Here is a 57671-nt window from a genome sequence, read left to right as displayed (position 1 = left end):
AACTTCTTCAACAACAAAACACACAACGCCCGTATCGAGTTGCGCCACCAACCCATAGGCCGTCTGAAAGGCAGCTGGGGCGTTCAATATTTACAACAAAAATCCAGTGCTTTATCTGCCACATCCGAAGCAGTCAAACAACCGATGCTGCTTGACAATAAAGTGCAACATTACAGCTTTTTCGGTGTAGAACAGGCAAACTGGAACAACTTCACGCTAGAAGGCGGCGTACGCATGGAAAAACAAAAAGCCTCCATCCAGTACGACAAAGCATTGATTGATCGGGAAAACTACTACAACCACCCCCTGCCCGACCTCGGCGCGCACCGCCAAACCGCCCGCTCATTCGCACTTTCCGGCAATTGGTATTTCACGCCACAACACAAACTCAGCCTGACCGCCTCCCATCAGGAACGCCTGCCGTCAACGCAAGAACTGTACGCGCACGGCAAACACGTCGCCACCAATACCTTTGAAGTCGGCAACAAACACCTCAACAAAGAGCGTTCCAACAACATCGAACTCGCGCTGGGCTACGAAGGCGACCGCTGGCAATACAATCTGGCACTCTACCGCAACCGCTTCGGCAACTACATTTACGCCCAAACCTTAAACGACGGACGCGGCCGCAAATCCATCGAAGACGACAGCGAAATGAAGCTCGTGCGCTACAACCAATCCGGCGCCGACTTCTACGGCGCAGAAGGCGAAATCTACTTCAAACCGACACCGCGCTACCGCATCGGCGTTTCCGGCGACTATGTACGAGGCCGTCTGAAAAACCTGCCATCGCTGCCCGGCAGGGAAGATGCCTACGGCAACCGTCCTTTCATCGCACAGGACGACCAAAACGCCCCTCGCGTTCCAGCTGCGCGCCTCGGCGTCCACCTGAAAGCCTCGCTGACCGACCGTATCGATGCCAATTTGGACTACTACCGCGTGTTCGCCCAAAACAAACTCGCCCGCTACGAAACGCGTACGCCCGGACACCATATGCTCAACCTCGGTGCAAACTACCGCCGCAATACGCGCTATGGCGAGTGGAATTGGTACGTCAAAGCCGACAACCTGCTCAACCAATCCGTTTACGCCCACAGCAGCTTCCTCTCTGATACGCCGCAAATGGGCCGCAGCTTTACCGGCGGCGTAAACGTGAAGTTTTAAAATCTGACAGGCAAGAAAAAAAGGTTTTCAGACGGCCGTCTGAAAACCTTTTTTTCTTGTTTTAACCAATCATTTAAAACTGACTATTAATCTTTCAACACATCGCGCACAGCCGCTTGAATTTTAGCCGCCGCTGCTTCGATTTGCTGTTGTTCGGTAGATTGGCTTGCCACTGTCTCAACCGGAGCAGCTTGAGAAGCCGGAGTAGCTTGAGGAACAGCTGCGGCTTTAGGCTCAGATTCAGTTTGCGGCGCAGTCAGCGGCAAACGCGCCAATACAGTGCTGACGCCGGTAACTTTATCGCCAATCGCCACTTGCGCCTGCGCATCGACAGGCAGATACATATCCACGCGCGAACCAAAGCGGATAAAGCCATAGCGTTCGCCACGAGACAGTTTCGCACCTGCTTGGGTGTAGCACAAAATACGGCGCGCCACCAAACCGGCCACTTGAACAAAAGTAATTTCACGACCAGAAGCCGTAGTCGCCAACACCGCATTACGTTCATTTTCCGTGCTGGCTTTGTCCAAATCCGCATTCACGAATTTGCCTTTGTTATAGACCACTTTCGTTACCGTACAATCGGCAGGCGATTTTTGCGAATGCACGTTGAACACGTTCATAAAAATACTGATTTTCAAAGCATCGACATCACGATACGGATCGCGTGCGCGCTCAACCACCACGATACGACCATCAACCGGGCTCAACACCGCTTCAGGGTTTTGCGGAATTTCACGCGCAGGGTCGCGGAAAAACTGCAGGGCAAATACGGTAAACACCCAAAACGGCAAAGACCACCAGCCGCCACACATCGACACCAGCAGGCTCAAAGCCAAACCGCCGCCGATAATCGGCCAGCCCTCACGGGCGATAATCGGGTGGGGATACAAACGGTTCATCACTTATCCTTCATTTAATAATTTCAAAATTGCCGCCATTATATCTGAAACTCCAAACATTGAGGCCGTCTGAAATGTTCAGACGGCCGGTGTCTTTTGTAAAAAATACTCAACATAGATAAAGTTTCAGTTTCGGCAACACAATGACGCAGCATCCTCAACCAGCGGCTCACACGAGCCAACAACTCGCCACAAATATCATTTTGACCAAACCCCCGCCCTCAATTATCTCGATAAGCCCAGTATGACCGCCAATACCAGCCAAATCCAATGCCGACGGCGCGATGTAGAAAACAAAGCACGTTGAGACAGCAAACGCGTTTGGCTCAACTGATACGCCACATCGGCCAACATTACCAAGCGATTAGTCTGCCGAGCATTCCCTTCTTCCGCTTTACGCAGTTTCAAATTTTCCGCTTCAATCCGCAGCCGCACCAGCTTGGCTTCCAAAAGCAGCAGCTCGCGCGCTTCTTCATACTCCTGTTGCTTCATCGTCCGCATCCTTGTCTATCTCACCGCGCAAATACGCAATGTCCGATCGAATATCCTGCAAGGTCTCAACCACACGGCTGCCCTGCTTCCGATAATCTGCCGATACTTTGCAGAACAATACGGCAATAATCAGCAGGCTCACAAAGAAAATGCCGAAAAATACCCACAAAGCAGCCACATCCGACAGCACGCGGTTCAAGCCAAATAGCAAACCGACCAAGCCCACCATCAACAGCGCGCCGGACAACACCAGCCAGATTGCTAAACGGAACACATTCTCCGCCTGACGCGTCAAATCCAAGCTCAATACCTGCAAACGCAACAGCAGCAAATCCGCGCCCTGATTCAACAAAGCCTTGCCATGCTCAAAACGCTGGCGAATTCCCATCTCGATTATCCTTTTTCTTAGGAAGCATAAGGCTAAGGCCGTCTGCACGGCGCAATGAAATCCATGATTTCATGTACACGCCTGTTCAGACGGCCTTAACATATTCACATTAACGACGGTTCAACAACACACCGACAACCAAACCGGCCAATGCGGCAAAACCCATTGCATAATATGGTTTTTCATGCACCACTTCATCAGCTTGTTTGGCACCTCGTTTCAAGCGTGCACCAGCATCAGCTTCAAATTCGGCAAAGCGCTCTTTGCCTTCTTTCAAACGCTCCTGAGCCGCTTCTTCAAACTGCTCGTATTTTTCACGCGCACGTTCGGCATGATGGCGCAAACGCTCGCCGGCCTCTTCTTCAAAACGACTCAAACGCTCTTTGGCCACGGCCAATTTTTCTTCCAATTTGGCTCGGGCTTTGCTGCCCTCTTCCGAACCGGCTTCAATACCATTGCGGTACAACTCTTCCACATCATCCATCACTTCTCGGATGTCTTTCAGCAAAGCCTCGCGACGTGCTTCAAAATCGTGTTTTTTCATGCTTCTCTCCTTGATATAGGTTGATATGGTTACAGAATATTTATCTGTTAATAAATTATAACCGTTTATTCTAAAATAAACGTTAATTTAAATAAAATTAAGTGCTTATTATGAAAACAACCCAATGAAATTTAAAAAAGGCCGTCTGAAAACTTCAGACGGCCTTTTCAATTCAGCTTAAAGACTCAAGTCTTATGCCAAACCTTTTGCTTTCAACACTTCCAGCATGGTAGTGCCCAACTCGGCAGGGCTGCGGGTGTAAGCGATACCGGCTTTTTCGAAAGCGGCGAATTTTTCTTCGGCAGTACCTTTACCACCTGAGATAATCGCACCGGCGTGGCCCATACGTTTGCCTTTAGGAGCGGTAACACCAGCAATGTAACCGACAACAGGTTTGGTTACGTTGGATTGGATGTATTCGGCTGCCTCTTCTTCCGCAGTACCGCCGATTTCACCAATCATGATGATGGCGTCGGTATCTGGGTCTTCTTGGAAGAGTTTCAGTGCGTCGATTTGGTTCATACCAGGAATCGGGTCGCCACCGATACCGATACAGGTTGATTGACCCAAGCCCAGTTTGGTGGTTTGTGCCACGGCTTCGTAAGTCAATGTACCGGAACGGGAAATAATACCGATGCGGCCCGGAGTGTGGATGTGGCCCGGCATAATACCGATTTTGCACTCACCCGGAGTAATCACGCCCGGGCAGTTAGGGCCGACCAAGCGAGTACCGTTGCCGTTGGTTTCCAAGTAACGTTTGGCTTTGAGCATGTCCAGAGTTGGAACGCCTTCGGTAATCACAACGACCAAGCCTACGCCTGAATCAACTGCTTCAACGATAGAATCCAAAACAAACGGAGCTGGAACGTAAATTACAGATGCGTCAGCGCCGGTTTCTTTAACGGCTTCTTTCATGGTGTTGAATACAGGCAGATTCAGGTGGGTTTGACCGCCTTTGCCTGGGGTAACGCCGCCGACAACTTTAGTGCCGTAAGCCAGAGCTTGTTCGGAGTGGAAAGTACCGTTTTTACCGGTGAAACCTTGAACCAATACTTTGGTGTCTTTATTAATCAATACGCTCATTCTTTTCTCCTTAGGCGTTTACGGCTGCAACAATTTTTTCGGCTGCGTCATTCAGGCCGTCTGCAGAAGTCAGTTTCAGACCTGATTCGTTCAGGATTTTCGCGCCGAGTTCGGCATTGTTACCTTCCAAACGAACAACGACAGGAACGTTGACGTTGATTTCTTTAACGGCTGCCACGATGGCTTCCGCAATCATGTCGCAACGTACGATACCGCCGAAGATGTTGATCAATACGCCTTTAACGGATTTGTCTTCCAGAATCAGTTTGAACGCTTCAACCACGCGGTCTTTGGTTGCACCGCCGCCAACGTCCAAGAAGTTGGCAGGTTGGCCGCCTTTGAGTTTGATGATGTCCATAGTGGCCATTGCCAAACCGGCACCGTTAACCATACAGCCGATGTTGCCTTCCAGGGCAACATAGTTCAGGTCGAATTCAGAAGCTTTCAGCTCACGTTCGTTTTCTTGAGATTTGTCGCGCAATTCAGCGATTTTTGGCAGGCGGTAGAGCGCGTTGCTGTCGATACCGATTTTGCCATCTACGCAAGCCAGCGCGCCATTTTCGCGAACTGCCAATGGGTTTACTTCAAACAGGGCGAAGTCGTTTTCGATAAACGCTTTGTACGCACCGGTCATCAGTTTGACGAACTCGTTGATTTGTTTGTCTTTCAAGCCCAGTTGGAACGCAACTTCGCGAGCTTGGCAAGGTTGCAGGCCAACCAGCGGATCAACGGTTACTTTGAAGATTTTTTCTGGAGTTTCGGCAGCAACTTTTTCGATTTCCACGCCACCTTCGGTAGAAGCCATGAATGTAACGCGTCGGGTAGAACGGTCAACCACTGCGCCCAAGTACAGCTCGGTTTGAACAGGATACATATCTTCGCAAACCAAAACGCTGTTGACAGGTTGGCCGTTGGCATCGGTTTGGTAAGTTACCAAGTTGGTGCCAATCAGGCTTTCAGCCACTTCTTTAGCTTCTTCGCGGCTTTTAACGACTTTTACGCCGCCCGCTTTACCGCGGCCGCCGGCGTGTACTTGTGCTTTGACAACAGCGAATTTGCCGCCCAATTTGTCGTAAGCTGCAGCGGCTTCTTCGCCGTTGTGTGCCAAAATACCGCCTTGCACGGGCAAACCGTAGCTAGCCAGCAGTTCTTTAGCCTGATACTCGTGTAAATTCATGGATTTCTCCTTAAGGTGAGTGGGTTTTAGGAATCGCCCTGCGGCCAATCCCATATTTTCAGACGGCCCTACTATTTACTGAAGGGCAACCACATCCGCGCCAGCAGATACATGGTTGCGCCGCCTCCTCCGAGAATAAAAAAGACAATGCCTTTTTTACGCGAATTCGGGCAGAGCAGATAAACGGCAAGGCTGAAACTGATAAACAACAATGCCACGCGCCAAACCAATTCTTTATCTTTGAAACGGTTGAGCGTATAAGTTTCGGTCATCATCACATACATTTGCCACAATGCGGCCATACACATGCTGATGATGCCCATCGGTATAAAGAAAATACCGACTATTTCTTTGTTCATAATGAATGTAAATGCTGTTTGTTTGTCTGACGGAATTATAAATCAGAAAACGAAGCTCTCGAAACATTCAATTTGTCGGAGGCCTTAAGGCCGTCTGAAAAGTTTCAGACGGCCTTAATGTCTATCAACCGTGCAAAGCGCGTTTGTCGGCCGCCAATGCAGCTTCGTGAACCACTTCGGACAAGGTTGGGTGGGCATGGATAATGCGGGCGATGTCTTCGCTGCTGGCGAAGAATTCGAGCGCAGTCACGCCTTCGGTAACCAATTCGCTGACAACCGGGCCAATCATGTGTACGCCCAAGATACGGTCGGTTTTGGCATCTGCCAATACTTTAACCGTACCTTTGGCTTTGCCCATTGCCAATGCGCGACCGTTCGCGCCGAAACCTGAAGTACCTTTTTTGTACTCCACGCCTTCGGCTTTGAGCTGCTCTTCGGTTTTACCCACCCAAGCGATTTCAGGATCGGTGTAAATCACGAACGGTACGTTGTTGAAGTCGATATGCGGTTTTTGACCGGCAATACGTTCGGCAACGGCTACGCCTTCGTCGCTGGCTTTGTGTGCCAACATCGGACCGCGAACCACGTCGCCGATTGCCCATACGTTAGGCAGGTTGGTACGGCATTCGCCATCTACTTTGATAAAGCCGCGCTCGTCTTTTTCCAAGCCTACGGCTTCGGCGTTCAGGCCTTTGGTGTTTGGAATACGGCCGATGGCAACGATCAGTTTGTCGAATACTTCGGTTTTGGCTTCGCCGGCAGCTGTTTCGTAAGCAACGGAAACGCCCTTGCCTTCAGATTTGATGTCGCCGATTTTCACGCCCAATTCGATGTTCAAACCTTGCTCTTTGGTGAAGTATTTGAAGGCTTCTTTGGCGATTTGTTGGTCGGCGGCGGCCAGGAAGGTCGGCGCGGCTTCAAGAATGGTAACTTCCGCACCCACGCGGTTCCATACGGAACCCATTTCCAAACCAATCACGCCGGAACCGATCACGCCGAGTTTGGCAGGCACTTCGGTCAGGTTCAATGCACCTTCGTTGTCCAATACGTTTACGTTGTCGATGGCGACTTGTGGCAGCGGACGCGGTACGGAACCGGTGGCTACGATGACGTGTTTGGCTTCGATAACGGTTTTCTCGCCTTTGTTATCGACTTCGATTTGGTAAGCATCGCCATTTTTACCGGCAAAGGAAGCAGTACCGAACAGGCTGGTTACTTTGTTTTTTTGGAACAGGAATTTCACGCCGCCGGTCAGCTTGGTCACGATGGCATCTTTGCGCTCAATCATTTTGGCCGCGTCGAATTTTACGTCGCCGACAGTGATACCGTGTTCGGCAAAATCGTGTTGCGCAGCGTGGAAATGTTCGCTGGATTGCAACAGGGCTTTAGAAGGGATACAACCTACGTTCAAGCAAGTACCGCCCAATGCAGGGGCATTGCCTGCTTTGTTAACACCTGCATCAACGCAAGCGGTTTTGAAACCCAGTTGCGCGGTACGGATGGCGGCAACGTATCCGCCCGGGCCTGCACCAATCACTACTACATCATATTGAGACATCGTGTCATCCTTTGCTTTTAGCAGTATCTCAAAATAAAAACGATACTTTTCGTTTCTTTTTTATTTTGAATGACTGCGTTTTGATGGTTTTAAGAAAAGGCCGTCTGAAAGTCCATATCTGTCGATTCATTCGAATCAAATGTTTCAGACGGCCTCAATCGTTCGTTGAGCCTATTGTAGCACGATACTACATTACGCTACATCTAAATAAAAATTCAGACGGCCTTTTCATTAATAAATAAAAGGCCGTCTGAAACGATTACAGATCCAACAACAGGCGAGCTGGGTCTTCCAACGCGTCTTTAATGGCTACCAAGGTCAATACAGCTTCGCGGCCGTCAATGATACGGTGGTCGTAAGACAGAGCCAGATACATCATTGGACGGACAACAACTTGGCCGTTTTCAACCACAGCGCGCTCTTTAGTGGCGTGCATACCCAAAATCGCAGATTGAGGCGGGTTGATGATCGGGGTAGACATCATAGAACCGAAAGTACCGCCGTTAGTAATACTGAATGTACCACCGGTCAAATCTTCGATAGCGATTTTGCCGTCTTTGGCTTTTTTCGCGTAATCAACAATTGCTTGTTCGATGTCGGCAATGCTCATTTGGTCGGCATCGCGCAGGATTGGCACAACCAAACCGCGTGGGCTACCAATTGCGATACCGATGTCGAAGTAGCCGTGGTAAACGATGTCTTTGCCGTCAACAGAAGCATTCACAACCGGGTATTTTTTCAGGGCGGCAACAGCGGCTTTAACGAAGAAGGACATAAAGCCCAATTTCACGCCGTGTTCTTTCTCGAATTTATCTTTGTACTTCGCACGCAAGTCCATGATTGGTTTCATGTTGACTTCGTTGAATGTAGTCAGAATGGCGTTTTCTTGTTGAGAAGCCAAGAGGCGTTCTGCAACACGGGCACGCAGGCGGCTCATTGGTACGCGTTCTTCAGGACGTGCGCCGGCAGGCAGTGCAACGGCAGGAGCAGCGGCTGCGGCAGGTTTGGCAGCAGCATTTTGTACGTCTTCTTTCAATACGCGACCGTCACGGCCGGAGCCTTGCAATGCGTTCACGTCAACACCGGTCTCGGCAGCCAGTTTGGCAGCGGCAGGCATAGCGGCGTTGTTTTGTGCAGCAGCAGGAGCGGCGGCTGGGGCTGCTTCGGCAGAAGCGGCGGCAGGTGCTTCAGCAGCGGCAGTAGCAGCTGTATCGATACGAGCCAAAACTTGGTCGGCAACAACGGTTTCACCGTCTTGCGCTACGATTTCAACTAATACGCCGGCTTGTGGAGAAGGTACTTCCAAAACCACTTTGTCAGTTTCGATATCGATCAGGATTTCGTCACGGGCAACTGCTTCGCCAACTTTTTTCTTCCATTCCAAGAGCGTGCCTTCAGATACGCTTTCAGACAGCATAGGTACTTTTACATCAATAATCATTTTGTGTCTCCAATGGCCCTTTCAGACGGCCTGTTGTGTGTTTTTAATTCTGCATATGGGCATTCCGCCTGAGCAGCCTCAGACGGAATGCTACTTGGTTTACAACGCCAAAGCGTCTTCAACCAATTGTTTCAATTGAGCAATATGTTTGCTTGAGTAGCCCACTGCAGGCGATGCACTGCTTGGACGACCGGCATAAGACAGTTTTTGCTCTTCGCTGATAACGTCTTCGATGCGGTGGCGGATTTGGTAGAACGCGCCTTGGTTTTTCGGCTCTTCTTGCGCCCAAACCACAGATTTTGCATTCGGATATTTCGCCAGTTCAGCTTTAACCTCTTCATATGGGAACGGATACAGCTGCTCAACGCGGACGATAGCAACATCATCTTCCAGTTTACGCTCGGCACGGCCGGCTTCCAAGTCATAGTAAACCTGACCGGCACACAATACCACGCGTTTCACGCTGTCGCTGCTTGCGCGTTCTGCAGTATCGCCGATAACCGGACGGAAAGTCGAACCTTCGGTGAAGTTTTCCAGCGGGCTCATTGCACCTTTGAAGCGCAACAGGCGTTTGGACATGAAAATCACCAGCGGTTTGCGGTATGAACCCAAGACTTGACGTTGCAAGAGGTGGAACATTTGCGACGCTTCAGACGGCATGATGACTTGCATATTGTTCTCAGAACACAGTTGCAACCAACGCTCTACGCGTGCAGAAGAGTGCTCAGGACCTTGACCGTCGTAACCGTGCGGCAGGATGGTGGTCAGACCGCACAAGCGACCCCACTTGGTTTCGCCTGAAGACAGGAATTGGTCAATAGTCACTTGTGCGCCATTGGCGAAGTCACCGAATTGAGCTTCCCAAATAGTCAGCTTGTCAGGTGCGGAACAAGCAAAGCCGTACTCGAACGCCATCACGGCTTCTTCGTTCAAAATGGAGTCAATAACCAGGAACTCGCCCATGCCTTCGCCCATATGGCGCAGAGGAACATAAGTACCGTCGTCCCATTTTTCGCGTTTTTGATCGTGCAATACTGCATGACGGTGTGAGAATGTACCGCGGCCGGAGTCCTCACCGGAGATACGCACGCCATGACCTTTGGTCAGCAGGCTTGCGTATGCGAGGGTTTCAGCCATACCCCAGTCGATGGCTTGTTTGCCGGATGCCATGGCTTTACGCGCTTCGATCACACGTTTTGCAGTCGGATGCAGGGCAAAGCCTTCCGGTACAGCGGTGAATTTCTCAGTAAGACGTTCAATGTCGGCAGCAGGCAAACCGGTTTCGATTTTTTCGCGCCAATCTTTACCTTGGTATTTGCTCCAGTCGATTTGTGTGCGTTGGAAGTTGCTCAAAGTTGTTTGTTCAACATGTTCGCCTTTGTCCAAAGCATCACGGTAGGCTTGAATGTAACCGTCAGCCTCAGCTTGAGTTACCACGCCTTCGGCAATCAGTTGTTCGGTGTACAAAGCACGCGCACCTGGGTGTTGCGATACTTTTTTGTACATCATTGGTTGGGTCAAGGTCGGATCATCGCCCTCGTTGTGGCCCCATTTACGGTAGCAGACAACGTCGACCACGATGTCTTTATGGAATTTTTTGCGGTAATCCAAGGCAGCTTGGATGGCAAAGCAAACGCGTTCAGGATCATCGCCATTCACATGGATAACCGGAGCGGAAACCATTTTCGCGATATCGGTACAGTGTACGGTTGAACGGGTATCGCGGGTATCGGAAGTCGTAAAGCCGATTTGGTTGTTGATCACGATGTGAACAGTACCGCCGGTGGTATAACCGCGTGTTTTAGACAGGTTGAATGTTGCTTGGTTAACACCCAAACCGATAAATGCGGAGTCACCGTGAATCAATACTGGCAAAACTTTATCACGGCCGTTTTCGCCCAAACGTTTTTGTTTGGCGCGCGCAGAACCTTCCACTACTGGGTTAACAATTTCCAAGTGTGACGGGTTAAATGCCAAAGAAACGTGCATCGGGCCGTGTGGCGTAGCGATGTCAGAGCTGAAGCCCATGTGGTATTTCACGTCGCCGCTAGGCAATTTGATTTCGGCTCGGCCTTCAAATTCGGCAAACAGATCAGCCGGTTTTTTGCCCAAAATGTTAACCAACACATTCAGACGGCCACGGTGTGCCATACCGATGATGACTTCTTCCACACCATCTTTACCGGCGTTTTGAATCAGGTAGTTCAAACCGGCAATCGCGCTTTCGCCGCCTTCTACACCAAAGCGTTTTTGACCGACATATTTGGTATGCAGGTAGCGTTCCAGAGTTTCGGCAGCAGTCATTTCTTTCAAGATACGGCGTTTTTGTTCAACGTTGTAGCTTGGTGTAGACAGTACGCTTTCAAAATAATTGCGAACCCAGCGACGCTCTTCGGTATTTGGAATGTAGATGTACTCTACCGCGATATGACCGCAGTAGGTTTGTTTGAGGTTACTGATGATTTGGGACAGAGGCAGTTTGCTCTGACCGGAAAAATCGCCCTCGCCCATATTGAACTGAAGCGCCATATCGGCATCTGACAGACCGTGGAATTTAGGATCGAGAGCTTCGATATTTTGAGGAGGAATACGTTTGAGCGGATCAAGTTGGGCTGCACCCACGCCTTGGATACGATAGGCAGAAATCAGTCGCAAAACGCTGACTTGCTTTTTCATCATTGCCTCATCCACACCGCCTGCAACGGCTGCGGCAATTTTCTTTTTAGCCAAAGTGGCAAATGATTCACGAATCGGTGTATGGGCAACATCGACAGCGACTGCGCCCGGCTGTTTACTCAAATCGGTAAAGTACTGTTTCCATTTTTCATCGACAGATTCCGGATTATCCAGAAACTTTTCATACAACTCCTCGATGTATGGCGCATTAGAACCAAACAGATAAGAGAAATTGAGTTTTTCGTCCATCATGGCGTGAGCTCTTTTCTTTAAAATATAAACAAAGGGTAGAATCCCGTGTTCTCCGAACGGAATTCAGGCCGTCTGAAATGACACTTTATTCTACCCTATTTCAAATCAAATTACCTGCTATCAACTTAATTAATTACGACCAACCTCATTGAAAACGGCAATTCGATTTTTTCAAACGACTTTTCAACAATATATTAATGTATTGTCTATTAGCGTTTATCTACCGGAACGTAATCGCGACGTTCTGCACCGGTATACAGTTGACGTGGGCGACCGATTTTCAGTGCTGGATCGCTAATCATTTCATGCCAATGAGAAATCCAACCTACACTGCGCGACAATGCGAAGATAACGGTAAACATTTCAGTTGGAATGCCCAATGCGGACAAGACGATACCGGAGTAGAAATCGACGTTTGGATACAGCTTGCGCTCAACAAAGAATGGATCTTTCAGTGCAATTTGTTCCAATTCCATCGCCAGCTTGAATTTAGGACTGTCTTCCAAGCCCAATTCTTTCAAGACTTCATAACAGGTTTCGCGCATGATGTTGGCTCGTGGGTCCATATTGCGGTATACGCGGTGACCGAAGCCCATCAGACGGTATTTGCGTTGTTTCACACCTTCCATGTATGCAGCAACATTAGACACATCGCCGATTTCGTCCAGCATCTTCAACACAGCTTCGTTTGCACCGCCGTGTGAAGCACCCCACAGACAGGCGATACCGGCAGCGATACAGGCAAATGGATTCGCACCAGAAGAGCCGGCCAAACGTACAGTCGAAGTAGAGGCGTTTTGCTCGTGGTCGGCATGCAAAATAAAGATGCGGTCGAGCGCGCGAGCCAATACTGGATTAGGTTTGTATTCTTCACATGGTGTTGCGAACATCATGTGCAAGAAGTTTTCAGCATAGGAAAGGTTATTTTTTGGATAATTGAACGGCAGACCGTTGGAATAACGGTAACACATTGCCGCAATTGTCGGAATTTTGGAGATTAAGCGGTAAATCGCAATTTTGCGGTGTTCAGGGTTAGTAATATCCAAGCTGTCTTGATAAAACGCAGACAGCGCGCCAACCACACCCACCATCATCGCCATCGGATGCGCATCGCGACGGAAACCGCGGAAGAACCAAGTCAGCTGTTCATGCAGCATAGTATGGCGACCGACTGTGGTATCAAATTCTTTTTTCTGTTCAGAGGTAGGCAGTTCGCCGTAAATCAACAGATAGCAAACTTCCAAGTAATCGGATTTTTCGGCCAGCTGCTCGATAGGATAACCACGGTAATACAACAGACCTTCATCGCCATCAATATAAGTGATTTTGGATTCGCAACTTGCAGTTGACACGAATCCGGGGTCGAAGGAAAACAGACCTGTATTTTTAGTCAAAGTACGAATATCAACCACATCATGGCCGATACTTGCTTCCAATACTGGCAGTTCCAAGGTCTCTTGATTTGGGGTGGTGAGCTTGACTGATTTAGACATTCTTAAACTCCTTTGTAAGTTGGGGCTTTCGTTGCCGCCCAAGCGGCACGGTCCTTTTTTTCAGACGGCCTTAGTATGGAAAGAGCTTGTTCGGATCGGCATCGCAAACAAGCTCTATAACACATCATGCCTGTCTGATTTTTTCAAGCATGGGAATCAGGTGTTTCTTGTCCGTCGCCGAATGTCCGTTAATCAAGGCAAGCAATTCTTGGTCTTGAAATTCGAGGATTTCGGAAAATTCAGACAATTCCTGATCACTCAGGTGCTCGAATTCTTTTTCCATAAACCTGCCGAAGATTAAGTCTAATTCCAACAATCCCCGGCGGGTTTGAAAACGGATTTTCCGTTTGGCAATATCGTCAAAAACCATCATTTCTTAAACGGCTCGTTTCAACATAATCTCTTTAATCTTACCGATGGCTCGGGTCGGATTCAAGTGTTTAGGACATACGTCTACGCAGTTCATAATGGTGTGGCAACGGAACAAACGGTATGGGTCGTTTAGGTTATCCAAACGCTCATTAGTGATGGTATCACGGCTATCCGCAATGAAACGGTAAGCATTCAGCAAGCCAGACGGACCAACAAATTTATCAGGATTCCACCAGAATGATGGGCAGGCAGTCGAACAGCAGGCGCACAAAATACATTCGTACAAACCGTCCAACTCTTTACGCTCTTCCTGAGTTTGCAGACGCTCTTTGTCCGCATCGATAGGGTTATCGTTGACAACGTAAGGTTTGATGGAGTGATATTGTTTGAAGAACTGGGTCATATCCACAATCAGGTCGCGGATAACAGGCAGGCCCGGCAGAGGACGGATTTTGACCGGCTGTTTCAGGCTGCGCAAATCAGTCAGACATGCCAAGCCGTTTTTGCCGTTGATGTTCATACCGTCAGAACCGCAAATACCTTCGCGGCAAGAACGGCGGAAAGACAATGTATCGTCTTGTGCTTTCAGGCGCACCAAAGCATCCAAAAGTTTAACGTCGGTTGGTTCCAATTCCAACTCGTAACGTTGCATATAAGGTTTGGCATCAACGTCCGGGTTGTAACGGTAAATTTCAAAACTCATTTTTTCCATGAGAAGTGTTCCTTTTCTCATAAACTGCCCAATGATTTTGTATTATGGATTCAGGCAGTTCAATGTGGGTATGGTTAGGTTTCAGACGGCCTCCAAGATAAAGGCCGTCTGAAAACTCATCAATAAACGCGTTTGGCCGGTTTGATGTATTCCACGCTCAAAGGCTTGGTATGTACCGGTTTGTAAGACAAAGTATTGGTATCTGAATGATACAGCGTGTGTTTCATCCAGTTTTCGTCATCGCGCTCAGGATGGTCGTCTGAAGCGTGTGCGCCACGCGATTCTTTACGTGCTTCGGCAGACACCAAAGTCGCTTTCGCTACTTCAATCAGATTATCCAATTCCAAAGCTTCGATACGCGCGGTATTCCATACTTTGCTCTTGTCTTTGATTTCAGTACGTTTCACGCGCTCGGCAATCTCCATGATTTCTCGAACGCCTTTGCTCAGAATCTCATCGGTACGGAACACACCGGCATGCAGTTGTACGGAGCGTTGCAGTTCGCGACGCAATGCATCAACGTTTTCGCCACCGGTTTGATTGTCCAAACGCTCGATACGTTGGCGGGTCAATTCACCGGCATTAGCAGGCAGAGGTTTCCAGTCGCTTTGCTCTTTGATGAATTTAATCATACTGTCGCCAGCAGCTTTACCAAATACCACCAAGTCCAACAGGGAGTTGGTACCCAAGCGGTTCGCACCGTGTACGGAAGCACAAGCGCACTCACCTGCTGCATACAGACCTTTTACAGGTACTTCGTAATCTTCACCTTGTGGAACAACGACTTCGCCATGGTAGTTGGTCGGAATACCGCCCATCATGTAGTGAGTAGTCGGCACAACAGGAATCGGGTCTTTAATCGGGTCAATACCAGCAAACTGAATGGAAATCTCGCGGATGCCCGGCAGTTTTTCCATAATTTTTTCTGCACCGATATGGTCGATTTTCAGCAATACGTGGTCTTTGTTTTTACCGCAGCCGCGACCTTCGTAGATTTCCATCGCCATCGCACGGGAAACCACGTCACGGGAAGCCAAGTCTTTTACGGTTGGAGCATAACGTTCCATAAAGCGTTCGCCATCGGCATTCAACAGAATACCACCCTCACCGCGCACACCCTCGGTAATCAATACACCAGCACCAGCTACACCGGTCGGGTGGAATTGCCAGAATTCCATGTCTTCCAACGGAATACCTGCACGTGCACAAATGCCCAAACCATCACCGGTATTCATATAAGCATTGGTAGAAGAAGCATAAATACGACCGCCACCACCAGTAGCAAACATCACAGCTTTAGCGTGGAAAATATAAACTTCGCCGGTTTCCATTTCCATGGCAGTTACACCGACTACGTCGCCGTTTTCATCACGAATCAAATCTTGCGCTGTCCATTCCACAAAGAATTGTGTATTGGCACGGACGTTTTGTTGGTACAAAGTATGCAACATCGCATGACCGGTACGGTCGGCAACTGCACATGCACGTTCTACCGCACGTTTACCGTGTTCGGCAGTATGACCGCCGAAAGGACGTTGGTAGATTTTGCCACTTTCCACACGGTCAAAAGGCATACCCATGTGCTCCAACTCAATTACGGCTTCAGGCGCGGCGCGACACATAAACTCAATCGCATCTTGGTCACCCAACCAGTCGGAACCTTTTACGGTATCGTACATATGCCAATCCCAACGGTCTTCCTGCACATTACCCAATGAAGCAGAAATACCACCTTGAGCCGCTACAGTATGAGAACGGGTTGGGAACACTTTAGACAAAACAGCACAATTCAGGCCAGATTTAGACAATTGGAGGGCTGCGCGTAAACCTGCACCACCACCGCCAACAATCACGGCATCAAACTTGCGAACAGGAAAACTCATATTTACCCCCAAATTACTTTAACTGAATACACCAAGCAGCCTACCAACCAAACGATGGTGGCAACTTGTAAAAACAAACGCAAGCCGAAAGGCTTAATGTAGTCCATCCACAAATCGCGGATACCTACCCATGCATGCAGGAATACGGCCAAGAAGCTCACTTGGGTAAATACTTTCACCCAAGTCTGATCAAAAAATGCCTGCCATGCCGAATATTCTTTAGGCAACGTAAACAAAACAACCAAAAGAACCACGGTATACACCAGCATGATGACCGCAGTTGCACGTTGCATTGCCCAATCGCGCAAACCGTAATGCGCACCTGTCAATTTACGTTCTACCATAACAAAGCTCCCAAAACGACGGTCAGAATCAAAGCAGAAGCAAATACAACTTTAGCAGTAGCACGGGCAGTATTTAATTCCAAGCCTTTGTGTACATCCAAAAACAGAAAGCGGATACCGGCGAAAAAGTGGTGCAGATATGCCCACAACAGACCGATAAGGATCAGCTTCACAAACGGATTGGAGATAGCAGAACGATATGCTTCAAACGACGCTTCGCGATCCAGCGTTCCAGAGAAGAAATACAAGAGAACAGGCAGCATCACAAACAAGCCGACGCCGCTGATACGGTGAAGAATAGATACAATCCCCGGTATGGGCAATCGAATATTCGGAATTTCCAAAAATACCGGGCGTGATTTGGCGGACATGGTCAGTTCCTCTAGATTTATTATCAGCTCAAAACCTATAGCTCAGCACTACAATAAGCTACATAAACCATAATTTACCTGTTTTATCTCATTTTGAACAGTGCAATTTATGAATGCTCTAATGATTTTTACCAAAAGACTAATAAAATCAAACAATCATTCTTAGATTTTTTTTTGCGTGGCTAGCCTTTTTTGTTACTTTCCTGCAATTAAGCCATCTCCCCATCAAAGCACTTACGATAACATCATTATTGTTTGAGAATTGTATCTATTGTGAGATAAATTCTCACTCTTGATACCTAATCTTTACAAAGGCATAAGCCATTCTTAACTTATTACCATTGCATTATCACCACTACTCTTACATAGTTATACATTCAAAGACATTTCATCCATCTCTAGATGGACTAAAATACAGCACAACACCAACAATGTTTCCATACCTTATAAGGAAGCTGCATCATGACACACTCCCCTCATCAAAACACACCCGATCCGAAAGACTACATCCCCTCCTTCCGCCGTCGAAACTTGGACACATCCGGTTTTATGAAAAAACTCGGACGCTTTGCAGGCCGCCTGGGCAAACCTGTCGTCCGACAGCTTTATGCACTTTATTACCTTTGGGAATCCGAACACACGCCCAAACGGGCCAAAATGATTATTGTCGGTGCACTGGTTTATTTTCTCAGCCCCATCGACAGCATTCCCGACCTGCTGATTCCATTTGGTTTCAGTGACGACATTGCCGTCATTGCATTGGTTTATTCTCAGATGAAAAACTATCTAACCGAAGATATTCAAGAAAAAGCCCGTCAAGCGGCTGACAAGCTGTTTGGTTCTTAATTGGATGAAGTTCAACTACACATATATAAATAATAAGAAGAAGGCCGTCTGAATATTCAGACGGCCTTCTCAGTTTATGACTTTTTTATTTCAAAGGTTGCATACCCATAACTTCCATCAGGAAATTGGTAAACGCAGGATTGCTTGGCTTGGTATCCATGTTTTTCCAACGTTGCTGCCAACCGCGCAAAGCACCTTGGATGTACTGTTTGGATTGCTCGGTAGTAATTTCACCACGTTGGCTGTCAACGGCAGAACGCAGATAAACTTCGTACATACTGTCATCGACAGAGTTGCGTCCCACTTGTTGGATACGGAAGCGGTTCAAATATTGTGCAGCCTGAACTTTGGTCAGACTACCTTGGCTCACTTGGGTACTCAAGCGACGTGCTTCATCATGAATCTTGGAAACATCTGCCCAATGCGAAGGAGCCAAATGATAACCGGTAGCTGAAACTTGTGAATCAGCCTTAGGTTTCTTAACGTTGGTTGGTCGAACTGGCACTTCTTTCAATGTTGGAACATAAATCGATTCACAACCGGCAAGTGCCGCCAAAGCAAGGATAGGAAGAATGTATTTTTTCATAATGCGCATTATAAGCATGATTCGTTGAAGAAACCAACTTTTGAATAACGGTATTCAAAGCTCATTAACTGAATTACAACAGATTTCATACGATATCTCAAGCCCATACGCAAAAAAGGCCGTCTGAAAACGGCCTTTTAACGACAATCCTATATTATGCCAAATCGGCAAACAGAGGTGTAGAAAGATAGCGTTCGCCATACGATGGCAACAAGACAACGATCAGCTTACCTTCGTTTTCAGGTTTTTTAGCCAGTTGCAATGCGCTCCATACCGCGGCACCGGAAGAAATACCTACCAAGATGCCTTCTTTTTCAGCCATAGCGCGCGCAGTTTCAAACGCTGCTTCGTTAGGTACTTTGACAATGCTGTCGTAAACAGTCGTATTCAAAACGCTGGGGATAAAGCCTGCACCTAAACCTTGAATCGGATGCGGGCCTTTCTCGCCACCGCTCAATACTGGGGAAGCTTCAGGCTCGACAGCCACGATTTGAACTTCGGGTTTGTATTTTTTCAATACTTCGCCCACACCGGTAATCGTACCGCCCGTACCTACACCGGCCACGAAAATATCTACTTTACCGTCTGTATCGCGCCAAATTTCTTCGGCAGTGGTTTTACGGTGAACTTCAGGATTGGCCTCGTTATCAAATTGACGCGGCATAAAGTAAGTATCTGGATGTTCGTCCACCAAAGACTGGGCTTTAGCGATAGCGCCAGCCATACCTTCGGCAGCAGGTGTCAAAATCAGCTCTGCACCGAATGCACGCAGCAGCATTTTGCGTTCTTTACTCATGCTTTCAGGCATAGTAATCGCCAATTTATAACCGCGGGCCGCGCACACCATGGCCAAACCGATACCGGTATTGCCGCTGGTCGCCTCAACGATAACGGTATCTTTATTGATTTTACCGGCTTGCTCGGCCGCTTCAATCATAGATTCGGCAATACGGTCTTTCACGCTGCTGCCTGGATTAAAGAATTCAAGTTTAACGGCGATTTGCGCTTTTAAACCTTCGGTCAGGCGGTTCAGTTTCACCAGAGGTGTGTTGCCGATCAGCTCGGTAATATTATTTGCAATTTTCATTTCCTGCTCCTGATTTAGATGTAATACAGCCTGCATATTAAACTCAGGCCGTCTGAAAAACCAATATCGAAAATTTCTTTCTTTATAACTTTTGGTTCAAGCGCGGTCAATATCCACTGCGCTCAAAAATCAATGTAACGGCAACCACAGCCTGCATCACGACGGCAACCATCCAGCCTGCCCACATCTGCCGCATACTGAAAAGAGAGGCAGACTGCTTGCAAACAACCACACGGTGCAGATAAAACACCAGCATCAACACGCCCTGCAAGACAAACCAATAAATGGGTTTCAAAGCATAAATTTTCAGTAAGGCCGCCCATGCAAAAACCGAGCCTGCCAGCGGCAAGATGAAATAAACCACGCCTGCCAAGAAAACAAAAGCCAAAGTCATGACAACATTGGAAACCGCAAATAAGGTCAAACCGGCATACTCGCCTGCCGACCAAAACTTTTTGTCTTCCGTTTTACTGCAGTCATCAATAAAGAAGAAAATACTGGCGATTGTCAGATAAAAATGAGGGATGAACAAAGGACCTGTATGCGTAAAGCCCCACATTCCGGGCAACAAGCGCGCGCCCAGTGCCGAAATCCCCAGCCACAACAACACCGTAGCCCAAAGCCATTGAAACCGCTGCGCACGAAAAATAAATACCAACGATACCGCAGCATACGCGACGGCAAACCAAAAATCCAAAGAAACCATCATGAATACTGCAACTCGCCTTCAAAAACGGTTTCAGCAGGGCCGGTCATTTGCACATCGCCACCTTCTTCCCAACTGATAAACAATTCGCCGCCAGGCAAAGTAACACGCACAGGCGCACCCGCTTTCAGCAAACCATTACGCACGCCTGCCACCACGGCCGCACACGCTCCAGTGCCGCAAGCCTGAGTTTCCCCCACCCCGCGTTCAAACACGCGCAGGCGGACTGACAATTCATCTTCAACCTGCAAAAAGCCGACATTGACCCGTTCAGGAAACTGCTCGTGCGATTCAATAGCGCCGCCCCAATGCTCCACCGGTGCTGTTTCAACATTATCAACCAAAATTACCGCATGCGGATTACCCATATTCACACAGCTTACCGGCACAGACTCCAAACCGACCAAGACAATATGTGTCAGCGCATCTTCATTTTCACCATGTGCAGGCACAAACGGAATTTCAGACGGCATGAAACGCGGTTTACCCATGTTGACAGTAACCAAACCGTTATCCAACAGCTTAGGCACAATAATCCCTTTGGCCGTTTCGACCAAGATTTCCGTTTTATCCGTCAAACCCTTATCCGCGACAAAACGCGCAAAACAACGCGCGCCATTGCCGCACTGCTCTACTTCCCGACCATCGGCATTGAAAATGCGGTACCGAAAATCGACCGCATCAGAAGAAGGCTTCTCCACCACCAGAAACTGATCAAACCCCACGCCGCGATAGCGGTCTGCCCATTGGGCAAGCGGCGAAGTCAACGGATCAAAATCCTGTTCGATGGCATTAACCACCATAAAATCATTGCCCAAGCCGTGCATCTTCGTAAATTTCAAAGTTTTCATTATTCATTCACATTCTTATTAAATCATTATTTCGGCACATTCTACACCAGAATGATATATTCGTTTCTATCTTGTTTTTCAGACGGCCTTGCGCCCTTTTACCAATACTAACACCAGCCATCCCGCAAAAATACTATACTTCCCACATTACAAACATTTCTTATTACAAGGATACACATTATGAAAAAAGTTCTCTTACCAGCCCTTTTGGCAGCTTTACTCAGCGCATGTACAGTCGGCACGCCAGGTGTTTCCGTCGGCTTAGGCGTCGGCACCAGCATCGGCCGCCATGTCGGCCTGGGCACATCCATCAACATCCCTGTTGGCTTGGACAAAACCACCAAAGGCACGGATTCGGACGGCATCCGTATCTCAGAAGAACAAATCGTGACCTATTTCGATGCACACGGCACACCCAGCAACAGTGCAGTCAAAGGCGGCTTCCATCGCCAACTGATCAGCAAACGTAACAACGAATATGTCGTCCAAGACTTTTACAGCGACAACAGCCAAAAACGCACCGATCCCTATGTCCTCAGCCGCAACCAACTGATGCAGTTCCGCGCCACGCCAAGCAACGGCTCGCTGACCACTTACGCCTACAACGGCACCGTGATGCAGCAGCAAGTGTTCCAAAATGGCAAATTGGTTAACGCCAAATACTAAAGGCCGTCTGAAACAGCTGGGAAGCATGTGAAACTTGATTACAAAATATTTTTAACATTCAAACATTTGAAATATTTTGCACCATTTTCTTGAAAATATGGATTGACACATTTTTTCCAGCCATTATAATACGCCCCATTCCCCGATAGCTCAGTCGGTAGAGCGACGGACTGTTAATCCGCAGGTCCCTGGTTCGAGCCCAGGTCGGGGAGCCAAATTTAAAAAGCCTGAACTTCTGTTCAGGCTTTTTTACATCAATAAGGAACGATTGTTCTTTCCCAAAGAAAGCCCTGAATCCTCATGAGACCTTTGCCAAGGTCTCTATCTGCCAAACTGGCACGCCTTGCGCCCTACCCGCTTCGTCTGACGAACAGGTGCAAACAACCCGAAACCTTTTTCAATCAGGTTTCGGGCTGTTTCGTTTTTTGAATAAACGGCATCTTTTCAGATGACCTTATCCATCAAATTTGGCACATTATTTCACACACGGATTGTCTAAAACGACCGAGACATTGCGTTCAGCTTTGTTCATATACGTCATGTGGACTTTCTTGCCTTTGAACTCTGCCTCGACGACGGATTCCAACGAGACAACATCTTGAGGGAAGCCGAATTTTTTGTCGTTTGCGGCAATGAATTTGACGGGTTTGTCGCGGAATAGCGAGTAGAACGACACGCCTTTATTACCTGCGGTCACAGCGCATTGCGTTTTGCTGTCGGTGGCGATGACGGAGGAAAGCGTATAGGGCTTGTGGATACGGTCTGCGAAGGTGGTGTAGGAATCATACGATCCGAAGCTGATTCTTAATACGAAGGTATTGCCAAGCCATTTATAGCTTGTCCTGTCTTCGGGAAGATTTTCCTCGATGGCTTTTTTGCCTGCAAAGAAAGAGCATTCTTGGGTTTTGTGGTTGCAGACTTTTTTAACGCTGAACTGCTTGTCCGGAGAAGTGATGACGGTTTCGGCGGCAAAGCTGTTTGCGCTTGCTGCGACGAGTATACAGCTTAAAAGAAGTGAGCGGATGGGAAGGGACGATTTCATTTTATTTGGTGTATCAGTTGGTTTTTAATATTGGTTGAGCAGGTTTGAATGCAATAAACACTCAATATGCCTGTGGCGGAATAACTTTTCAATCTGCAAAACAGATAATACGAAGGCCGTCTGAAACTAATTTTTTAGTGTTTCAGACGACCTTTGTTTACTTTGCGGCGCGGGTTTAGCGGAAGAAGTCGCCCATGCCTGCCGGCAGGCCTTGGGTGAATGCACCCATGGTTTTGTTGGTGGTTTCTTCGGCTTTTTCAGAAGCGGCATTGATGGCGGCCAATACCAAATCTTCCAGCATTTCTTTGTCGTCAGCGGCTTCTTGAATCAAATCAGGGCTGATTTCAAGTTTGCGAACAACGTGCGAACACGTCATCACAACTTTCACCAAACCATTGCCTGCTTCACCTTCAACTTCGGTTTCAGCCAGCTTGGCTTGTGCCTTTTTCATGTTTTCCTGCATTTGTTGAGCCTGCTTCATCAGGCCGCCTAATCCGGCTTTTCCGAACATGTTTTACTCCTATGGGTTTGAATAAATGGGTTTCACTCATGCCGTCTGAAAAACGCTCTTGCCTTTCAGACGGCCTTGTATATCAGTATTTTAAGAATGCCCTGCCAATTCTAAAGAATCCGGCAGCCATTGCGCTTCAAAGGTTTGCAAAATTTTCTGCGCCGTTGCATCCGCTTCCAGCAAATCTTGCGCCTGCTGCCGTCCTTCTTCTTGAATACGTTTGCGGCGCATCACCGGCGTTTCCCAGCCTTTATCATCCTGCCAAGGCTCGGTTTGCAGCCTTAAATTGCCAAGATGGTAGGCCTCACTCAACGTCTGGCAGATTTTGTCCAAGCGCTCTTTATTGGCAGTGGCTTTGGCTTCATCCGTCAACGACAGCATGATTAAACCTGCTTCCGCATCATAACTCGTCCATGCCGCATTTTGCGCCAACATCTGCGCCGCGCCTAATTTACGGGCGAAGCGTTCGATAATGCTGTGCCAATTCTCAGTTTTAAACTCAGGCAAAGGAGCGAACTGAAGCTCTTCTTCATCTCCCTCCTCTTCTTCAGGCTCAGCAGACGCAACCGGCTGCGGTACTTCCATCACATCAGCACGATGCGAATCTTCATATGTATATGCTTCATCAAAATACGGAGGTGGAATTTCTTCATCCATGTGTGGATATTCTTCCGGCTCAGTGGCCGTCTGAATTTTTGCAACAGGCAATGGTGCCTCCGCTTCTTGCATCTGCGCCATTTGTGTTTGAGGCGTTTCGTCCGATACTTGGCTCGGCATTTCCTCCCAAGGTGGTACATCCGCCTGTTGTTGCTGAACAGGTTGAACGTTTTCTTCAGACGGCCTTTCAACGGCATCCTGTTTGGCAGAAGCAGCCTCTTTCTCAACCGCCGGTGCTACTATCGGCTCAGATTTCGGCAGCTGAAAAGGCTTTTTTTCGGCCTCAGCTTTCTGATGATCGGGATGCAAATCCGTGTGTTCAATCTGACTTTGCGTATCGCAACCCGAAGCGGCCAATGGCGCAAATGCAAGCATGCGCAAAAGCGTCATGACAAAACCGGCATATTCGTCCGGAGCCAGCGGCAAATCCTGTTTGCCATGAATAGCACATTGATAATAAAGCTGAATCTGCTCGCCACTCAAAGCCTGGCTTAATCGCAGCAAAGTTTCACGCTCAGGGTCGTCATTCGCCAAGGCGGAAGGAATGGTTTGAATCAAAGCCAAACGTTGCAACAGCATGGCCAATTCTGCCAATGCGCTGTCAAAACCAATCGCTCTGGCGGACATTTCCTGAGCTTTTTCCAGCAAGGCCTCACCGTTTTGATTGATGATTCCTTCAAGCAATTCAAACAGGTATTGTTTATCGACCGCTCCGATCATTTGGCGGACATCTTGTTCGGCCACTTTACCCGAACCCATGGCAATCGCCTGATCCAAAAGACTCAACGCATCGCGCATCGAGCCGGCGGCGGCACGGCCTAAAAGTTGCAAAGCCTGTGGCTGATAAGGAACGTTTTCACGATCCAAGACATGCGCCAAATGCTCCGCAACCTGCTGGGTTGTCATGTTGCGCAAAACAAACTGCAAACAGCGGCTCAATACGGTAATGGGGACTTTATGCGGATCGGTGGTCGCCAAAATAAATTTAACGTGTTCAGGCGGTTCTTCCAAAGTCTTCAGCATGGCATTGAACGCGCTTTTGGAAAGCATATGCACTTCGTCGATGATATAGACTTTGTATTTACCCGCTGTCGGCGCGTATTGGGCGTTTTCCAACACTTCACGGATATTGTCGATACCGGTATTCGATGCCGCGTCGATTTCCAATAAATCCACATAACGGCCGCTGTCGATTTGCGTACAGCTTTCACACTGACCGCATGGCTCGCCATGCACGGCATTTTCGCAGTTCAAGCTCTTGGCCAAAATCCTGGCAATCGTGGTCTTGCCCACACCGCGCGTCCCTGTCAGCAGATAGGCATGATGCAGACGGCCTTCGTCCAGCGCGTTGCGCAGGGCTTTGACGACGTGTTCCTGACCGACCAAATCGGCAAAGGTTTTCGGACGCCATTTTCGTGCAAGAACTTGATAAGCCATGTTGTTTCTCTACGGGAAATAAATCGGAAGGCCGTCTGAAAAGAATTCTCCGCTTTTCAGACGGCCTCAGAAAATGGCATATATTCTAGCATTTTTTTGATTTTTATTAAGGATTTTCTATCAAGCCGACGGCGACAGCATGTCATCGCAATGTTAGAATGCTACATAAATGATAAACAATTTGAAGCTCAAATTATTATGTCTGAAATCATACTACGCAACAAATCAGCCACTATGCAAGTCAATACAATGGGCGGATATATTGACTCCCTGATTCTAAAAGGACGGGAAGTCTTATTTCCGAAAACCAGCGTCCAAGTGGGCAATGATACAAAATTACGCGGTGGCATGCACGTTTGCTTACCCCAATTCGGACCAGACAGCAAAAATCATCTGGCCCAACATGGCTTCGGTAGAACTTCAGACTGGGAAATCCGCCATCAAAATGAATCGGATATCGGCTTGAAATTAATCAGCACAGAAAAAGGCTATGAACACGTCGAATGGTTGCTTGATTACAGTCTGCCTAACGAAAATGAAGCCATCGCCATCCTAACCGTCTGCAATTACGGCGAATCGCCCGTCCGCACATCCCCAGGATTCCACCCCTACTTTACCGCTGCCGGCACACAATTTGATTTCAATGGCGCGCCATACGATGCCGACTATATCTCCCATACCGAATTTGTTTCCTCCGACCAGGATGCACACGTTGCATTTGACGGCTTGAAACTAGATATCCGCACCCACAATCTGCCTGTGTACGCACTCTGGAGCGATCGAAACGGCCAATATACTTGTGCAGAGCCAACCGCAGAAGGCAATGCGTTTTTATCCCCTGCCCGAGGAGGACAGTTTGTTTCAGGACACAGTAAAAAACGTTACGCCATGAAAATCAGACTGATGGCTTAACCCCCTTACAAATCCTCAATATTTAAAAACCACCCAAACGGGTGGTTTTCTTATAGCTTACAGTCCATTGTTATTGATTGCATTCGCAATATCGCGTACCGCTGTTACATACATGCGGCTGTGGTTGTATTGCCATACTGTGTAGAAGTTATTCAGGCCCAAATAGTATTCAAATACGCCCGGGCTGGTCTCCAAAGCATACAATACAGCCTTTTCATTATCCGCAACAGCAGCTTGAGGCACGACACCCAAAGCTTTGAAATCTGCGACAGTGCGCGTCAAGGCAGTTTTCTCATCGATAATCGCCTGCAAGTGCGGGGTAATCGTCAGACTTACCGGCACAACCATCTTACCGCCGGTCTGCCAACCATGCTGTTTCATATAATTGGCGACAGAAGCCGCCACATCGCCGACATTATTCCAAATATCGCGATGACCATCACCATCATAGTCCACCGCCCATTTGCGGTAGCTTGAAGGCATAAATTGCGGCATACCCATTGCACCGGCATAGCTGCCTTTAAAGTCAAAGATATTTTCTTTTTCTTCTTTTGCCATCAGCAAAAGTTCGCTCAATTCGTTTTGGAAAAATTCGGCACGGCGGGGATAATCAAAGGCCAATGTACTCAAAGCATCAGCAACGCGGAAGCTGCCCGTATTTTTGCCATAATTGGTTTCAATACCGAGAATCGCCACAATCAATTCGGCAGGTACGCCATATTTGCGTGCCACATCATCAATTACGGCACGGTTTGCCGCATAGAATTGTCTGCCGCCGTTAAATTTGGCTGCACCAGAGTTACCGGTACGGAATTCATACCACGGACGCGAAGTGCTTGGGCGGTACATAATAGTAATAATATTGCCTTTATATACCACGCCATTAAAGAAATTGCGCAATTCTTCCGCACTGAAACGGCGGTTTTTCACTTCATATTGGATAAATTGCTGAACATTGACGTTCTCATTAAAACCGCTGCTGGCAACAGATTCGGCCGCAGCATCAAATACAGGGCGTTTTGCAGAGGAAACTGGCTCAACCGGTTTTGCCGTATCAACAGCAGGTTTTTGCGGAGTGCCGCATGAAGCTAAAGCCAAAGCAGTCAAACCTATCCCAAAGATTTTGATTTTATTCATAAATAATCTCTTTATTAAAATACTATGATAAATCCGAATACGAAAGAATATTCGTCCAACACATCATCTCTCTATGTCAACTGCCATACTTTTTAACCAGCCAAAAATATAAACAACTCGGCACTGATTTGCTTCGGCTCAAGCACATAGGCAAGGCCGTCTGAAACCCAAGGAAACCCTTGATTTTCAGACGGCCTTAAATGAATCAATTACTCAGCAGCTGCAACAACAGCAACGGTAATTTTAGCAACAGCGTCAGTGTGTAGAGCCACTTCAACTTCGTATTCGCCAACAGCTTTCAAAGGACCGTTAGGCAGACGTACGTTTGCTTTAGCAGCTTGGATACCGGCAGCAACAATCGCTTCAGCGATATCAGCATTGGTAACAGAACCGAACAGACGACCATCAACACCGGCTTTTTGAGCAACAGTAATGGTTTGGCCTTCCAGTTTTTCTTGACGTGCTTTAGCATCAGCCAAGATTTCAGCTTGTTTGGCTTCCAATTCAGCACGACGTGCTTCGAATTCTTTCATGTTGGCTTCGGTTGCACGTTTTGCTTTACCAGCAGGGATCAGGAAGTTGCGTGCGTAACCGTTTTTAACGGTAACGATGTCACCCAAGTTACCCAGACCGCCGATTTTTTCTAACAGAATAATTTGCATGATTTAAACTCCAAAATTATTTGTGTTGATCGGTGTAAGGCAACAGAGCCAGGAAACGGGCACGTTTCACAGCAGTAGCCAACTGACGTTGGTAGTGTGCTTTAGTACCAGTAATGCGGGCAGGGATGATTTTGCCGTTTTCAGAGATGAAGTCTTTCAACAAATCAACTTGTTTGTAATCAACTTCTTGGATTTTTTCAGCCGTAAAGCGGCAGAATTTTCTACGTTTGAATGATTGACGAGCCATTGTCGTTTAACCTTTATATTCTTTAATGTTCTGTATGCGTAGTACCGGCTTGGGGAAGCGTTGGCTGCGTTGCGCCAAAAAACCTTCCGACTCGATGATGGCATCTTGCCGATACTGCCATTCCTCAGCCTGCTTACCTAAAATCCGCGCAGGAATTTCAAATTTGACCAGACATTTCTGTCCGTTTTCTTCCTGCCAAGATTCATGTTGCAACACAATATCTAAAACAGGGATTCCTGCCGGCGTATATCTCAAAGGCTGAACCTGTAAAATACGGGCGGTAAGCTTAATCAGATTGTTCAATCTTATTCGACTGCTGCAACTTCTTCAGCTGCACCGTTCAGCAAGTTTTTTGCTTTTTCGCCTCCCAGCATTGGGGAAGCTTCAGTTACAGCGTGTTTTGTTTTGATGGTCAGGTGACGCAGTACGGCATCATTGAAGCGGAAAGCAGTTTCCAGCTCTTCAACCACTTCAGGAGTAGTTTCGATATTCATCAAAACATAGTGTGCTTTGTGGATTTTGTTGATTGGGTAAGCCAATTGACGACGGCCCCAGTCTTCCAAACGGTGGATTTTACCGTTGGCTTCAGTAATCATGGTTTTGTAACGCTCAACCATAGCAGGCACTTGCTCGCTTTGATCAGGATGAACGATAAACACGATCTCGTAATGACGCATGTTATCTCCTTATGGATGATTAAAAACAGCCTTTCACCATGCGAAGTAAAAGGCAAGGCAAAGAGGCTGAATTTTATCCGCATTTCTTAAAAAATACAAGTCCGGATTCAAAATCCACTTTCTTTTCAATCAAAAAACAACATTAGGCCTTAGGGTTATTTCCTAGCAAACTACTCAACTATCTGCCAAAAATCTGCTAAAATCTGCCCCATCCTAATAAATACAGCATCAGAAGGCACACAATCATGGCTCTTTTGCAGATTTCCGAACCCGGCATGTCCGCCGCCCCCCATCAACACCGCCTCGCCGTAGGCATTGATTTAGGCACAACCAACAGCTTGGTAGCCACCGTACGCAGCGGCAGCGCAGTCTGCCTGCCCGATTCAGACGGCCGCACCACCCTACCTTCAGTTGTCCGTTATTTGGATGGCGGAGTTGAAGTCGGCAAAAACGCCCTTTCTGCCCAAAAAACCGATCCGCTAAATACAGTCAGCTCCGCCAAACGCCTGATCGGCCGTACCCTTACCGACCTCGCACAAGAGGCGCAATACCTGCCCTATCGATTTACACCCAATGAGCGCGTGGTCGAGTTAAACACCCGTCAAGGTGCAAAAACGCCTATCGAAGTATCTGCAGAAATCCTCAAAGCCCTCAAATCTCGTGCTGAAGAAACATTGGGCGGCGATTTGGTCGGTGCCGTCATTACTGTACCCGCTTATTTTGACGACGCCCAACGTCAAGCCACCAAGGATGCCGCACGCTTGGCAGGCTTAAATGTCTTGCGCCTCCTCAACGAGCCGACTGCCGCCGCAATCGCCTACGGACTGGACAACGCCTCAGAAGGCACGTTTGTCGTTTACGACTTGGGCGGCGGTACGTTCGACGTATCCGTATTGCAACTGACTAAAGGCCTGTTTGAAGTTAAAGCCACCGGCGGCAACAGCGCATTGGGCGGCGATGACTTCGACCATCGTTTGTTCTGCTACCTGCTCGAACAAAACGACCTTTCCAAACTCAACGAACAAGACAGCCAGCTTCTGCTTTCCCTTGTCCGTACTGCCAAAGAAAAACTGACCACTCAAACCGAAGCCGTCATCGAGACCACACTTTCAGACGGCCATAAAGTTCATACCGTCATTGCCCGCCAAGAGTTTCACAATCTGACCCAAAATCTGGTACAAAAAACCATCGAGCCCGTCAAACAGGCTTTGAAAGACGCAGGCGTAACCAAGGCAGATGTCAAAGGCGTGATTATGGTTGGTGGCTCTACCCGCATGTTGCACGTTCAACAAGCAGTTGCCACATTCTTTGGCCAAACCACGCTGAACAACCTCAATCCTGACGAAGTGGTTGCACTCGGTGCCGCCATACAAGCAAACGTCCTTGCCGGCAACAAAACTGACGGCGAATGGCTACTGCTTGACGTTACACCTTTATCGCTTGGTCTGGAAACCTACGGCGGTCTTGCCGAGAAAATCATTCCTCGCAACTCCACCATTCCTACTGCACGCGCGCAGGACTTCACCACCTTCAAAGACGGTCAAACCGCTATGACGATACACGTCGTGCAAGGCGAGCGCGAACTCGTTTCCGACTGCCGCAGCCTTGCCAAATTTACCCTGCGCGGCATTCCGCCGATGGCCGCAGGCGCAGCGCGTATCCGCGTGACCTTCCAAGTTGATGCCGACGGTTTGCTGTCCGTTTCTGCACAAGAACAAAGCACCGGCGTACAGGCGCAAATCGAAGTTAAACCTTCCTACGGCTTGGACGATAGCACCATCACCCAAATGCTCAAAGACAGCATGAGCAACGCCGCCGAAGACATGGCCGCACGCGCACGCGCCGAAGCCGTGGTCGAAGCCGAAAGCCTGACCGACGCCGTTAATGCTGCCCTTGAGTTGGATAGCGATTTGCTGGATGCCGAAGAATTGCAACAAATTCAACAAGACATCGCTGCTTTGCAAGGCCGTCTGAAAGACGGTAAAGCCGAAGACATCCGCTCTGCCGTCGCCAAGCTCAGCCACAGCACCGACAACTTCGCCGCCAAACGCATGAACCGCAACATCCAACGCGCATTGACAGGACAAAGCGTTGATAATATTTGACGGCAAATGGTTTCAGACGGCCTTTGGAAATAGAGAGGTCGTCTGAAAAAGAAAGAATAGTAAAAAATGTCCAATCGATTTCGACTAATAATACTGAGAATACTGAGTGTCGTTTGGTTTCTCGTTTGGCGACTGACCGTATCCATTCTAATTGGAGACGCCGTGTCTCATTTTTTACCACCTGAACACGAAACTTACACCCAAGGTAATAAAGTAAATGCCTCGTTTCAAATCGCCATTCTCACAACCGACAATAGTAGTTGTACCATGAAACTATGGAATCAGTTCGATGCTAAGAAGGACAAAGTATGTACATCAATCTCTAATAACGATAATTGCATCGCACCTTTGAAAACCACTTGCAGTTTAAAACGCATACGTACTGAAGAATACGAACTCATCTATATTGACCCCATCATCGCAGAAACGAGAACCAGTCATTATCGTTTAACGGAAGGTCGTGTAGAACCTTTGTCTTTTACCTCAAATTCACTTATCCGACGATTATCAGCAGGACTAAAAGCAGCCTTAATTACCCTGCTTCTGACCTTGGCGCCTCCTTTTTACCGCCTGTGGCGACGCGACAAAGAAATTCAGGCAGCAGCCAAGCAAGCGAGAATAACTAAACAACGTAAAAACTGATCGTCCTAGACTTTGTTCTACTTCCGTTGACCATTGAGACACTTGAACCACTCCACGAAACATGAGACTCTGGCACCAAACCCTCATCCCGCTACTCCCCCGCGCCCAGCTTTTGGGGCAACACCGCGAATGCGCCGCTTTACGCGGAGCGGGCTGGGGCAGGCCGCATGCGACGGTTAATTACGTTTTTACCCATTCGCCCCACAAACTCTATCTGTATCACGCGTTGATTATGGAAGAAATGGAAAGGCGCGGCTACAAGCCTGACGTTTTATGGAAAGACCCGTTGTATCGCGGCAAAGCCGTTACGCCATACCACGCACACGCGGCTGAAACAGCTACTTTGCCGATTTATGCCGAACATGATGATGCCTACTTAGACGAATGTCTGGAAAATTTAAGAAGCAAAGGCATCATGTTATAAACCCATTTTTCAGACGGCCTGAATATTGAATACTCAAGGCCGTCTGAAACCACTTTAACCACAACCACTCTATAAACAACCGAGACAATAAAAATGCCAAAAATTACCGTACTCCCACACGCGACATTATGCCCCGAAGGCGCGGTTATCGAAGATGCACCGGAAGGCCAAACCGTCCTTGACGTACTGCTCGACCACGACATCGAAGTCGATCATGCCTGCGAAAAATCCTGCGCCTGCACCACCTGCCACGTGATTATCCGCAAAGGTTTTGACAGCTTGGAAGAACCAACCGAATTAGAAGAAGACCTGCTCGACCAAGCATGGGGTTTGGAAGCCGATTCACGTTTGAGCTGTCAGGCAGTGGTTGCCGACGAAGATTTGGTGGTGGAAATCCCCAAATACACCATCAACCACGCGCGCGAAGATCATTGATACAAAAAGGTCGTCTGAAACGGATAAAGCAATTTTCAGACGACCTTTCAAAAGCAAATAGTTTGGAATTCATTGTTGAAACGTTTAACCTTGCTTTCACTCCTATTCTTCCTACACACAGCCTATGCTGATCATGCTGAATGGCAGGAGATGACTTGCTATCAATACAACCAAGCAGAAGTAGATAAGGCAATGGAAAACATTGTTGGCGACATCAAATACCGCAATAAGCAACTGAATGCCATGATTGATAAAATCAAGCGCCCTGTCCGCTACCGTATTAGGACAACTCCAATAAAACGTTTTGTGCTTATAGTTGAAAATGGAGATTACTCCACCTCTTGTAAATCGATCCAAGGCAAGAGTCATTTGAGTTTGTTTTTATACTATCAGGGTAGCAATTTGAAAACCTTGGGCATTACCGAAACCAAGATTCAAAATGGTAAAGAAGTCTTTGTAAGCAATAATCTTTATGCCTATTCGGAATCTGAAAACATTTTTGAACGCTCGGGAGATATCAATAATTCAGAGGAAGCTTGTATTACAAAATCCTGTGAAAAGAAAATTATCGTGTATAAGTACCCCGCCACCTTTGAAGACATAACCACATATCAATACCCATCTTCCTTTATTCTGAAAAAGTTTGGACTTAAGGGTACAAAGTTATCTAACCATGCCATTCCCTTGGATCGTCAATAACACCGTCTTTAAAAGCAAACAAAAGGTCGTCTGAAAACTGCCTTACCGACTGTTTTCAGACGACCTTTTGTCAAATCGCCATCAAATCATTATTTGGAACGGGGAACGATAAACCTTAAGCGGGAAACTTTCATCGAAGCAGTGGTTTGTGCGACAGGATAGCTTTCCACTCTGCCCTTGGTGTTCAACATACTGAGGCTGCTGCCGCGGCGGGTAATAATGCTCTTAGGCTCGGGTTTTGGTGCAGGCTCGTTTTGCACTGTTGCCATGGATTTCAGCGGTTCAGGTACATAGCCCGCCAAGCCGAAGCGTTTGATGCTTTCGTTTGCGGCATCTGTATAACGCTGTTTCGCTTCTTCGTGTTCCACCACTATATCGTCGAGTGCCACAGACAAGTCGTTGCCGATGAAGATTTGGTCATAGAAATTCCTAAATATACGATCAACCATGCACGTGAAGACCATTAAAACAAGGTTTAATGAAAAAGGCCGTCTGAAACCACAAATTTATGGTTTTCAGACGGCCTGTTGCTTATGCGGCAAACTATTTGATATGAGGAAAAATAAAACGCATACGCGAAATTTGCATGGAAGCCACTTTCTGCGTAGCGGAGTAATTTTCAATTTTTTCTTGCATTCTGATTTGATGCAGATTGCCGTTATAACGGGGAGCCGCGTTCTGAGATTTGTTTACGATCGGCAGCTCAGCCTCTGCCTTCAACGCTTCCTCCGCCTCAATGGCCGAAAGTGCAGCCTCATCTCTTACCAAACCGAAACGCTCGATAATGGCATTGGCTTCATCTATATAACGCGATTTGTCCGCGCCATTTTCCAACACCACATCTTCAAGCACGACCGACAAATGCTTGCCGCAATTTTCGATACGCTCTGCGATACGCGAATAAACCATCCAACGTTTCAACCTCAATGCGCCTGCATCGTCATTGGGCGAAGCGGCATCCAGTTTAATTAAGCCATAGTGCTTACCGTAATACAGACGGAACACCAGCTGCTTCAAACCTTCTGTTTCGTCCAACATCCGATAAAGTTCGCGAACCAACAACAGCAAACGGTCAAATGCGCCTGCTTTAGACAGATACTCCGGATCATCGGAAGCAAGCGCGTAAATCAGTTTGGACAGCTTGGCGTTGAGTGCGTTATTCATCTTTTTTCCTTTTATTTTTAAGTGATGGATTGTCTTAAGAGCCATTCCAAAAAATTTGGTTGCATAACAAAGTGTAAATTTTGCATGAAAACCAAATCATTCAAAACGGAATAGAAAGTATAAAACGGCAGATTCAAAGAGAATATGCCGTGAATTTTAAGTGTCTTGCCGTATTTTAACGCAACTATGCTATTTTGTTAAAAAATAGCGCCATCATTTATCTGCCAATCTTCCGTAAAACAATCTGGCAGTCCGACTTCTTCTTGATTAAAATAATTACTAATAGCCCAAACCCAATAAAGGAACACATCATGAAATGGACAGATACCCAACGCATCGCCGAAGAACTCTACGACTTACACGGCGACAGCATCGATCCGAAAACCGTACGCTTTACCCAACTGCGTGATTTAATTATGGCTTTGCCTGAATTTGACGATGATCCGGCGCGTTGCGGCGAACGTATTCTCGAAGCCGTGCAACAAGCGTGGATAGATGAAGCAGAATAATCTTCCCCCCTTCCCTATCAAACAAGACCTCAGGCAGTTTTTCAGACGGCCTGAGATCTTTATTAAATCTATTCATACAATTTCGGAAAATTTCGAAATTGACTCATACCAACCTCAAATTTATTATGCAACCTGACAACAAATAAAAGATATGCAGAAGGTGCATAACCATGAATCACGCTCGAGAAATCGCCGCTTTAAACAACAGCCTTTCTGATTTGAAAGGCGACATCAATGTTTCGTTCGAATTTTTCCCACCGAAAAACGAACAAATGGAAACCATGCTATGGGATTCCATCCATCGCCTGCAAACTTTGCATCCGAAATTCGTTTCCGTAACCTACGGTGCAAACTCCGGCGAACGCGACCGCACACACAGTATCGTAAAACGCATCAAACAAGAAACCGGCCTTGACGCAGCCCCCCACCTGACCGGTATCGACGCCAGCCCTGACGAGTTGCGCCAAATCGCCAAAGATTATTGGGACAGCGGTATCCGCCGCATTGTCGCCCTGCGCGGCGACGAGCCGCCCGGCTACGAGAAAAAACCTTTCTATGCCGAAGATTTGGTCAAACTGTTGCGCTCCGTTGCCGACTTTGACATTTCCGTAGCGGCCTATCCAGAGGTGCACCCAGAAGCCAAATCCGCACAAGCCGACTTGATTAATCTGAAACGCAAAATCGATGCGGGTGCAAACCACGTTATTACCCAATTCTTCTTCGACGTGGAAAGCTATCTGCGCTTTCGCGACCGTTGCGTGATGATGGGCATTGACGTTGAAATTGTTCCCGGCATTCTGCCCGTAACCAATTTCAAACAATTGACCAAAATGGCGCAAGTGACCAACGTCAAAATCCCAAGCTGGCTGTCTAAAATGTACGAAGGTTTGGATGACGACCAAGGCACGCGCAACCTTGTTGCCGCCAGCATCGCCATCGACATGGTCAAAGTCCTCTCGCGCGAAGGTGTCAAAGACTTCCACTTCTACACCCTCAACCGCAGCGAACTGACTTACGCCATCTGCCATATTTTGGGTGTGCGCCCCCGTTAATAAAACAGACGGCCTCCCCATTCTGATTTACAATATCGAACATTCAGGCCATACCGGCCTGATTAAAAATTCCAACTAGGAGAGTTAACATGACAACATTGCATTTTTCAGGCTTCCCGCGCGTCGGCGCCTTCCGCGAATTGAAATTCGCACAAGAAAAATACTGGCGCAAAGAAATCAGCGAGCAAGAATTGCTGGCTGTTGCTAAAGACTTGCGCGAGAAAAACTGGAAACACCAAGCTGCTGCCAACGCCGATTACGTTGCCGTAGGCGATTTCACTTTCTACGACCACATCCTCGACCTGCAAGTTGCCACCGGTGCCATCCCTGCCCGTTTCGGCTTCGACAGCCAAAACCTGTCTTTGGAACAATTCTTCCAACTGGCGCGTGGTAACAAAGACCAATTCGCTATCGAAATGACCAAATGGTTCGACACCAACTACCACTACTTGGTGCCTGAATTCCACGCCGATACCGAATTCAAAGCCAACGCCAAACACTACGTTCAACAACTGCAAGAAGCCCAAGCTTTGGGCCTGAAAGCCAAACCGACCATCGTCGGCCCATTGACTTTCCTGTGGGTAGGTAAAGAAAAAGGCGCTGTCGAATTCGACCGTCTGAGCCTGTTGCCTAAACTGTTGCCTGTTTACGTTGAAATCCTGAACGCTTTGGTTGAAGCCGGTGCCGAATGGATTCAAATCGACGAGCCAGCTTTGGTTGTTGACCTGCCTAAAGAATGGGTAGAAGCCTACAAAGACGTTTACGCCACTTTGAGCAAAGTAAACGCCAAAATCCTGTTGAGCACTTACTTCGGTTCTGTTGCCGAACACGCTGCTTTGCTGAAATCCCTGCCTGTTGACGGCCTGCACATCGACTTGGTACGCGCTCCTGAACAACTGGACGCATTTGCCGACTACGACAAAGTTCTGTCTGCCGGCGTTATCGACGGCCGCAATATTTGGCGTGCCAACCTGAACAAAGTTTTGGAAACTGTCGAGCCTCTGCAAGCCAAACTGGGCGACCGTTTGTGGATTTCCAGCTCTTGCTCTCTGCTGCACACTCCATTTGACTTGTCAGTTGAAGAAAAACTGAAAGCCAACAAACCTGACCTGTACTCTTGGTTGGCATTCACCCTGCAAAAAACCCAAGAATTGCGCATTCTGAAAGCCGCATTGAACGAAGGTCGTGATTCCGTTGCCGAAGAACTGGCCGCCAGCCAAGCTGCCGCAGACTCCCGTGCCAACAGCAGCGAAATCCACCGTGCAGACGTTGCCAAACGCCTGGCCGATTTGCCTGCCAACGCAGACCAACGCAAATCTCCATTTGCCGACCGTATCAAAGCGCAACAAGCATGGTTGAACCTGCCTCTGCTGCCGACTACCAACATCGGTTCTTTCCCGCAAACTACCGAAATCCGCCAAGCACGCGCAGCCTTCAAAAAAGGCGAACTGTCTGCCGCCGATTACGAAGCTGCGATGAAAAAAGAAATCGCCTTGGTGGTTGAAGAGCAAGAAAAACTGGACTTGGACGTACTGGTACACGGCGAAGCCGAGCGTAACGACATGGTTGAATACTTCGGCGAACTGTTGAGCGGTTTTGCATTCACCCAATACGGCTGGGTACAAAGCTACGGCTCACGCTGCGTTAAACCACCTATCATCTTTGGTGACGTAAGCCGTCCTGAAGCCATGACCGTGGCTTGGTCTACTTATGCTCAAAGCCTGACCAAACGTCCGATGAAAGGTATGCTGACCGGCCCTGTTACCATCCTGCAATGGTCTTTCGTCCGCAACGATATTCCTCGCTCTACCGTGTGCAAACAAATTGCACTGGCTCTGAACGACGAAGTATTGGATCTGGAAAAAGCCGGCATCAAAGTCATCCAAATTGACGAACCTGCTATCCGCGAAGGTCTGCCTTTGAAACGTGCCGATTGGGATGCTTACCTGAACTGGGCCGGCGAATCTTTCCGCCTGTCCTCTACCGGTTGCGAAGACAGCACTCAAATCCACACTCATATGTGCTACTCTGAATTCAACGACATCCTGCCGGCCATCGCCGCTATGGATGCTGACGTCATCACCATCGAAACTTCACGTTCCGATATGGAGCTCTTGACCGCGTTCGGCGAATTCAAATACCCGAACGACATCGGCCCAGGTGTTTACGACATCCACAGCCCACGCGTACCGACTGAAGCTGAAGTTGAGCACCTGTTGCGCAAAGCCATCGAGGTTGTACCGGTTGAACGTCTGTGGGTTAACCCAGACTGCGGCCTGAAAACACGTGGCTGGAAAGAAACTCTGGAACAACTCGAAGTGATGATGAACGTAACCCACAAACTGCGTGCCGAACTGGCTAAATAATGTGAGTTAGATGAAAAGGCCGTCTGAAAATTTTCAGACGGCCTTTTTTATTTATCAACATTTAAAACATGAATATCATGGATTCAACAACTTACAAAATCCCTGTCGTTGTATGATGTTCTTCCACTCCTGATGTATACACGTTCTTAGTATGATGATACACAGTCTCTTTAGTCGTTTCGACAATATGGTTGGCTTCTGACAAGATATCGCTCAATGCAACTTTACTGCCGGTCGTATTCACCTTTTTCAGTGCTTCGCCGTTATGGCTATTGCCTTCAGAATACGTTTGGATGTCATTTTCAAAGCGCAGCCATGAATCATACAGTTCACCTTTAATGTCCGTCATGATTTTATTGTTGGCCACATTTAAAGATGCTTTGCCTTTAGGGTTGGTACTGTGCACGTCTACCAAAGCATCATTCAGGGCACCACCAAGTTTCAATGTGTTATTGGTGATGTTGTACTCTTTGGCATTGCTTTTCAAATAAGCAAATTCGACATAGCCTTCAGATTCTTCGCGCACGGAAATTTTGTTGTTGTGAATCGTTACCGCCCCATGCATAGCGACATTGCCATGGTGTTCTTCCACATAAACCGGTACTGCGCCTTTCATAATCTTGCCGATATCGGCATCATTGCCGCTGATGGTAATGGTACCGCTGCCAATGCCGTTTTTAGATAAAACGCGGTCGTAGGTATCGTTGATGACGGCAATTAGATATTTGGTAGATTCGCCGCTGATCTTGTTGTTTGCCATATTGAGTGTGTAATCCATTTTGCTTTCATGGTTACGGAACTCAATCGCGTAGGTCTGAATACTGTTTTGATAAACCGTCAGATTTTTAATGACATTATCGCTAATATCGAAATAACCTTTATCAGCCGAGTGCAAATCTTTGTACTGGGTATTGGTTTGCACCTGAATCCCTGAATACATGTGGTAGTACTTACCCAAGTCATCATCAACATTCAAACGGAAGCTCGGGTCTTGGATAATGGTATTGCCGATAATTTTGACTTTATCCATAGAAAACTGGCGGTTGTAGGCAACAATGCCATACAGTCGGTCACCCGTTAACACATTGTCTTCAATGACAATGCCTGTACCATCATGCACATCCAAGCCTTTGCGGTAGTTATGGTCAGTCGTGTTTTTACGGTATGTGATGCCGTAATTGTAGCTGCCCGCAGCCACAGCCATACCGTAGCCAGTACCGCCGTCAGCTTCGTGGCCGTTCCAATCCAAACGGTTGCCCTCGCCGATAAAGTTTTGTTGGAAACCGATCAGCGCACCGGCAACGCGGTTGTGGTGCAGATACGAATCGACAACACGGTTGTTTTCACCCAAAGGCAGCGCTTCATAGTTTTCATCAATTTCGCCGCTTTGTACGCGTGCTTTAAAGGTCAGCTTATGCCCTTTTTCCGTCTCCAAAGAAGCGGTCGACGTAAACATCACACCAGCACGATTGGCACCGGAAACCTCTACTTTGCTGATTAAAGTATTGTCCGCATCGTTCACCAAAATGCCATTTACCTTGCCAAAATAGCTTAAGCCTTTGCGGTAAAAATCAGGATTGGTATATTGAACCGACAAGTCGGCAATGGTTTTATTGTTTTGTCCATCGACTAAAATACCGGCAAATTGGCGGATATCGTCATGGTTGGTGTCCGGATTGAATTCGCCTGTTTGCGCTTTATCAAACGTTACTTTGGTTTTGTCCATACCCGAACCAAACAAACCACGCGCGCCAGAAACGGTTTTATCCATCACAATCTGGTTGGAAATATAGTAAGTACCATCCAAGAAAACCATGGCCTTTTCTTTATGAGCCGCTTCTAAAGCTGCTTTAAATGCCTGAAGGCTGTCTTTTTTACCCTGCGCATCGGCACCAAAATCATTCACACGAACGTAATTGCCATACTCTTTAGATTGATACACGCGGTATTTTCCAGATACACCGGCCCTGCTTTCGGCATGATCGTCAATTTTGTTTTCTTTGCCTGAGCTGATGTGTCCATCGTGACTATTGATTGCTTTTTTGCCGGAAGAAACGCCCGCTATTTTGTCATGGCTGTCTGAATCCTTCAGATTCTTTTTATGCGCAATTTCAACTGTTTCTTTTCCTTCGGCAATTCTGTCTTCAACCTCTTTCTCTTTGCGGGCGGCTTCTTGTTTGACTTTACGCTCTGCAATTGCTTTTTCGACTGCCGCTTTATGCGCTTCTTTTGCGCGCTCGACAGCCTTTGCTTTGGCTGCGGCAGCCTCCGCTATTTTTTTTGCTTTGGCTTCTTCGTAAACTTTTTGCCTTTCAGCCAGGACTTTTTCCATCGATTGATTAACCGACTTGTTTGCCGGTTCTTTTGAAACAACGTGTTTGCTCGCCACTTTAGGCTCAATGATATGTTTACTGGAAACGCTGCTTACAGAAGCAACGCTGGCCCGTGCAACATGCATTTTTGTCACAAGGCCGTCTGAAGATGATGAAGTGCTGTCAAATCTTGCTACCTCCGCCACATGCACTACTTCTCTCGTTACCGTATTTTTACCACTTAATTGCTTAAGCTCAGGAGAAATCGACGGCATATCCCCCCAATTGTGGGTATGCATCCATTCTTTTAGAGGAGAAGATGATTTGGAATTTGCTTCAGGTGTGGATGAGCCGTGACGAATGTGGGTGCTGCCAAGAGGAGCAAGTTTATGTGACATAATCAGCGTATTTCCTTGTATCGAATATCGCCTTTCCCACCGCACAAGCATGCAACAAAAAAGCCGATTGATTAAAGAGGTAAGACGGATTCTGTCGTAACAACAATTGCCTGTATAAAGGCCAAACTGAAGTTGGCCGCTTTGAGAAACTCGGCAGCGTTTCCCCTTCTGCCGGTTTTCTGATTGGATACGGTCATGGTGTCAGACAGAACCATTGGATGACTTTATATAGGCGATCTGTCCGCGTACCATGTATCCGGTTATTTTTGACGGAAATGTATCAGAGTCCCTTTTTAATTGATTAGTTCATCCAAAGTTAAGTTATTTTTGATTTTTATAGCAAAATAAAAATGGTTTTATCTTGCACTGGTTTCCTTTTTGACTTGACAGAGTGAATCCCGCGAAGCCAAAAAAGAGGGAAATTCTAACACGATATGTTTTTAGCATTCCCTATTTAACTAAATTTACAAAATATATAGAATAAATATCTATAACTGTTTTTAACTTCTTCTAAAAATCAATAAAATTTGATATTTCCAATATGTATTTTTACAACATTACTGTGCATTATATACCGATTATCTTAAAATACTACCGTTTATTTGCAAAATTTAGTATTTTATTATTGCTTTCACCATCTAAAAACCAATAAAAAAAAGCCGTCTGAAAAAATATTTCAGACGGCCTTTTTTTATTAAATGCGTTCTATTCAACAAACTTCGACCAACCAGCCGTGTTTGTCTTCTGTCAAACCGTATTGAATGTCGGTAATCGCCTTACGGATTGCGTAACCGCGCTCTTGGCTCTTCACTTCGATTTCTTTGCCATCAATCACGAAAGAAGTTACCGGAGAAATGACCGCAGCCGTACCGGTCAGAATCGCCTCTGCGCCATTTTCCACAGCTGCTTTCAGCTCATCAACGGTAAAGTTGCGTTCGGTAACGGTGTAGCCCAAATCTTTGGCAACAGTCAGTACGGAATCGCGGGTAACGCCGTGCAAGAATTCGTCGGTCAACGGTTTGGTAATGATTTCATCGCCGTTAATCAGGATAAAGTTGGACGCGCCGGTTTCCTGAACGTCGCCATTCGGGCAGAACAATACTTGGTTTGCACCGTGCTCTGCTTTGGCTTTCAATACCCAAGGCATGGCGGAAGCGTAGTTGCCACCGCATTTCACACGGCCCATGTGCGGGGCGCAACGGATGTGTTCGGTTTCTACCAAGATTTTAACGGGCGAACCGGCTTTGAAATAGTCGCCGACAGGAGAAGCCAGAATGTACAGCAAAGCAGTTTCAGAAGGAGAACCGGCCTTACCGATCACAGGGTCAGTACCGATCAAAGTCGGACGCAGGTACAAAGCGGCTGGCGCATCAGGGATTTCCTCGGCGGAGCGTTTGACCAATTCGATCAAAGCATTCAAATAAGCTTCCGTTTCAGGACGCGGCAGGTGAAGAATATCTGCACTTTGCTGCATGCGCGCGATGTTAGCGGTCGGGCGGAACATCACGATTTTGCCGTTTGTCTGACGGAATGCCTTCAAACCTTCAAAACATTCGCTGCCGTAATGCAGGGCGTGTGCGCCGGGGGCGAGTGTCAGGTCTTTGGAAGATTGCCATTCTACCGGTTGCCATTTACCTTCACGATAAGCGATAACGGGCATTTCAGCGTGAAAAACGCTGCCGAATACGGCTGGGACTGGTCTGCTCATGATGATTGCCTTTCTTATTCTGATTTGTAAGATAATAACTAAAGACTGAACAATACGCCTTTCAATATGGGTTTGACAAGTACCCGTCAGCATTAAAGATACCCTTCCCATGCCGTCTGAAACATGCCATCCTATCCGAAATCCGGCAAATCGTTTAAACTGATACCATTTTTCAGACGGCCTGCCACAACCGCAGCCAATCCGGAGTAACCCATGAAACTCATCTATACCATCATCAAAATCCTGATTCTTCTTGTTTTCCTCCTGCTAGCCATCACCAATACCCACACCGTATCCTTCTTCTACCTGCCCGGCCAAAACATCAATCTGCCGCTGATTGTCGTGCTTTTCGGTGCCTTTATTATCGGCATCGTGTTCGGTATGTTTGCCCTCTTCGGCCGTCTGCTGACCCTGCGCAGCGAAAACAACCGTCTGCGTGCCGAAGTGAAAAAATACGCCCACCTTTCCGAAAAAGACCTGACCCCGGTCAAAACCGAAACACCAGCAACGGCTTCCGAAACCGCTCCCAAAGCGTAACGCCACCAATCAATAAAGGAATACCATGGACAACGAATTGTGGGTCATCTTACTGCCCATCGTCCTCCTCCCCGTTTTCTTCGCTATGGGCTGGTTTGCCGCGCGCGTCGATATGAAGACCGTCCTGAAACAGGCCAAAAGCATACCGGCAGGGTTTTACAAAAGCCTTGACGCCCTCGTTGACCGCAACAGCGGCCGCGCCGCGCGCGAATTGGCGGAAGTAATTGACCAGCAGCCGCAGTCATACGACTTAAACCTGACTTTGGGCAAGCTCTACCGCCAACGCGGCGAAAACGACAAAGCCATCAATATGCACCGCGCCCTGCTCGATTCGCCCGACACAGTCAACGAAAAACGAGCGCGCGTGCTTTTTGAATTAGCGCAAAACTACCAAAGCGCAGGCTTGGTGGACCGTGCCGAACAAATCTTCCTCGGTCTGCAGGAAGGCGATATGGCACGCGAAGCCCGCCAACACCTTTTGAGCATCTACCAACAGGACCGCGATTGGGAAAAAGCCATCGAAATGGCGCAGCTCTTGAGCCATGACGAACAGACCTACCAGTTTGAAATCGCCCAGTTCTATTGCGAAATCGCCCAAGCCGCGCTGTTCAAATCCAACTTCGACGCCGCCCGCTACAACATCAGCAAAGCACTCGAAGCCAACAAAAAATGTACGCGCGCCAACATCATCCTCGGCGACATCGAATACCGTCAGGGCAACTTCCCTGCCGCAGTAGAAGCGTATTCCGCCATCGAGCAGCAAAACCACGCCTATTTGAGCATGGTCGGCGAGAAACTCTATGAAGCCTATGCCGCGCAAGGCAAGCAGGAGGAAGGTCTCAACCGCCTCATCGGCTATATGCAAACCTTCCCCGATCTTGACCTGATCAACGTCATCTACGAAAAGGCTCTGCTGCTCAAAGGCGAAACCGAAGCGGCGCAAATCGCTGTCGAACTCGTCCGTCAAAAACCCGACCTCAACGGCGTGTACCGCCTGCTTGGCTTGAAACTCAGCAGTATGAATCCGGAGTGGAAAGCCGATACCGATATGATTCGTTCCATTATCGGCCGCCAGCTGCAAAAAAGCGTCATGTACCGCTGCCGCAACTGCCACTTCAAATCCCAAGTCTTCTTCTGGCACTGCCCAGCCTGCAACAAATGGCAAACCTTTACGCCGAATAAAATCGAGATTTGATAAAGCGTTAAGCATTAAAAAAAGGCCGTCTGAAATCTTTTCAGACGGCCTTTTTATTACGAAACAAAATATCAAAACGGTTCAAAACATGGCTGTACACACCAGCAATATCTGCTCAACACCACTGCTCTGCCCATGCCAACGCCGCTACAATCTGCGCCTCAATATCGGCATTAAATTCGCCTGCTCGGCACGCATCGCGCAATTCTGTACGACGGGTTTCATCTGCCGCAATTTGGTTTAACACCACTTGCGGAAACTCGTTAAACACAGGCCCTTCCTCTTCATGACCCATCAAAAACAGCGCAGGAATTTTTTGATTGGCGCGGACGATTTCCTGTTGGCGCGGATTCTCAAAACGGCTGCTGTCGCCAAAATCGTTTCGGGCAATATAGTTGACGCGGATATTGGGATTCAACTCCGCCATTTTTTGAATAAACGGCACAAACACGCGGCAATCAGGGCAATATGGCGCAGCGGCAAGCAGCCAGTTTTGCAGACGGCTGATCTTTTTGACCGCCGCTACCGTTTGCGCCGACAACTCGGTCGCCTGATAGAGTTGCTGCTGTTTCAATTTGTCTTCTTCGGTATCAAAATCCAAATATTCTGCATAAGTAGCCATGCTTTACTCCTGTTCTGTTGTATCGGTTTTCCCTGCCACGCCGGTCAAAAGCGGAACAAGCAGATTGACGACGAGGTTTTCAAATAACGGCTCATCAAGAGGCGACTCGTCCGAATGGCCAAACACCAGCTTCACTTCGGTATATTCTTTCTGCCCTTTGCTCATTTTATTGCTGTTAAAACCCTTATAGGCTTCTCTCAAGGCAGCATCCCAATCCTCTTTCTTGCTGTACTCCTCCGCAGCGGCAAGGCTGGTTTTGGCAAAAAACGGCAAGGGGGTATTTTGTCCGATTCGGAAATGTACCAACCATTCTTTCAAAAGTGCCCTCGCGACCTCTTGCCCGATGGCGGCATAGGTTTCGGTCTTTCCCAGGCTGACAATATAGGTTTGTCGGCTTTCAACGGATTTAGGGGCGATAGCGCAAAAAATCAAATGCTCCAACAAACGGGCAATGCGGTTGGGCGCATTGTCTTTTTGATTTAGGAACACAATACGGCCGCATTCGTAAAGATTGCCGATGGTGCCTTGTAAAACCAAGTCGTCAAAGGATTCTTCATAAGGTTCAGACGGCCTTTTGTCACTGCGTATCAGCTCGGCATCCACGTTTTTCGCAGATATTTGATACTGCTTCTGCCATAAACCACCCAATTCGCCTACCGGCATCAGGCTTTCGGCATTCAGCCGAATGGCCGTATCTTCAAAATCTTCCCCTTTGCGCCGCGCATCCAAATAGGCATCGGCAATCCGACCCTCATGTTGCGGCTCAAACGGTTCGGCAGACTCCCATGCACCGTCCAGATACGGCTGATCCCAGCTTAAATTTTTCTTCAGCCAAACTTTGACAGGATTGCGCCAAAAACTGACGAGCTCGCCCTGATGAATGGTTTTGCCCGGCTCTTCCTGACTTAAAGCCTCAAGGAAAAACGGCTGCGCTTCCGCTTGCGGCTGGTTCAACGCATCGGCGTAATCTTGGCGTGTACTGAAGAGGCCGTCTGAAAGCGCGTCCTTTTGGAAATAACGGCGTGAAAAAGCCTGCAAAGGATGATGTTTCACCCATTTCTCCGATAACTCGCGCCCGCTTTTCCCTGTCATGGCGGCAATGGTATCCAGCAGCTCGCTGATTAACGAAGACGGCGCAAACTCGGCATCATTGCGTATATCGCGGCCGATATAAGACAAATACAGCATTTCACGTGCGCTGATTAAAGCTTCGAGGAAGAGGTAACGGTCGTCATCGCGGCGGGCGCGGTCGCCTTTTTTCGGATGTTTGGCAATCAGGTCAAACACCGCTGCTTTGGTATTGCGCGGAAAATCGCCGTCATTCAAACCCAGTAGGCAAACCATTTTAAACGGCAGGCTGCGCATCGGCACCATACTGCAAAAAGTGATGCCGCCGCTTAAAAATCCGGCTTGGCTTTCGCTGTCCAAAAAGCGGCGGATATGGCGGATAACGGTTTTACACGGCAACAATCCGTCAAATTCGGCCAACTGCGCCTCTTCCTGCCATTTCGCCAAAGACTGCTCAAACTGCTGCTTGGCGTATTGGTCGTCCGTATCCGGAGCAAACAGTTTCTCCAGCAAATCGCGGCAACGCTGCACCCAGCTTTCCACATTGGCAGGCTCTTGCCATTGCGCCGCCATATCAGCCAAAGTACGGATAAATTCGGCAAAACCGCTGAACACGTCCAACTGGTTGACATTACTATGCCACGCGCTCACACCCTGCCACATACCGTTGCCGCCTTCAGGCAGCATCCAGCCCAAGGCCAAACGCTCTACCGCCTGCTGCCAAGTAAAGAGGTTGTCTTTGCCCTCGCGCATGGTTTGGTCCAAACCCCAATGCACATTCAATCCGGCAACAGTCTCATGCAGCAGCGGCACATCTTCCTCGCTCAAACCGAAGCGTTGCAACACCAACCGGCTTTCCAGCAAAGGCAAAACCTTGTCCACTTCAAACCGGCTCTCCAGTAAGTCCAAAGTTTGCGCCAAAGCATACAGCAACGGCTGACGGCGGCTGAGTTTCACATCCGAAATCGAATACGGCAAAGCCTGGCTACCTGCATGCTCCTGCCCAAAAACGGCTTCGATAAACGGGCTGTACGGCTCGATGTTTGGCGTCAAAACGGCAATATCGTGCGGTTGCCAGTCGGGATTGTTTTGCAACACCAGCGACAACTCTTCTTTCAAAATCTGCAATTCGCGCAAAGGGCTGTGCGCCGCGACGATTTTAACGGAGCCGTCATTCAGCAGCTTGTCCGGCTCGACACACACTGGATTGCCGTCCGCATCGTGGACTTGAACCAAAACCGACTGCGCGCCTGCTTCGCCTTCTTCCTGTTGATATAAGCGTTCAGACGGCATGATTAAGTTTTGGATATCGTTTTGCAGGCAATGCAACAAGGTATCGTCTTTTCCCTCTTCATAAACCTGAATATCCTGCTCGGTTTCCACTTCCGACAGAAAATCAAAGAAATCGCGCCCCTGCTTACCCAAAGAAGCCAACAGCGGATGCCCTGCCTGCGACAAATCCACCTCGTCGCCCCTTTTCAAAATCTGTGCCTCGTCGATGACCTCGCCCCAATATTGGCTGCTCGGGTTGAGCGCAAACACAAACACATCGCAATGTTTGGAAATTTGGTGCAGCAGTTGCAGATACATCGGCGCCATTGTCGAAATACCGAATACAAACAACCTTTGTGGCAAGACCGATTTATCCAACTGCGCCAACAGCTTTTCCCACAAGGCCACGCGGTGCGGCGCAGATTGGCTGCCATCGTCCAAATAGCGCCACAGCCGCGCCTGCCAATCCTCATCATCGCCCAAACCCAGCAGTTTCCCAGCCTGCCACGCATCAATCCAATCCGGACGGTACACCAAATATTGGTCGAAAATATCCGCCATCTGTCCGGCAAGCTGATAATCCGCCGAGGCCGAACTGTGCAAATAACTTTCCAGCTTCAGGCGCACGTTTTCGTATTCCGGGGCCGTCTGAAACGCTTCGCTGCGGAACAAATCCAGCAAACGCCAACGCATGACTTCAGGCGAAAACGGACTGAGCGGCGGCACATCGGGAACCAATTTACGCATCAGCTGCCACGCCAAACCGGCCGGTAGGCTGAACTTCAAATTCGCCGCCACGCCGAGTTTGCGCGCAAAAAACACATTCAGATACCGCCGCATCCCCTGGCTCTGCACCACCACTTCTTCCTGCGCCAATACAGAATCCAAGGGCAAGGTCTGATGAATATGCGCGCACATTTCGGCAAGCGCTTCCAAACGGTCAGACTGATAAAGATAAAACATAGCAGACAATCTAAAAAACAATTGCCCACATTATAATGCCATTAGGACAAATGCTTCAGCAGAAGCGGCAAACAAAAACACAGACCGTCTGAAACACATCGCTTCAGACGGCCTAAAACAAACCCATCGGCAGCCAATTATTAATTATTTATCGACCCCTGTACAAACCGGCTTCTCCTATCCTATAATTTCCCACATTCGGAATGTAGCGCAGCCCGGTAGCGCACTTCGTTCGGGACGAAGGGGTCGGAGGTTCGAATCCTCTCATTCCGACCAAATACAAAACCTGCTTGAGTTCAAGCAGGTTTTTTACATTCGGCAAGCCTATACTTCCGGCGGCGGGAAAGGTGCACCTTCGGGATGTTTGTAGCGGTTGTACATAAACAAATATTGTTCCGGAAAACGGCGTATCCAATATTCGGTATTTTCATTGATCACGCGCGCGTCGTTCTCCTTATCGCCGTTCAATTCGCCGCGCAAAGGCTCGATGTGCAAGACAAAGCCTTTACCGTCGGGCATACGCTCGCCGCAGAAAAACAAAGCCTTCACACCTTTGACTTGCGCCAGCTTGCCTGCCAACGTCATGGTGTAGGCAGGTTTGCCGAAAAAGTCCACCCACACGCCGTCACCCCCTTCTTCCGGAGACGGTACATGGTCCGGCAACACAATGGTCGCTTCGCCGCCGCGCAGCGCTTTGATGATTTGTTTGACGCCCTGAATACTGGTCGGCGCAGTCTTGCCTTTACCGCGCACGCGCCCCGCCTGCATCACCGCATCAAAAGCCTTGATTTTCGGCGGCTTGTACATCGCCGTCAGCGGAAACGGCAGTTGCTGGCTGATGTAGCGGCCCGCCAAATCATAGCTGCCGATGTGCGGCGTGATAAACAGCAAACCCTCGCCCGCACTCAAGGCCGTCTGAACATGTTCCCAACCGTTGACGCTGACAAACAGGTTTTCAATTTCTTCAGGCCGTCTGAAAAACGCCACCGGCAATTCCAAGCCACCTTTTGCCGTTTCACGGAAAACTTTTTTCACCGCCTCGTCCGTCGGGTTCAATCCGGCAAGTGTCATGTTTTCAAATACCCTTCGGCGATCTTTCGACAGCACGCGGAAACCCAAACTACCGAGCAGGTTGCCTAATTTGTGCAACCAAGCCAAAGGCAGCGCGGCCAAAAATTTAAAAACAAAGGTAACAAGCGTTTGCATAAGGTTTTACCAAAATGAAGTGGACAGATTGTAAACGAAACAGGCCGTCTGAACAAAACAGACTTCGGGCAAATATATTGCGGCACACCTGCTTTTCTGCTACTATCCGCGCTGCATTAAGAGTTGGGAATTCCATGCCAACCTGCTTTTCAAACGGAAAGGTAAGGTGGACGGTTGAAAAACCGATGTGGCTCGCCAGAGCAATCCAAACCCGCTTAATGCGGGAATTTTTTTGCCTGTAAGAAACGCGCAACAGGATTCCGAAACAGCAGGCAAGTGCGAATGTTTCTCACTTGTATAGAGAAAAAGCGGAGTTTTTGTTATGATTTCCGCTGTCCGAAATAAAAGGCCGTCTGAAAACACAGCAGCCTGTTTTTAATGAAAGAATAGCAATGAGCGAATATCTGTTTACTTCCGAATCGGTATCCGAAGGCCATCCGGATAAAGTTGCCGACCAAGTATCCGATGCGATTTTGGATGCCATCTTGGCACAAGACCCCAAAGCGCGTGTCGCCGCAGAAACCTTGGTCAATACAGGCTTGTGCGTATTGGCAGGCGAAATCACCACCACCGCCCAAGTGGACTACATCAAAGTCGCACGCGAAACCATCAAACGCATCGGCTACAACTCCTCCGAGCTGGGCTTTGATGCCAACGGCTGCGCAGTCGGCGTGTACTACGACCAACAATCTCCGGACATCGCCCAAGGCGTAAACGAAGGCGAAGGCATCGACTTGAACCAAGGCGCGGGTGACCAAGGTTTGATGTTCGGCTATGCCTGCGACGAAACCCCTACCCTGATGCCGTTTGCCATCTATTACAGCCACCGCCTGATGCAACGCCAAAGCGAATTGCGCAAAGACGGCCGCCTGCCTTGGCTGCGCCCTGATGCCAAAGCCCAACTGACCGTGGTTTACGACAGCGAAACCGGCAAAGTAAAACGCATCGACACCGTCGTCCTGTCCACACAGCACGACCCTGCCATCAGCCATGAAGAACTGAGCAAAGCCGTTATCGAGCAGATTATCAAGCCCGTTCTGCCGTCTGAAATGCTGACCGACGAAACCAAATACCTGATCAACCCGACCGGCCGCTTCGTTATCGGCGGCCCGCAAGGCGACTGTGGTCTGACCGGCCGCAAAATCATCGTCGATACCTACGGCGGCGCAGCTCCGCATGGCGGCGGCGCATTCTCCGGCAAAGACCCGTCCAAAGTGGACCGTTCCGCCGCTTACGCCTGCCGCTACGTTGCGAAAAACATCGTCGCCGCCGGTTTGGCAACCCAATGCCAAATCCAAGTTTCCTACGCCATCGGTGTTGCCGAACCGACTTCGATTTCCATCGATACTTTCGGCACCGGCAAAATCAGCGAAGAAAAACTGATTGCCCTGGTTCGCGAACATTTCGACCTGCGCCCTAAAGGCATCGTCCAAATGCTCGACCTTCTGCGCCCGATCTACAGCAAATCCGCCGCCTACGGTCATTTCGGCCGCGAGGAGCCTGAATTTACTTGGGAGCGCACCGACAAAGCAGCCGCATTGAAAGCAGCCGCAGGCGTGTAAAAAAATAATAAAGGTCGTCTGAACGGGAGTTTCAGACGGCCTTTTTACATCTAAATATTCAAAACCTTTTTACGAACGACACATCGTATTTTCACAAAAACAGTGCAATGAAATTTTGGATTGCCGTAATGTTTTTGTGAAGCTACCAAATAAAATTGAAAGCATACATCATGAAAAAATGGCTGCTGGCTGTTTTGCCTGCCACCGCACTGGCTGCTCCGCCTCAAGGCTTTTATCAAAATTACAAAGACTGGGACATTGCTTGCGACAATACCGGCACCTGCCGTCTTGCCGGATATCAGGCAGATGAAACAGAGCCGCCGGTTTCTATCCTGTTTACCCGACAAGCAGGGGCGAATGCCGCCGTAATTGGCGAAGTTTCCCTGCTGCCATTTAATGACGACGACACACAACTCGCCAGCATTGCAACCCGCAACGAATTGGTATTGAACGGTAAATCACTGAGCAAATTGGCGTTCAATAAAAAAGGTCAAGGCAAATTGAGCAGCTCTCAAACCAGCGCCTTACTAGAAGCATTGAAAAAAGAGAGCAAAATCAGCATCCGCTCTGGAAAATATGAATGGCACTTGTCCGACCAAGGTGCAGCGGCGGCAATGTTGAAAGCGGACGAATTCCAAGGCCGTCTGAATACGCCTTCCGCGCTGATTCGCAAAGGCGGCAGCAGTCAGGCAGTCCTCAGCCCGCAGCCCAAACCCGTCATCCGCGCCGTTGCCGTGCCGAAAAAAGAGGGCGATATGCTGGAACAAGGCACACCGCGCCACAGCACCGTCATGAAGCTCTTGAGCGACAGCAACCGCGTTTCCGAAGGCGACGATAATTACTGTTACGCCCTGCACAATAAAGAGCAAATGGATTGGAACCGCAGCCTGTATGTCCATCCGCTCAACGATCGTCAGGTTTTGATTTCGGCCATCTGTATCGGCGGTGCTTATCAAACCAGCGGCTACTATGCCATTGCCGATAAAGAACTGACCAAGATCGAACAAGTGCTGCCGCCAATGACATACGGCGGTCATGGCGGATTTGATGAAAAAACAGCCACACTCAGCGGCAGCTTCAAAGGCCGCGGCATAGGCGATTGCTGGTCTGGCAATGCAGCGGTGTGGGATGGTAAAACGTTTGTCCGCAGTGAGGAACACACCACTGGTTCATGCAAAGGCTTCACAGGCGGCGCGTGGCTGATGCCTATTTTTGAAGCCCGTGTTGAACGTTAAAATACACGGAATATTTACGATAGAAAGCAAAGGCCGTCTCAAAATTCCCGTTTTCAGACGGCCTTTTTCCTTATACAATAGCCACTTGAATTTCTATATACATTCTGAATAAAGGATACGGATTATGTTCGGCAAACAACTTTTTGAAGAAGTCAGCTCCAAAATCAGCGAAACCATCGCCAACAGCCCTGCCAAAGACATGGAGAAAAACGTTAAAGCCATGCTCGGCAGCGCGTTCAACCGCATGGATTTGGTGACCCGCGAAGAATTCGACATCCAACAACAGGTTTTGATTAAAACCCGTACCAAACTGGCTGAATTGGAAGCCCGTTTGGCCAAACTCGAAGCCGCTCAAGAGCCTGAAGAAACTGCTTTGAAAGCGGCCGAAGCTGCTGCAGAAGAAGCTGTTGCCGAAATCAAACAACAAACTGAAGCTGCCGAATAAGGCCGTCTGAAACATGTCGCTTGCTTTGGTTTACAGCCGCGCCTTAAGCGGCATGAATGCGCCGTTGGTCGAAGTGGAAGCCCACCTTGCCAACGGCTTGCCACATTTCAATATCGTCGGTTTGCCCGATACTGAAGTCAAAGAAAGTCGCGACCGTGTGCGTGCCGCCATCATCCAAAGCGGCTTCGACTTTCCCGCCAAGAAAATTACCGTCAACCTCGCACCGGCCGACCTCCCCAAAGAATCCGGCCGTTTCGATTTGCCGATTGCCTTAGGTATTCTTGCAGCATCGGGACAAATCAATCCTGAAAAGCTCACCCAATATGAGTTTGCCGGCGAATTAGCACTGTCCGGCCTGTTGCGTCCCGTACGTGGCGCGCTGGCCATGGCATGGCAGGGAATGCAGGCCGGCCGTTCATTCGTCTTGCCGCAAGAAAATGCCGAACAGGCTGCCGTCATGCGCGGTATCGCGGTTTATGGCGCACGTTCTTTAGGCGAAGTGGCCGCACATTTAAACGGCATCGAACCGCTGACACAAACTGAATGCAAGCTGACGCAAAGGCCGTCTGAACAAAGTAAAATACCTGATTTAGCCGATGTCAAAGGCCAACATACCGCCCGCCTCGCTTTGGAAATCGCAGCTGCAGGCGGACACAGCCTGCTGATGATGGGGCCGCCGGGTACAGGCAAATCCATGCTTTTGCAACGTTTGCCCGGCATCCTTCCGCCTTTGACCGAAGACGAATTAGTCGAAGTATGGGCATTGCGTTCGCTCCTGCCCAACCATCAACAGCAACTCGACAGTAACCGCCCTTTCCGCAGCCCTCATCACAGCGCCAGCTCGGTTGCCATGGTAGGCGGCGGTTCAGATCCACGTCCGGGCGAAATTTCATTGGCGCACCACGGTGTGTTGTTTTTAGACGAATTACCCGAGTTTGACCGTAAAGTATTAGAAGTATTGCGCGAGCCTTTGGAAAACGGCGAAATCCATATTTCCCGCGCCGCACGCCAAGCTGTTTATCCGGCCAAGTTCCAACTTGTCGCCGCCATGAACCCCTGCCCTTGCGGCTATCTTGGCCATCCGTCCAAACCTTGCCGCTGCACGCCTGAAAGCGTTGCCCGCTACCGCAACAAAATTTCAGGGCCATTGCTCGACCGTATTGATTTAACCATCGAAGTACCCAGCCTTTCCGCTGCCGAATTGATGCAACAAGAAGCAGGCGAATCCAGTGCCACAGTATTGGAACGCGTTACCGCCGCGCGCAAAATCCAATACGGCCGACAAGGCAAAGTTAATGCCGAATTGAGTGTCAGCGAGCTCGATTGCAAAGCCCGCATCCAAAAAGAAGCGCAAGAAGCCTTGGGAACCATGCTCGAAAAACTGTCCCTTTCCGCCCGAAGTTTCCACCGTATCATGCGCGTCGCCCGTACGCTGGCCGATTTGGCAGGCGACGAAGAAGTCAGCAAAACCCATGTGATGAAAGCCATCAGCTTCCGTCGCGCCCTTTAACTTGTCAGACGGCCTGAATCTTTATGTTTAAGTAAAACTAGAGTAAACAAAGCATCAGGATTTTGCCGTCCATAACGGTTATTGATAAAATATCGAATCTAAACTCAGACAGTCTCCCCTCAGGCCGTCTGAACACATTATTACAAGGTAAGTCATGAAAAAATCTACACAATATGGCAAAGGCTTGGCCGGTTTCTTTTTCGGCCTGATACTGGCAACAGGTATTATTGCCGGTATTTTGTTCTTCTTGAACCAAGGCAACCAAAACGTTTTCAAAGAGCTGACTCAGCCTAAACAAAGCGAAGAACCTGAAATCCTGAAACCTCAGGACAAAGCAGAGAAACGCCCAGCTACCGACACTTCATCTACCCAAGCAGATGAAGAAAAAGCCAAAGCAGAAAAAGAAGCTGCTGAAAAAGAAGCAGCAGAGAAAGAAGCCAAAGCTAAAGAAGAGGCTGAAAAGGCTGCCAAAGAAGCTCAGGAAAAAGCTGAACAAGCAGAACGTGAAGCCAAAGAAAAAGCGGATAAAGCTGAAGCAGAAAAAACCGAACGCGAAACTAAAGAAAAAGCTGAAAAAGCCGCCGCCGACAAAGCTGAACGCGAAGCCAAAGAAAGAGCAGACAAAACTGCCGCCGATAAAGCCGAACGTGAAGCCAAAGAAAAAACCGCAAAAACGGAAGCAGAAAAAGAAGCCGCCAAGAAAAAACTGGCCGAGAAAAAAGCCGAATTAGAGAAAAAACGCGCAGAAAAAGCCAAAGCTGAAAAAGAAGCTACTGATAAAACTGCAAAAGATAAAAAAGCAGCCGACCAACTGACCGACAAACAAAAAGAGCGTGCCGAGCGCAAATTGGCTGAGAAAAAAGCAGCCGAAGCCAAAAAACAAAACAAGCCGACACCTGAGCAAATCCTCAACAGCGGCAGCATCGAAAAAGCACGTAAAGCAGCAAATGCCTCTACAACAAAAGAAAGCAGCAACGCTGCAAGTAAACAGTCAGCAGAAAAAGCCGAAGCAGCTGTGAACAACGGTAAAAAAGCCTTCCTGCAACTTGGTTCATATGCAGACCGCTCCAGCGCAGACTCACAACGTGCAAAACTAGCTATTTTAGGTGTTTCTTCCAAAGTGGTTGAATCGCAAAACGGCGACAAAACCATTTACCGAGTTCAAAGTAATACCATGCCGCAGGAAGCCGCTGTAAAACTGCAAAAAAACCTGCAAGGCCATAATATCAACAGCTTGATTCGTTCTAGCAAATAATGGAATCACTGATGAAGCAGCATATAAAACAAACCATTGCCGCACTCAGCCTGAGCCTGCTCAGTCTGAGTGCGCAGGCTGCTACCGAGGGCGTGGACTATACTGTCCTCAGTCGCCCTATTCCGCAGCAACAAGCCGGAAAAATTGAAGTGCTAGAATTTTTCGGCTACTTCTGCGTCCATTGTTACCATCTCGATCCAGTTTTGTTGCAACACAGCAAAACCTTTGCCAAAGATGTTTCCTTACGGACAGAACACGTCGTTTGGATGCCTGAAATGTTAGGCTTGGCCAAAGTAGCCGCTGCCGTCAATCTTTCAGGTTTAAAATATCAGGCCAATCCAGTCATCTTCAAAGCAGTTTACGAACAAAAAATCAACCTGGCCGATACCAATGTATTCCACTCATGGGTTGGTAAACAGACAAGTTTTGACAGTAAAAAACTGCTTCAAGCCTACAACAATCCTGCTGCCGCATCGGCTGCTGCAAAAATGCAGCAATTGACGGAAACTTATCGAATTGAAAACACACCAACTGTCATCGTCGGTGGTAAATACAAAGTCAATTTCAACGGTACCGACTGGAAAGTCGGTATGAAAACCATAGATGAGCTCATCGTCAAAGTCCGCCGCGAACAATCCTCAAAACCACTTTAACTATTCAACAAAAGAAAGACGGCCTCAAGGCCGTCTGAAAACTTATGGACATTCTGATTTTATTTAAAGCACTTATTCTCGGTATTATCGAAGGTTTAACCGAGTTTCTCCCTATCTCCAGTACTGGTCACTTGATTGTATTCGGTGACTTAATGAACTTTCAAAGCAACGGAAAAGTATTTGAAATTGCTATCCAACTCGGTGCAGTATTAGCTGTTGTATTCGAATACCGCCAACGATTCACCCATATCATAAAAGGACTGGGTAAAGAACGAACAGCCAATCGCTTTGTACTGAATTTATTTATTGCCTTCATACCAGCTGCGGTTGTGGGCCTCTTGTTCAGCAAACAAATCAAATTACATCTTTTCAATCCAATTACCGTTGCTACCATGCTGGTATTAGGTGGCTTCTTCATTTTATGGGTTGAAAAACGCCAAACAACAGCCAAACCTAAAGTCAACCATGTCGATAATATGCGCCCAATTGACGCATTTGTTGTAGGATGCGCCCAAATTTGCGCCCTTATCCCTGGTACATCACGTTCAGGCAGTACGATTATGGGCGGTATGTTGTGGGGACTGGAACGTAAAACGGCTACCGAATTTTCATTTTTCCTTGCTGTACCAATGATGATTGCGGCAACAGGTTACGACATCCTAAAAAACTACAAACTCTTTACCTTGCAAGATGTCGGACAAATTGCCATCGGCTTTATCGCGGCATTTATCGCCGGTTTATTGGCAGTAAAAGCTTTGCTGAAATTTGTCTCCAGTAAAAACTATGTGCCTTTTGCCTACTACCGTATTGTATTTGGCGGTCTGATTCTCCTTACTTGGATGCTGGGCTGGGTTAGCTGGAGCGAGTAATCCATCTTCATTCACCAAAGGACGTGCCTGTGCACGTCCTTTTACTTTCTTATCTCCTTTCCACTCTATTGTCACCCCATAAAAGGCCGACACTCCGCATCATTACCCCTAAATATCTCCTCACCATCCGTACAGCTGCCCTTCACCTTCATCTTCGCGCACACCACCGCCGTCAACGACTCGTTCAAACGTAATACCCTGGGTTCCACCTCCCTGTCCAGCGCCACCGC

The 57671-nt window shown here is 48.2% G+C and carries 55 protein-coding genes, 2 tRNA genes, 1 pseudogene and 1 riboswitch (1 of these 59 running past the window's edge); of the genes and pseudogenes, 23 read left to right on the top strand and 35 right to left on the bottom strand.

Annotation, left to right across the window (positions count from 1 at the left end; all coding sequences use genetic code 11):
- Window positions 1-1164, top strand: a pseudogene (znuD, locus tag O3661_RS05395) (TonB-dependent zinc receptor ZnuD); it begins 1124 nt to the left of the window's first position.
- Window positions 1165-1250: 86 nt separating this feature from the next.
- Here znuD and O3661_RS05390 read toward each other — a convergent pair.
- The 16 genes from O3661_RS05390 to sdhC all read right to left on the bottom strand — a co-directional run bounded on the left by O3661_RS05390 (window position 1251) and on the right by sdhC (window position 17211).
- Complete coding sequence (locus O3661_RS05390) at window positions 1251-2066, bottom strand: phosphatidylserine decarboxylase (RefSeq protein WP_036491530.1); 816 nt, start codon at window positions 2064-2066, stop codon at window positions 1251-1253.
- Window positions 2067-2291: 225 nt separating this feature from the next.
- Window positions 2292-2558 (bottom strand): hypothetical protein, encoded by a 267-nt coding sequence (locus tag O3661_RS05385; protein ID WP_036491527.1) that lies wholly within the window; start codon window positions 2556-2558, stop codon window positions 2292-2294.
- Window positions 2539-2946 carry a phage holin family protein gene (locus O3661_RS05380; RefSeq protein WP_036491525.1) on the bottom strand — a complete coding sequence of 136 codons (408 nt, stop codon included), beginning with the start codon at window positions 2944-2946 and terminating at the stop codon, window positions 2539-2541. Before O3661_RS05380 ends, O3661_RS05385 begins: the two co-directional genes overlap by 20 nt.
- A gap of 109 nt (window positions 2947-3055) precedes the next feature.
- A complete protein-coding gene (locus O3661_RS05375) occupies window positions 3056-3490 on the bottom strand; it encodes a YqjD family protein (RefSeq protein ID WP_371492565.1) in 435 nt (144 codons plus the stop codon).
- A 192-nt stretch (window positions 3491-3682) separates the two neighbouring features.
- The gene (gene sucD / locus O3661_RS05370) at window positions 3683-4573 is read right to left on the bottom strand and encodes a succinate--CoA ligase subunit alpha (RefSeq protein ID WP_002221113.1); all 891 of its coding nucleotides are present in this window, start codon (window positions 4571-4573) and stop codon (window positions 3683-3685) included.
- Between the two features lie 10 nt (window positions 4574-4583).
- On the bottom strand, window positions 4584-5804 hold the full coding sequence (sucC, locus tag O3661_RS05365) for an ADP-forming succinate--CoA ligase subunit beta (RefSeq protein ID WP_004519273.1): 1221 nt from the start codon (window positions 5802-5804) through the stop codon (window positions 4584-4586).
- 17 nt (window positions 5805-5821) lie between these two features.
- The gene (locus tag O3661_RS05360; protein WP_004519272.1) at window positions 5822-6109 is read right to left on the bottom strand and encodes a hypothetical protein; all 288 of its coding nucleotides are present in this window, start codon (window positions 6107-6109) and stop codon (window positions 5822-5824) included.
- A 124-nt stretch (window positions 6110-6233) separates the two neighbouring features.
- Window positions 6234-7667 carry a dihydrolipoyl dehydrogenase gene (gene lpdA / locus O3661_RS05355; RefSeq protein WP_371492563.1) on the bottom strand — a complete coding sequence of 478 codons (1434 nt, stop codon included), beginning with the start codon at window positions 7665-7667 and terminating at the stop codon, window positions 6234-6236.
- A gap of 259 nt (window positions 7668-7926) precedes the next feature.
- Complete coding sequence (gene odhB, locus O3661_RS05350) at window positions 7927-9108, bottom strand: 2-oxoglutarate dehydrogenase complex dihydrolipoyllysine-residue succinyltransferase (protein ID WP_371492562.1); 1182 nt, start codon at window positions 9106-9108, stop codon at window positions 7927-7929.
- Window positions 9109-9207: 99 nt separating this feature from the next.
- Window positions 9208-12036, bottom strand: coding sequence for a 2-oxoglutarate dehydrogenase E1 component (locus tag O3661_RS05345; RefSeq protein ID WP_371492560.1), 2829 nt, complete (start codon window positions 12034-12036; stop codon window positions 9208-9210).
- A 209-nt stretch (window positions 12037-12245) separates the two neighbouring features.
- Window positions 12246-13529 carry a citrate synthase gene (gene gltA, locus O3661_RS05340; protein WP_371492559.1) on the bottom strand — a complete coding sequence of 428 codons (1284 nt, stop codon included), beginning with the start codon at window positions 13527-13529 and terminating at the stop codon, window positions 12246-12248.
- 124 nt (window positions 13530-13653) lie between these two features.
- Window positions 13654-13902, bottom strand: coding sequence for a succinate dehydrogenase assembly factor 2 (locus O3661_RS05335; RefSeq protein WP_003678830.1), 249 nt, complete (start codon window positions 13900-13902; stop codon window positions 13654-13656).
- A 3-nt stretch (window positions 13903-13905) separates the two neighbouring features.
- Complete coding sequence (locus O3661_RS05330; protein ID WP_003678833.1) at window positions 13906-14613, bottom strand: succinate dehydrogenase iron-sulfur subunit; 708 nt, start codon at window positions 14611-14613, stop codon at window positions 13906-13908.
- A gap of 119 nt (window positions 14614-14732) precedes the next feature.
- Window positions 14733-16496, bottom strand: coding sequence for a succinate dehydrogenase flavoprotein subunit (gene sdhA, locus O3661_RS05325; protein WP_070608055.1), 1764 nt, complete (start codon window positions 16494-16496; stop codon window positions 14733-14735).
- A gap of 2 nt (window positions 16497-16498) precedes the next feature.
- Window positions 16499-16840 carry a succinate dehydrogenase, hydrophobic membrane anchor protein gene (sdhD, locus tag O3661_RS05320; protein ID WP_003678837.1) on the bottom strand — a complete coding sequence of 114 codons (342 nt, stop codon included), beginning with the start codon at window positions 16838-16840 and terminating at the stop codon, window positions 16499-16501.
- Window positions 16834-17211, bottom strand: coding sequence for a succinate dehydrogenase, cytochrome b556 subunit (gene sdhC / locus O3661_RS05315; RefSeq protein ID WP_003686156.1), 378 nt, complete (start codon window positions 17209-17211; stop codon window positions 16834-16836). Before sdhC ends, sdhD begins: the two co-directional genes overlap by 7 nt.
- Before the next feature lie 462 nt (window positions 17212-17673).
- Here sdhC and O3661_RS05310 point away from each other — a divergent pair, with 462 nt between their 5' ends.
- Complete coding sequence (locus O3661_RS05310) at window positions 17674-18057, top strand: YkvA family protein (RefSeq protein WP_188209250.1); 384 nt, start codon at window positions 17674-17676, stop codon at window positions 18055-18057.
- Window positions 18058-18142: 85 nt separating this feature from the next.
- On the opposite strand, the gene O3661_RS05305 is transcribed toward O3661_RS05310, so the two are convergent.
- From O3661_RS05305 to dapF, 4 genes are all read right to left on the bottom strand, one after another.
- Complete coding sequence (locus O3661_RS05305; protein WP_371492558.1) at window positions 18143-18643, bottom strand: lipoprotein; 501 nt, start codon at window positions 18641-18643, stop codon at window positions 18143-18145.
- Between the two features lie 154 nt (window positions 18644-18797).
- Window positions 18798-19730 (bottom strand): cysteine synthase A, encoded by a 933-nt coding sequence (cysK, locus tag O3661_RS05300; RefSeq protein ID WP_295847602.1) that lies wholly within the window; start codon window positions 19728-19730, stop codon window positions 18798-18800.
- A 106-nt stretch (window positions 19731-19836) separates the two neighbouring features.
- Window positions 19837-20439: a hypothetical protein gene (locus O3661_RS05295; RefSeq protein WP_371492557.1), complete on the bottom strand. Its 603-nt coding sequence runs from the start codon at window positions 20437-20439 to the stop codon at window positions 19837-19839.
- Window positions 20436-21287 (bottom strand): diaminopimelate epimerase, encoded by an 852-nt coding sequence (dapF, locus tag O3661_RS05290; RefSeq protein ID WP_371492556.1) that lies wholly within the window; start codon window positions 21285-21287, stop codon window positions 20436-20438. The genes O3661_RS05295 and dapF overlap by 4 nt, the downstream gene beginning before the upstream one ends.
- A gap of 180 nt (window positions 21288-21467) precedes the next feature.
- Here dapF and O3661_RS05285 point away from each other — a divergent pair, with 180 nt between their 5' ends.
- Window positions 21468-21953, top strand: a complete 486-nt coding sequence (locus O3661_RS05285; protein WP_293194735.1) for a NemA protein — start codon at window positions 21468-21470, stop codon at window positions 21951-21953.
- 139 nt (window positions 21954-22092) lie between these two features.
- Window positions 22093-22168 (top strand) — tRNA-Asn (locus tag O3661_RS05280).
- Between the two features lie 260 nt (window positions 22169-22428).
- Here the strand turns inward: O3661_RS05280 and O3661_RS05275 are convergent.
- The 3 genes from O3661_RS05275 to dnaX form a co-directional block, all read right to left on the bottom strand.
- Entirely contained in the window at window positions 22429-22995 is a 567-nt protein-coding gene (locus tag O3661_RS05275) for a hypothetical protein (RefSeq protein WP_371492555.1), read from the bottom strand.
- Between the two features lie 175 nt (window positions 22996-23170).
- Window positions 23171-23506, bottom strand: coding sequence for a YbaB/EbfC family nucleoid-associated protein (locus tag O3661_RS05270; RefSeq protein ID WP_003678854.1), 336 nt, complete (start codon window positions 23504-23506; stop codon window positions 23171-23173).
- A 90-nt stretch (window positions 23507-23596) separates the two neighbouring features.
- Complete coding sequence (gene dnaX / locus O3661_RS05265; protein ID WP_371492554.1) at window positions 23597-25600, bottom strand: DNA polymerase III subunit gamma/tau; 2004 nt, start codon at window positions 25598-25600, stop codon at window positions 23597-23599.
- A gap of 198 nt (window positions 25601-25798) precedes the next feature.
- On the opposite strand from dnaX, the gene O3661_RS05260 reads away from it, so the two are divergent.
- Window positions 25799-26512, top strand: coding sequence for an aldose epimerase (locus tag O3661_RS05260; protein ID WP_371492552.1), 714 nt, complete (start codon window positions 25799-25801; stop codon window positions 26510-26512).
- Window positions 26513-26569: 57 nt separating this feature from the next.
- Here the strand turns inward: O3661_RS05260 and mltB are convergent, their stop codons facing one another.
- The 5 genes from mltB to rpsF all read right to left on the bottom strand — a co-directional run bounded on the left by mltB (window position 26570) and on the right by rpsF (window position 29235).
- Complete coding sequence (gene mltB / locus O3661_RS05255; RefSeq protein ID WP_070825675.1) at window positions 26570-27649, bottom strand: lytic murein transglycosylase B; 1080 nt, start codon at window positions 27647-27649, stop codon at window positions 26570-26572.
- A gap of 209 nt (window positions 27650-27858) precedes the next feature.
- Window positions 27859-28311 (bottom strand): 50S ribosomal protein L9, encoded by a 453-nt coding sequence (gene rplI / locus O3661_RS05250; protein ID WP_003678862.1) that lies wholly within the window; start codon window positions 28309-28311, stop codon window positions 27859-27861.
- Between the two features lie 16 nt (window positions 28312-28327).
- Window positions 28328-28558 (bottom strand): 30S ribosomal protein S18, encoded by a 231-nt coding sequence (gene rpsR / locus O3661_RS05245; RefSeq protein ID WP_003678863.1) that lies wholly within the window; start codon window positions 28556-28558, stop codon window positions 28328-28330.
- 6 nt (window positions 28559-28564) lie between these two features.
- Window positions 28565-28867 (bottom strand): primosomal replication protein N, encoded by a 303-nt coding sequence (gene priB, locus O3661_RS05240; protein ID WP_198341478.1) that lies wholly within the window; start codon window positions 28865-28867, stop codon window positions 28565-28567.
- Window positions 28864-29235, bottom strand: a complete 372-nt coding sequence (rpsF, locus tag O3661_RS05235; protein WP_107723636.1) for a 30S ribosomal protein S6 — start codon at window positions 29233-29235, stop codon at window positions 28864-28866. The genes priB and rpsF overlap by 4 nt, the downstream gene beginning before the upstream one ends.
- Before the next feature lie 245 nt (window positions 29236-29480).
- On the opposite strand from rpsF, the gene hscA reads away from it, so the two are divergent.
- From hscA to O3661_RS05210, 5 genes are all read left to right on the top strand, one after another.
- Window positions 29481-31340, top strand: a complete 1860-nt coding sequence (gene hscA / locus O3661_RS05230) for a Fe-S protein assembly chaperone HscA (protein ID WP_371492551.1) — start codon at window positions 29481-29483, stop codon at window positions 31338-31340.
- A gap of 162 nt (window positions 31341-31502) precedes the next feature.
- The gene (locus O3661_RS05225) at window positions 31503-31982 is read left to right on the top strand and encodes a hypothetical protein (protein WP_232444975.1); all 480 of its coding nucleotides are present in this window, start codon (window positions 31503-31505) and stop codon (window positions 31980-31982) included.
- Between the two features lie 61 nt (window positions 31983-32043).
- Window positions 32044-32406, top strand: coding sequence for a TIGR02328 family protein (locus tag O3661_RS05220; protein ID WP_371492549.1), 363 nt, complete (start codon window positions 32044-32046; stop codon window positions 32404-32406).
- 93 nt (window positions 32407-32499) lie between these two features.
- Window positions 32500-32841 (top strand): ISC system 2Fe-2S type ferredoxin, encoded by a 342-nt coding sequence (gene fdx / locus O3661_RS05215; RefSeq protein ID WP_003686005.1) that lies wholly within the window; start codon window positions 32500-32502, stop codon window positions 32839-32841.
- Window positions 32842-32916: 75 nt separating this feature from the next.
- Window positions 32917-33540, top strand: a complete 624-nt coding sequence (locus O3661_RS05210) for a hypothetical protein (RefSeq protein ID WP_371492548.1) — start codon at window positions 32917-32919, stop codon at window positions 33538-33540.
- An 89-nt stretch (window positions 33541-33629) separates the two neighbouring features.
- Here O3661_RS05210 and O3661_RS05205 read toward each other — a convergent pair whose 3' ends face one another.
- Both O3661_RS05205 and O3661_RS05200 read right to left on the bottom strand, forming a co-directional pair.
- Window positions 33630-33989, bottom strand: coding sequence for a hypothetical protein (locus O3661_RS05205; RefSeq protein ID WP_371492547.1), 360 nt, complete (start codon window positions 33987-33989; stop codon window positions 33630-33632).
- A gap of 94 nt (window positions 33990-34083) precedes the next feature.
- Window positions 34084-34704 carry a hypothetical protein gene (locus O3661_RS05200; protein WP_371492546.1) on the bottom strand — a complete coding sequence of 207 codons (621 nt, stop codon included), beginning with the start codon at window positions 34702-34704 and terminating at the stop codon, window positions 34084-34086.
- A gap of 311 nt (window positions 34705-35015) precedes the next feature.
- On the opposite strand from O3661_RS05200, the gene iscX reads away from it, so the two are divergent.
- From iscX to metE, 3 genes are all read left to right on the top strand, one after another.
- Complete coding sequence (gene iscX, locus O3661_RS05195; RefSeq protein ID WP_003682097.1) at window positions 35016-35213, top strand: Fe-S cluster assembly protein IscX; 198 nt, start codon at window positions 35016-35018, stop codon at window positions 35211-35213.
- Between the two features lie 170 nt (window positions 35214-35383).
- Entirely contained in the window at window positions 35384-36265 is an 882-nt protein-coding gene (metF, locus tag O3661_RS05190; protein ID WP_049323818.1) for a methylenetetrahydrofolate reductase, read from the top strand.
- Window positions 36266-36354: 89 nt separating this feature from the next.
- On the top strand, window positions 36355-38631 hold the full coding sequence (gene metE, locus O3661_RS05185) for a 5-methyltetrahydropteroyltriglutamate--homocysteine S-methyltransferase (protein WP_371492545.1): 2277 nt from the start codon (window positions 36355-36357) through the stop codon (window positions 38629-38631).
- Between the two features lie 91 nt (window positions 38632-38722).
- On the opposite strand, the gene O3661_RS05180 is transcribed toward metE, so the two are convergent.
- Window positions 38723-41218, bottom strand: coding sequence for a right-handed parallel beta-helix repeat-containing protein (locus O3661_RS05180; protein ID WP_371492652.1), 2496 nt, complete (start codon window positions 41216-41218; stop codon window positions 38723-38725).
- A gap of 832 nt (window positions 41219-42050) precedes the next feature.
- Window positions 42051-43049, bottom strand: a complete 999-nt coding sequence (gene ilvE, locus O3661_RS05175) for a branched-chain-amino-acid transaminase (protein ID WP_371492544.1) — start codon at window positions 43047-43049, stop codon at window positions 42051-42053.
- Between the two features lie 213 nt (window positions 43050-43262).
- Between ilvE and O3661_RS05170 the strand changes: the two genes are divergently transcribed.
- Both O3661_RS05170 and lapB read left to right on the top strand, forming a co-directional pair.
- The gene (locus O3661_RS05170; protein ID WP_049337081.1) at window positions 43263-43586 is read left to right on the top strand and encodes a lipopolysaccharide assembly LapA domain-containing protein; all 324 of its coding nucleotides are present in this window, start codon (window positions 43263-43265) and stop codon (window positions 43584-43586) included.
- Between the two features lie 25 nt (window positions 43587-43611).
- Window positions 43612-44781 (top strand): lipopolysaccharide assembly protein LapB, encoded by a 1170-nt coding sequence (gene lapB / locus O3661_RS05165; protein WP_371492543.1) that lies wholly within the window; start codon window positions 43612-43614, stop codon window positions 44779-44781.
- A 115-nt stretch (window positions 44782-44896) separates the two neighbouring features.
- On the opposite strand, the gene O3661_RS05160 is transcribed toward lapB, so the two are convergent.
- Entirely contained in the window at window positions 44897-45403 is a 507-nt protein-coding gene (locus tag O3661_RS05160; RefSeq protein ID WP_371492542.1) for a thioredoxin family protein, read from the bottom strand.
- Between the two features lie 3 nt (window positions 45404-45406).
- Complete coding sequence (gene recC / locus O3661_RS05155) at window positions 45407-48706, bottom strand: exodeoxyribonuclease V subunit gamma (RefSeq protein ID WP_371492541.1); 3300 nt, start codon at window positions 48704-48706, stop codon at window positions 45407-45409.
- A 199-nt stretch (window positions 48707-48905) separates the two neighbouring features.
- On the opposite strand from recC, the gene O3661_RS05150 reads away from it, so the two are divergent.
- A tRNA-Pro gene (locus O3661_RS05150) sits at window positions 48906-48982 on the top strand.
- 48 nt (window positions 48983-49030) lie between these two features.
- Here O3661_RS05150 and O3661_RS05145 read toward each other — a convergent pair.
- Window positions 49031-49912, bottom strand: a complete 882-nt coding sequence (locus O3661_RS05145) for a lysophospholipid acyltransferase family protein (RefSeq protein ID WP_371492540.1) — start codon at window positions 49910-49912, stop codon at window positions 49031-49033.
- A 108-nt stretch (window positions 49913-50020) separates the two neighbouring features.
- Window positions 50021-50131, top strand: a riboswitch (SAM-I-IV-variant riboswitch).
- A 173-nt stretch (window positions 50132-50304) separates the two neighbouring features.
- Here O3661_RS05145 and metK point away from each other — a divergent pair.
- The 7 genes from metK (at window position 50305) to O3661_RS05110 (ending at window position 57441) form a co-directional block, all read left to right on the top strand.
- Entirely contained in the window at window positions 50305-51474 is a 1170-nt protein-coding gene (gene metK, locus O3661_RS05140; RefSeq protein ID WP_371492539.1) for a methionine adenosyltransferase, read from the top strand.
- Window positions 51475-51644: 170 nt separating this feature from the next.
- Window positions 51645-52709: a DUF1176 domain-containing protein gene (locus O3661_RS05135; protein ID WP_371492538.1), complete on the top strand. Its 1065-nt coding sequence runs from the start codon at window positions 51645-51647 to the stop codon at window positions 52707-52709.
- 124 nt (window positions 52710-52833) lie between these two features.
- The gene (locus tag O3661_RS05130; protein ID WP_371492537.1) at window positions 52834-53154 is read left to right on the top strand and encodes an accessory factor UbiK family protein; all 321 of its coding nucleotides are present in this window, start codon (window positions 52834-52836) and stop codon (window positions 53152-53154) included.
- A 13-nt stretch (window positions 53155-53167) separates the two neighbouring features.
- Window positions 53168-54664 carry a YifB family Mg chelatase-like AAA ATPase gene (locus O3661_RS05125; RefSeq protein WP_371492536.1) on the top strand — a complete coding sequence of 499 codons (1497 nt, stop codon included), beginning with the start codon at window positions 53168-53170 and terminating at the stop codon, window positions 54662-54664.
- Between the two features lie 154 nt (window positions 54665-54818).
- The gene (locus O3661_RS05120; protein WP_371492535.1) at window positions 54819-55919 is read left to right on the top strand and encodes an SPOR domain-containing protein; all 1101 of its coding nucleotides are present in this window, start codon (window positions 54819-54821) and stop codon (window positions 55917-55919) included.
- A gap of 11 nt (window positions 55920-55930) precedes the next feature.
- A complete protein-coding gene (locus O3661_RS05115; protein WP_371492533.1) occupies window positions 55931-56572 on the top strand; it encodes a thiol:disulfide interchange protein DsbA/DsbL in 642 nt (213 codons plus the stop codon).
- A gap of 44 nt (window positions 56573-56616) precedes the next feature.
- Window positions 56617-57441, top strand: a complete 825-nt coding sequence (locus tag O3661_RS05110; RefSeq protein WP_371492532.1) for an undecaprenyl-diphosphate phosphatase — start codon at window positions 56617-56619, stop codon at window positions 57439-57441.
- Window positions 57442-57671: the final 230 nt, after the last annotated feature.

Source organism: Neisseria sp. 20925_1_37 (genome assembly GCF_041433255.1).
GTDB lineage: Bacteria > Pseudomonadota > Gammaproteobacteria > Burkholderiales > Neisseriaceae > Neisseria > Neisseria flavescens_D.
This window is presented reverse-complemented; position numbering and strand designations above follow the sequence as displayed.

What these genes read in the sequence shown, in the direction of transcription:
- O3661_RS05390 (WP_036491530.1), bottom strand. Translation starts at nt 2,066, where the DNA reads ATGAACCGTTTGTATCCCCACCCGATTATCGCCCGTGAGGGCTGGCCG.
- O3661_RS05385 (WP_036491527.1), bottom strand. Translation starts at nt 2,558, where the DNA reads ATGAAGCAACAGGAGTATGAAGAAGCGCGCGAGCTGCTGCTTTTGGAA.
- O3661_RS05380 (WP_036491525.1), bottom strand. Translation starts at nt 2,946, where the DNA reads ATGGGAATTCGCCAGCGTTTTGAGCATGGCAAGGCTTTGTTGAATCAG.
- O3661_RS05375 (WP_371492565.1), bottom strand. Translation starts at nt 3,490, where the DNA reads ATGAAAAAACACGATTTTGAAGCACGTCGCGAGGCTTTGCTGAAAGAC.
- sucD (WP_002221113.1), bottom strand. Translation starts at nt 4,573, where the DNA reads ATGAGCGTATTGATTAATAAAGACACCAAAGTATTGGTTCAAGGTTTC.
- sucC (WP_004519273.1), bottom strand. Translation starts at nt 5,804, where the DNA reads ATGGGATTGGCCGCAGGGCGATTCCTAAAACCCACTCACCTTAAGGAG.
- O3661_RS05360 (WP_004519272.1), bottom strand. Translation starts at nt 6,109, where the DNA reads ATGAACAAAGAAATAGTCGGTATTTTCTTTATACCGATGGGCATCATC.
- lpdA (WP_371492563.1), bottom strand. Translation starts at nt 7,667, where the DNA reads ATGTCTCAATATGATGTAGTAGTGATTGGTGCAGGCCCGGGCGGATAC.
- odhB (WP_371492562.1), bottom strand. Translation starts at nt 9,108, where the DNA reads ATGATTATTGATGTAAAAGTACCTATGCTGTCTGAAAGCGTATCTGAA.
- O3661_RS05345 (WP_371492560.1), bottom strand. Translation starts at nt 12,036, where the DNA reads ATGATGGACGAAAAACTCAATTTCTCTTATCTGTTTGGTTCTAATGCG.
- gltA (WP_371492559.1), bottom strand. Translation starts at nt 13,529, where the DNA reads ATGTCTAAATCAGTCAAGCTCACCACCCCAAATCAAGAGACCTTGGAA.
- O3661_RS05335 (WP_003678830.1), bottom strand. Translation starts at nt 13,902, where the DNA reads ATGATGGTTTTTGACGATATTGCCAAACGGAAAATCCGTTTTCAAACC.
- O3661_RS05330 (WP_003678833.1), bottom strand. Translation starts at nt 14,613, where the DNA reads ATGGAAAAAATGAGTTTTGAAATTTACCGTTACAACCCGGACGTTGAT.
- sdhA (WP_070608055.1), bottom strand. Translation starts at nt 16,496, where the DNA reads ATGAGTTTTCCTGTTCGCAAGTTTGATGCCGTGATTGTTGGCGGTGGT.
- sdhD (WP_003678837.1), bottom strand. Translation starts at nt 16,840, where the DNA reads ATGGTAGAACGTAAATTGACAGGTGCGCATTACGGTTTGCGCGATTGG.
- sdhC (WP_003686156.1), bottom strand. Translation starts at nt 17,211, where the DNA reads ATGTCCGCCAAATCACGCCCGGTATTTTTGGAAATTCCGAATATTCGA.
- O3661_RS05310 (WP_188209250.1), top strand. Translation starts at nt 17,674, where the DNA reads ATGACACACTCCCCTCATCAAAACACACCCGATCCGAAAGACTACATC.
- O3661_RS05305 (WP_371492558.1), bottom strand. Translation starts at nt 18,643, where the DNA reads ATGAAAAAATACATTCTTCCTATCCTTGCTTTGGCGGCACTTGCCGGT.
- cysK (WP_295847602.1), bottom strand. Translation starts at nt 19,730, where the DNA reads ATGAAAATTGCAAATAATATTACCGAGCTGATCGGCAACACACCTCTG.
- O3661_RS05295 (WP_371492557.1), bottom strand. Translation starts at nt 20,439, where the DNA reads ATGATGGTTTCTTTGGATTTTTGGTTTGCCGTCGCGTATGCTGCGGTA.
- dapF (WP_371492556.1), bottom strand. Translation starts at nt 21,287, where the DNA reads ATGAAAACTTTGAAATTTACGAAGATGCACGGCTTGGGCAATGATTTT.
- O3661_RS05285 (WP_293194735.1), top strand. Translation starts at nt 21,468, where the DNA reads ATGAAAAAAGTTCTCTTACCAGCCCTTTTGGCAGCTTTACTCAGCGCA.
- O3661_RS05275 (WP_371492555.1), bottom strand. Translation starts at nt 22,995, where the DNA reads ATGAAATCGTCCCTTCCCATCCGCTCACTTCTTTTAAGCTGTATACTC.
- O3661_RS05270 (WP_003678854.1), bottom strand. Translation starts at nt 23,506, where the DNA reads ATGTTCGGAAAAGCCGGATTAGGCGGCCTGATGAAGCAGGCTCAACAA.
- dnaX (WP_371492554.1), bottom strand. Translation starts at nt 25,600, where the DNA reads ATGGCTTATCAAGTTCTTGCACGAAAATGGCGTCCGAAAACCTTTGCC.
- O3661_RS05260 (WP_371492552.1), top strand. Translation starts at nt 25,799, where the DNA reads ATGTCTGAAATCATACTACGCAACAAATCAGCCACTATGCAAGTCAAT.
- mltB (WP_070825675.1), bottom strand. Translation starts at nt 27,649, where the DNA reads ATGAATAAAATCAAAATCTTTGGGATAGGTTTGACTGCTTTGGCTTTA.
- rplI (WP_003678862.1), bottom strand. Translation starts at nt 28,311, where the DNA reads ATGCAAATTATTCTGTTAGAAAAAATCGGCGGTCTGGGTAACTTGGGT.
- rpsR (WP_003678863.1), bottom strand. Translation starts at nt 28,558, where the DNA reads ATGGCTCGTCAATCATTCAAACGTAGAAAATTCTGCCGCTTTACGGCT.
- rpsF (WP_107723636.1), bottom strand. Translation starts at nt 29,235, where the DNA reads ATGCGTCATTACGAGATCGTGTTTATCGTTCATCCTGATCAAAGCGAG.
- hscA (WP_371492551.1), top strand. Translation starts at nt 29,481, where the DNA reads ATGGCTCTTTTGCAGATTTCCGAACCCGGCATGTCCGCCGCCCCCCAT.
- O3661_RS05220 (WP_371492549.1), top strand. Translation starts at nt 32,044, where the DNA reads ATGAGACTCTGGCACCAAACCCTCATCCCGCTACTCCCCCGCGCCCAG.
- fdx (WP_003686005.1), top strand. Translation starts at nt 32,500, where the DNA reads ATGCCAAAAATTACCGTACTCCCACACGCGACATTATGCCCCGAAGGC.
- O3661_RS05205 (WP_371492547.1), bottom strand. Translation starts at nt 33,989, where the DNA reads ATGGTTGATCGTATATTTAGGAATTTCTATGACCAAATCTTCATCGGC.
- O3661_RS05200 (WP_371492546.1), bottom strand. Translation starts at nt 34,704, where the DNA reads ATGAATAACGCACTCAACGCCAAGCTGTCCAAACTGATTTACGCGCTT.
- iscX (WP_003682097.1), top strand. Translation starts at nt 35,016, where the DNA reads ATGAAATGGACAGATACCCAACGCATCGCCGAAGAACTCTACGACTTA.
- metF (WP_049323818.1), top strand. Translation starts at nt 35,384, where the DNA reads ATGAATCACGCTCGAGAAATCGCCGCTTTAAACAACAGCCTTTCTGAT.
- metE (WP_371492545.1), top strand. Translation starts at nt 36,355, where the DNA reads ATGACAACATTGCATTTTTCAGGCTTCCCGCGCGTCGGCGCCTTCCGC.
- O3661_RS05180 (WP_371492652.1), bottom strand. Translation starts at nt 41,218, where the DNA reads ATGCCGTCGATTTCTCCTGAGCTTAAGCAATTAAGTGGTAAAAATACG.
- ilvE (WP_371492544.1), bottom strand. Translation starts at nt 43,049, where the DNA reads ATGAGCAGACCAGTCCCAGCCGTATTCGGCAGCGTTTTTCACGCTGAA.
- O3661_RS05170 (WP_049337081.1), top strand. Translation starts at nt 43,263, where the DNA reads ATGAAACTCATCTATACCATCATCAAAATCCTGATTCTTCTTGTTTTC.
- lapB (WP_371492543.1), top strand. Translation starts at nt 43,612, where the DNA reads ATGGACAACGAATTGTGGGTCATCTTACTGCCCATCGTCCTCCTCCCC.
- O3661_RS05160 (WP_371492542.1), bottom strand. Translation starts at nt 45,403, where the DNA reads ATGGCTACTTATGCAGAATATTTGGATTTTGATACCGAAGAAGACAAA.
- recC (WP_371492541.1), bottom strand. Translation starts at nt 48,706, where the DNA reads ATGTTTTATCTTTATCAGTCTGACCGTTTGGAAGCGCTTGCCGAAATG.
- O3661_RS05145 (WP_371492540.1), bottom strand. Translation starts at nt 49,912, where the DNA reads ATGCAAACGCTTGTTACCTTTGTTTTTAAATTTTTGGCCGCGCTGCCT.
- metK (WP_371492539.1), top strand. Translation starts at nt 50,305, where the DNA reads ATGAGCGAATATCTGTTTACTTCCGAATCGGTATCCGAAGGCCATCCG.
- O3661_RS05135 (WP_371492538.1), top strand. Translation starts at nt 51,645, where the DNA reads ATGAAAAAATGGCTGCTGGCTGTTTTGCCTGCCACCGCACTGGCTGCT.
- O3661_RS05130 (WP_371492537.1), top strand. Translation starts at nt 52,834, where the DNA reads ATGTTCGGCAAACAACTTTTTGAAGAAGTCAGCTCCAAAATCAGCGAA.
- O3661_RS05125 (WP_371492536.1), top strand. Translation starts at nt 53,168, where the DNA reads ATGTCGCTTGCTTTGGTTTACAGCCGCGCCTTAAGCGGCATGAATGCG.
- O3661_RS05120 (WP_371492535.1), top strand. Translation starts at nt 54,819, where the DNA reads ATGAAAAAATCTACACAATATGGCAAAGGCTTGGCCGGTTTCTTTTTC.
- O3661_RS05115 (WP_371492533.1), top strand. Translation starts at nt 55,931, where the DNA reads ATGAAGCAGCATATAAAACAAACCATTGCCGCACTCAGCCTGAGCCTG.
- O3661_RS05110 (WP_371492532.1), top strand. Translation starts at nt 56,617, where the DNA reads ATGGACATTCTGATTTTATTTAAAGCACTTATTCTCGGTATTATCGAA.